The 56,738-nt window shown below is 68.7% G+C and carries 57 protein-coding genes and 1 pseudogene (2 of these 58 only partly in view); 43 read left to right on the forward strand and 15 right to left on the reverse strand.

The genetic code is table 11. The features are described 5' to 3' along the window. Positions 1-24, forward strand: partial view of a hypothetical protein gene (locus ACWCQ1_RS23415; protein ID WP_451027284.1) — the 3' end only. The gene continues 540 nt to the left of window position 1, outside the view; only the last 24 of its 564 coding nucleotides appear in the window; the start codon falls outside the window, past its left edge; its stop codon occupies positions 22-24. Positions 25-218: 194 nt separating this feature from the next. Here ACWCQ1_RS23415 and ACWCQ1_RS23420 read toward each other — a convergent pair whose 3' ends face one another. The 7 genes from ACWCQ1_RS23420 to ACWCQ1_RS23450 form a co-directional block, all read right to left on the reverse strand. Further along, a complete protein-coding gene (locus ACWCQ1_RS23420; RefSeq protein WP_451027285.1) occupies positions 219-887 on the reverse strand; it encodes a hypothetical protein in 669 nt (222 codons plus the stop codon). A gap of 34 nt (positions 888-921) precedes the next feature. Further along, positions 922-1,506, reverse strand: a complete 585-nt coding sequence (locus ACWCQ1_RS23425) for a hypothetical protein (protein ID WP_451027286.1) — start codon at positions 1,504-1,506, stop codon at positions 922-924. A gap of 108 nt (positions 1,507-1,614) precedes the next feature. Further along, on the reverse strand, positions 1,615-2,958 hold the full coding sequence (locus ACWCQ1_RS23430) for a hypothetical protein (RefSeq protein ID WP_451027287.1): 1,344 nt from the start codon (positions 2,956-2,958) through the stop codon (positions 1,615-1,617). After that, positions 2,955-3,272 carry a hypothetical protein gene (locus ACWCQ1_RS23435; RefSeq protein ID WP_451027288.1) on the reverse strand — a complete coding sequence of 106 codons (318 nt, stop codon included), beginning with the start codon at positions 3,270-3,272 and terminating at the stop codon, positions 2,955-2,957. The genes ACWCQ1_RS23430 and ACWCQ1_RS23435 overlap by 4 nt, the downstream gene beginning before the upstream one ends. Before the next feature lie 771 nt (positions 3,273-4,043). Next, positions 4,044-5,024 carry a hypothetical protein gene (locus ACWCQ1_RS23440; RefSeq protein ID WP_451027289.1) on the reverse strand — a complete coding sequence of 327 codons (981 nt, stop codon included), beginning with the start codon at positions 5,022-5,024 and terminating at the stop codon, positions 4,044-4,046. 50 nt (positions 5,025-5,074) lie between these two features. Next, positions 5,075-5,728, reverse strand: a complete 654-nt coding sequence (locus tag ACWCQ1_RS23445) for a hypothetical protein (RefSeq protein ID WP_451027290.1) — start codon at positions 5,726-5,728, stop codon at positions 5,075-5,077. Between the two features lie 372 nt (positions 5,729-6,100). Beyond that, on the reverse strand, positions 6,101-6,751 hold the full coding sequence (locus ACWCQ1_RS23450) for a hypothetical protein (RefSeq protein WP_451027291.1): 651 nt from the start codon (positions 6,749-6,751) through the stop codon (positions 6,101-6,103). A 959-nt stretch (positions 6,752-7,710) separates the two neighbouring features. Between ACWCQ1_RS23450 and ACWCQ1_RS23455 the strand changes: the two genes are divergently transcribed. The 15 genes from ACWCQ1_RS23455 (at position 7,711) to ACWCQ1_RS23525 (ending at position 18,618) form a co-directional block, all read left to right on the forward strand. Then, positions 7,711-8,013: a hypothetical protein gene (locus ACWCQ1_RS23455; protein ID WP_451027292.1), complete on the forward strand. Its 303-nt coding sequence runs from the start codon at positions 7,711-7,713 to the stop codon at positions 8,011-8,013. Beyond that, on the forward strand, positions 8,010-9,410 hold the full coding sequence (locus ACWCQ1_RS23460; protein WP_451027293.1) for a putative T7SS-secreted protein: 1,401 nt from the start codon (positions 8,010-8,012) through the stop codon (positions 9,408-9,410). The genes ACWCQ1_RS23455 and ACWCQ1_RS23460 overlap by 4 nt, the downstream gene beginning before the upstream one ends. 45 nt (positions 9,411-9,455) lie before the next feature. Continuing rightward, positions 9,456-10,247: a hypothetical protein gene (locus ACWCQ1_RS23465; RefSeq protein WP_451027294.1), complete on the forward strand. Its 792-nt coding sequence runs from the start codon at positions 9,456-9,458 to the stop codon at positions 10,245-10,247. After that, positions 10,244-10,513, forward strand: a complete 270-nt coding sequence (locus ACWCQ1_RS23470; protein WP_451027295.1) for a hypothetical protein — start codon at positions 10,244-10,246, stop codon at positions 10,511-10,513. The genes ACWCQ1_RS23465 and ACWCQ1_RS23470 overlap by 4 nt, the downstream gene beginning before the upstream one ends. Then, entirely contained in the window at positions 10,510-11,178 is a 669-nt protein-coding gene (locus tag ACWCQ1_RS23475; protein ID WP_451027296.1) for a hypothetical protein, read from the forward strand. The genes ACWCQ1_RS23470 and ACWCQ1_RS23475 overlap by 4 nt, the downstream gene beginning before the upstream one ends. Then, positions 11,178-11,759, forward strand: coding sequence for a hypothetical protein (locus tag ACWCQ1_RS23480; RefSeq protein WP_451027297.1), 582 nt, complete (start codon positions 11,178-11,180; stop codon positions 11,757-11,759). The genes ACWCQ1_RS23475 and ACWCQ1_RS23480 overlap by 1 nt, the downstream gene beginning before the upstream one ends. Positions 11,760-12,149: 390 nt before the next feature. Further along, a complete protein-coding gene (locus tag ACWCQ1_RS23485) occupies positions 12,150-12,881 on the forward strand; it encodes a hypothetical protein (protein ID WP_358593119.1) in 732 nt (243 codons plus the stop codon). A gap of 17 nt (positions 12,882-12,898) precedes the next feature. After that, a complete protein-coding gene (locus tag ACWCQ1_RS23490; protein WP_133043403.1) occupies positions 12,899-13,747 on the forward strand; it encodes a hypothetical protein in 849 nt (282 codons plus the stop codon). After that, entirely contained in the window at positions 13,744-15,051 is a 1,308-nt protein-coding gene (locus ACWCQ1_RS23495; RefSeq protein ID WP_133043402.1) for a CpaF family protein, read from the forward strand. Before ACWCQ1_RS23490 ends, ACWCQ1_RS23495 begins: the two co-directional genes overlap by 4 nt. Before the next feature lie 5 nt (positions 15,052-15,056). Next, positions 15,057-16,043 carry a type II secretion system F family protein gene (locus ACWCQ1_RS23500; protein ID WP_133043401.1) on the forward strand — a complete coding sequence of 329 codons (987 nt, stop codon included), beginning with the start codon at positions 15,057-15,059 and terminating at the stop codon, positions 16,041-16,043. Further along, positions 16,040-16,963 carry a type II secretion system F family protein gene (locus ACWCQ1_RS23505; RefSeq protein ID WP_165954818.1) on the forward strand — a complete coding sequence of 308 codons (924 nt, stop codon included), beginning with the start codon at positions 16,040-16,042 and terminating at the stop codon, positions 16,961-16,963. The genes ACWCQ1_RS23500 and ACWCQ1_RS23505 overlap by 4 nt, the downstream gene beginning before the upstream one ends. A 62-nt stretch (positions 16,964-17,025) precedes the next feature. Beyond that, positions 17,026-17,277: a hypothetical protein gene (locus tag ACWCQ1_RS23510; RefSeq protein WP_451027298.1), complete on the forward strand. Its 252-nt coding sequence runs from the start codon at positions 17,026-17,028 to the stop codon at positions 17,275-17,277. A gap of 23 nt (positions 17,278-17,300) precedes the next feature. Then, positions 17,301-17,753, forward strand: a complete 453-nt coding sequence (locus tag ACWCQ1_RS23515; protein ID WP_133043399.1) for a TadE family protein — start codon at positions 17,301-17,303, stop codon at positions 17,751-17,753. Then, positions 17,753-18,160 (forward strand): TadE/TadG family type IV pilus assembly protein, encoded by a 408-nt coding sequence (locus tag ACWCQ1_RS23520; protein ID WP_451027299.1) that lies wholly within the window; start codon positions 17,753-17,755, stop codon positions 18,158-18,160. The genes ACWCQ1_RS23515 and ACWCQ1_RS23520 overlap by 1 nt, the downstream gene beginning before the upstream one ends. A gap of 14 nt (positions 18,161-18,174) precedes the next feature. After that, positions 18,175-18,618 (forward strand): TadE/TadG family type IV pilus assembly protein, encoded by a 444-nt coding sequence (locus tag ACWCQ1_RS23525; RefSeq protein ID WP_451027337.1) that lies wholly within the window; start codon positions 18,175-18,177, stop codon positions 18,616-18,618. 10 nt (positions 18,619-18,628) lie between these two features. Here the strand turns inward: ACWCQ1_RS23525 and ACWCQ1_RS23530 are convergent, their stop codons facing one another. Continuing rightward, positions 18,629-20,047, reverse strand: coding sequence for a sigma-70 family RNA polymerase sigma factor (locus tag ACWCQ1_RS23530; protein WP_451027300.1), 1,419 nt, complete (start codon positions 20,045-20,047; stop codon positions 18,629-18,631). A gap of 223 nt (positions 20,048-20,270) precedes the next feature. On the opposite strand from ACWCQ1_RS23530, the gene ACWCQ1_RS23535 reads away from it, so the two are divergent. Next, a complete protein-coding gene (locus ACWCQ1_RS23535; protein ID WP_133043396.1) occupies positions 20,271-20,684 on the forward strand; it encodes an SsgA family sporulation/cell division regulator in 414 nt (137 codons plus the stop codon). A gap of 4 nt (positions 20,685-20,688) precedes the next feature. Here ACWCQ1_RS23535 and ACWCQ1_RS23540 read toward each other — a convergent pair whose 3' ends face one another. Beyond that, positions 20,689-21,039, reverse strand: a complete 351-nt coding sequence (locus ACWCQ1_RS23540) for a hypothetical protein (protein ID WP_133043395.1) — start codon at positions 21,037-21,039, stop codon at positions 20,689-20,691. Between the two features lie 127 nt (positions 21,040-21,166). Between ACWCQ1_RS23540 and ACWCQ1_RS23545 the strand changes: the two genes are divergently transcribed. From ACWCQ1_RS23545 to ACWCQ1_RS23555, 3 genes are all read left to right on the forward strand, one after another. Further along, the gene (locus ACWCQ1_RS23545; protein WP_133043394.1) at positions 21,167-21,814 is read left to right on the forward strand and encodes a hypothetical protein; all 648 of its coding nucleotides are present in this window, start codon (positions 21,167-21,169) and stop codon (positions 21,812-21,814) included. A gap of 104 nt (positions 21,815-21,918) precedes the next feature. Further along, positions 21,919-26,460, forward strand: coding sequence for a DUF6531 domain-containing protein (locus ACWCQ1_RS23550; protein ID WP_451027301.1), 4,542 nt, complete (start codon positions 21,919-21,921; stop codon positions 26,458-26,460). After that, a complete protein-coding gene (locus ACWCQ1_RS23555) occupies positions 26,457-27,098 on the forward strand; it encodes a hypothetical protein (protein ID WP_358593129.1) in 642 nt (213 codons plus the stop codon). Before ACWCQ1_RS23550 ends, ACWCQ1_RS23555 begins: the two co-directional genes overlap by 4 nt. Positions 27,099-27,124: 26 nt before the next feature. On the opposite strand, the gene ACWCQ1_RS23560 is transcribed toward ACWCQ1_RS23555, so the two are convergent. Then, the gene (locus ACWCQ1_RS23560) at positions 27,125-28,192 is read right to left on the reverse strand and encodes a hypothetical protein (protein ID WP_451027302.1); all 1,068 of its coding nucleotides are present in this window, start codon (positions 28,190-28,192) and stop codon (positions 27,125-27,127) included. A 2-nt stretch (positions 28,193-28,194) separates the two neighbouring features. Beyond that, complete coding sequence (locus ACWCQ1_RS23565; protein WP_358593131.1) at positions 28,195-28,830, reverse strand: hypothetical protein; 636 nt, start codon at positions 28,828-28,830, stop codon at positions 28,195-28,197. Positions 28,831-29,130: 300 nt separating this feature from the next. Here ACWCQ1_RS23565 and ACWCQ1_RS23570 point away from each other — a divergent pair, with 300 nt between their 5' ends. From ACWCQ1_RS23570 to ACWCQ1_RS23585, 4 genes are all read left to right on the forward strand, one after another. Beyond that, entirely contained in the window at positions 29,131-32,106 is a 2,976-nt protein-coding gene (locus ACWCQ1_RS23570) for a BTAD domain-containing putative transcriptional regulator (RefSeq protein WP_451027303.1), read from the forward strand. Then, positions 32,103-32,978 (forward strand): prepilin peptidase, encoded by an 876-nt coding sequence (locus tag ACWCQ1_RS23575; protein ID WP_451027304.1) that lies wholly within the window; start codon positions 32,103-32,105, stop codon positions 32,976-32,978. Before ACWCQ1_RS23570 ends, ACWCQ1_RS23575 begins: the two co-directional genes overlap by 4 nt. Positions 32,979-33,068: 90 nt before the next feature. Next, positions 33,069-34,268, forward strand: coding sequence for a cyclic dehypoxanthinyl futalosine synthase (gene mqnC, locus ACWCQ1_RS23580; RefSeq protein WP_133043389.1), 1,200 nt, complete (start codon positions 33,069-33,071; stop codon positions 34,266-34,268). Positions 34,269-34,275: 7 nt separating this feature from the next. After that, positions 34,276-34,716 carry an imidazolonepropionase-like domain-containing protein gene (locus tag ACWCQ1_RS23585; RefSeq protein WP_358593135.1) on the forward strand — a complete coding sequence of 147 codons (441 nt, stop codon included), beginning with the start codon at positions 34,276-34,278 and terminating at the stop codon, positions 34,714-34,716. A gap of 19 nt (positions 34,717-34,735) precedes the next feature. Here the strand turns inward: ACWCQ1_RS23585 and ACWCQ1_RS23590 are convergent, their stop codons facing one another. Further along, positions 34,736-35,749, reverse strand: a complete 1,014-nt coding sequence (locus tag ACWCQ1_RS23590; RefSeq protein ID WP_451027338.1) for a chitinase — start codon at positions 35,747-35,749, stop codon at positions 34,736-34,738. Between the two features lie 388 nt (positions 35,750-36,137). Between ACWCQ1_RS23590 and ACWCQ1_RS23595 the strand changes: the two genes are divergently transcribed. From ACWCQ1_RS23595 to ACWCQ1_RS23610, 4 genes are read left to right on the forward strand one after another with little or no spacing between them, the layout of a single operon-like run. Further along, entirely contained in the window at positions 36,138-36,443 is a 306-nt protein-coding gene (locus ACWCQ1_RS23595; protein WP_358593136.1) for a hypothetical protein, read from the forward strand. Positions 36,444-36,460: 17 nt separating this feature from the next. Continuing rightward, positions 36,461-38,785: a bifunctional polysaccharide deacetylase/glycosyltransferase family 2 protein gene (locus ACWCQ1_RS23600; protein WP_358593137.1), complete on the forward strand. Its 2,325-nt coding sequence runs from the start codon at positions 36,461-36,463 to the stop codon at positions 38,783-38,785. Then, the gene (locus tag ACWCQ1_RS23605) at positions 38,785-39,909 is read left to right on the forward strand and encodes an acyltransferase family protein (RefSeq protein WP_451027305.1); all 1,125 of its coding nucleotides are present in this window, start codon (positions 38,785-38,787) and stop codon (positions 39,907-39,909) included. Before ACWCQ1_RS23600 ends, ACWCQ1_RS23605 begins: the two co-directional genes overlap by 1 nt. A 23-nt stretch (positions 39,910-39,932) precedes the next feature. Beyond that, positions 39,933-40,628: a demethylmenaquinone methyltransferase gene (locus ACWCQ1_RS23610; protein WP_358593139.1), complete on the forward strand. Its 696-nt coding sequence runs from the start codon at positions 39,933-39,935 to the stop codon at positions 40,626-40,628. Here ACWCQ1_RS23610 and ACWCQ1_RS23615 read toward each other — a convergent pair. After that, positions 40,615-40,899 (reverse strand): PASTA domain protein, encoded by a 285-nt coding sequence (locus tag ACWCQ1_RS23615; RefSeq protein ID WP_451027306.1) that lies wholly within the window; start codon positions 40,897-40,899, stop codon positions 40,615-40,617. The two genes, ACWCQ1_RS23610 and ACWCQ1_RS23615, sit on opposite strands and share 14 nt — an antisense overlap. Before the next feature lie 137 nt (positions 40,900-41,036). Beyond that, positions 41,037-41,561, reverse strand: a complete 525-nt coding sequence (locus ACWCQ1_RS23620) for a GNAT family N-acetyltransferase (protein ID WP_358593140.1) — start codon at positions 41,559-41,561, stop codon at positions 41,037-41,039. Positions 41,562-41,658: 97 nt separating this feature from the next. Here ACWCQ1_RS23620 and ACWCQ1_RS23625 point away from each other — a divergent pair, with 97 nt between their 5' ends. From ACWCQ1_RS23625 to ACWCQ1_RS23635, 3 genes and pseudogenes are all read left to right on the forward strand, one after another. Then, positions 41,659-42,951: a geranylgeranyl reductase family protein gene (locus ACWCQ1_RS23625; protein WP_133043381.1), complete on the forward strand. Its 1,293-nt coding sequence runs from the start codon at positions 41,659-41,661 to the stop codon at positions 42,949-42,951. A gap of 175 nt (positions 42,952-43,126) precedes the next feature. Beyond that, positions 43,127-43,435: a hypothetical protein gene (locus tag ACWCQ1_RS23630; RefSeq protein WP_358593141.1), complete on the forward strand. Its 309-nt coding sequence runs from the start codon at positions 43,127-43,129 to the stop codon at positions 43,433-43,435. A gap of 83 nt (positions 43,436-43,518) precedes the next feature. Next, positions 43,519-43,611: pseudogene (locus ACWCQ1_RS23635) on the forward strand (peptide deformylase); the annotation flags it as partial. Between the two features lie 462 nt (positions 43,612-44,073). On the opposite strand, the gene ACWCQ1_RS23640 reads toward ACWCQ1_RS23635, so the two are convergent. Further along, positions 44,074-44,877 carry a C40 family peptidase gene (locus ACWCQ1_RS23640; protein ID WP_133043378.1) on the reverse strand — a complete coding sequence of 268 codons (804 nt, stop codon included), beginning with the start codon at positions 44,875-44,877 and terminating at the stop codon, positions 44,074-44,076. Positions 44,878-45,644: 767 nt separating this feature from the next. Between ACWCQ1_RS23640 and ACWCQ1_RS23645 the strand changes: the two genes are divergently transcribed. The 12 genes in view from ACWCQ1_RS23645 to nuoL are tightly spaced (at most 15 nt apart) and all read left to right on the forward strand, a layout consistent with a single transcriptional unit that may run on beyond the window. Further along, positions 45,645-46,004, forward strand: a complete 360-nt coding sequence (locus ACWCQ1_RS23645) for an NADH-quinone oxidoreductase subunit A (protein ID WP_003992243.1) — start codon at positions 45,645-45,647, stop codon at positions 46,002-46,004. A gap of 15 nt (positions 46,005-46,019) precedes the next feature. Beyond that, positions 46,020-46,574, forward strand: coding sequence for a NuoB/complex I 20 kDa subunit family protein (locus ACWCQ1_RS23650; protein ID WP_055635348.1), 555 nt, complete (start codon positions 46,020-46,022; stop codon positions 46,572-46,574). Continuing rightward, on the forward strand, positions 46,571-47,332 hold the full coding sequence (locus ACWCQ1_RS23655) for an NADH-quinone oxidoreductase subunit C (protein ID WP_133043377.1): 762 nt from the start codon (positions 46,571-46,573) through the stop codon (positions 47,330-47,332). Before ACWCQ1_RS23650 ends, ACWCQ1_RS23655 begins: the two co-directional genes overlap by 4 nt. Next, positions 47,329-48,663 carry an NADH-quinone oxidoreductase subunit D gene (locus ACWCQ1_RS23660; protein WP_133043376.1) on the forward strand — a complete coding sequence of 445 codons (1,335 nt, stop codon included), beginning with the start codon at positions 47,329-47,331 and terminating at the stop codon, positions 48,661-48,663. Before ACWCQ1_RS23655 ends, ACWCQ1_RS23660 begins: the two co-directional genes overlap by 4 nt. Beyond that, positions 48,660-49,529: an NADH-quinone oxidoreductase subunit NuoE gene (gene nuoE, locus ACWCQ1_RS23665; protein ID WP_451027307.1), complete on the forward strand. Its 870-nt coding sequence runs from the start codon at positions 48,660-48,662 to the stop codon at positions 49,527-49,529. The genes ACWCQ1_RS23660 and nuoE overlap by 4 nt, the downstream gene beginning before the upstream one ends. Beyond that, on the forward strand, positions 49,529-50,875 hold the full coding sequence (nuoF, locus tag ACWCQ1_RS23670; RefSeq protein WP_276622216.1) for an NADH-quinone oxidoreductase subunit NuoF: 1,347 nt from the start codon (positions 49,529-49,531) through the stop codon (positions 50,873-50,875). Before nuoE ends, nuoF begins: the two co-directional genes overlap by 1 nt. Next, on the forward strand, positions 50,872-53,376 hold the full coding sequence (locus ACWCQ1_RS23675; RefSeq protein ID WP_133043373.1) for an NADH-quinone oxidoreductase subunit G: 2,505 nt from the start codon (positions 50,872-50,874) through the stop codon (positions 53,374-53,376). The genes nuoF and ACWCQ1_RS23675 overlap by 4 nt, the downstream gene beginning before the upstream one ends. Then, positions 53,373-54,737: an NADH-quinone oxidoreductase subunit NuoH gene (gene nuoH / locus ACWCQ1_RS23680; RefSeq protein ID WP_358593143.1), complete on the forward strand. Its 1,365-nt coding sequence runs from the start codon at positions 53,373-53,375 to the stop codon at positions 54,735-54,737. Before ACWCQ1_RS23675 ends, nuoH begins: the two co-directional genes overlap by 4 nt. After that, a complete protein-coding gene (gene nuoI, locus ACWCQ1_RS23685; RefSeq protein ID WP_356771113.1) occupies positions 54,730-55,371 on the forward strand; it encodes an NADH-quinone oxidoreductase subunit NuoI in 642 nt (213 codons plus the stop codon). Before nuoH ends, nuoI begins: the two co-directional genes overlap by 8 nt. Beyond that, positions 55,368-56,210, forward strand: a complete 843-nt coding sequence (locus ACWCQ1_RS23690) for an NADH-quinone oxidoreductase subunit J (protein ID WP_133043370.1) — start codon at positions 55,368-55,370, stop codon at positions 56,208-56,210. The genes nuoI and ACWCQ1_RS23690 overlap by 4 nt, the downstream gene beginning before the upstream one ends. Beyond that, on the forward strand, positions 56,207-56,506 hold the full coding sequence (nuoK, locus tag ACWCQ1_RS23695) for an NADH-quinone oxidoreductase subunit NuoK (RefSeq protein WP_016437642.1): 300 nt from the start codon (positions 56,207-56,209) through the stop codon (positions 56,504-56,506). The genes ACWCQ1_RS23690 and nuoK overlap by 4 nt, the downstream gene beginning before the upstream one ends. Positions 56,507-56,520: 14 nt before the next feature. Beyond that, a protein-coding gene (nuoL, locus tag ACWCQ1_RS23700) for an NADH-quinone oxidoreductase subunit L (RefSeq protein WP_133043369.1) crosses the window boundary here: on the forward strand, positions 56,521-56,738 show its 5' end (the start). The gene runs 1,729 nt beyond the window's last position; the window shows 218 of its 1,947 coding nt (coding positions 1-218); its start codon is at positions 56,521-56,523; its stop codon lies beyond the right edge, outside the window.

A 56,738-nucleotide genomic window follows, 5' to 3' on the forward strand; every position in this document is an offset into this window, starting at 1 on the left:
GAGTCGTTGCGCTGGATTGCGTGATTTGCATGACTTGCGTGCAGGAGAAGCATCGCAGCTTGGCCTCCCCGGTCCACTTCCCGGTTTCACCAGAGTGGACTTCCCCTGTGATGTACGCAGTTCAGGGTGGACTGGATGTTTTGGAGTGCGGCGCTCCCGGCTCGTGTTCGAGCGCGTCGGCCCGGGTGCCGTCGTCAGCGGTCGGTACCGATTGCCGCTTAATTCTTCAGTGCCCCTGCCAGCGGAGACTCGAAGCTCGTCAGCTCGGCGATCTGGCGGAGGATCGAGCGGTATTCGGAACGCCGCTCCACCTCGGTGGTGCTCAGCATGAGTACCGCCATGCGCCTGCAGTCCGGGTGAGGGAGGTAAGTGTGGATCTGTAGGAGGGGCGTCAACGGAAGGCCGGATCCAGGTGACGGCTTCCGTACGGTCTCGCCGATCGATGCCGGCCCGCTGGGCAGATCCAAGTACTCGATGCTGGAGTGTTGCTCCGCTGTCACCGCAGCCCGCGCGGCGCTGACTGACCGCGGAGAACAGGCGATGTCCCGCCACGACACCGTGAAGAGGGAGTGCAGGGTCCGGCCACTGTCTGCCCCAACGTCGTCGTAGTGCACGCCCAGTGAGCAATGGACAGTACCCACCTCCCGCAAAGCACGAAGGAGTTGTTGTCCCGAGGCCAACTGAGCGAGGAACTGTTGGCGCGTGAGATCGTCAGGAATCGCCTGCACCAGCGGAGCGATCGCTTCTCTGAGCCGATCCGCTTCAGCCGACGCGGGAGAGGCGAGGAGCATATCGAGCGGCATCTCGGTGAAGCCGCTTGGGAGGGCGAACCAGATACCGGTATCGGGGTCGTTGACGGAATCGTCGATGACGACACGAGGCTTCATGTCTGGGAGGGTCCGTTGTTGTTGGGAGGCCATGTCACTTGCCGGCGGGGCGTACCCCGGCGCGCCGACCGCGTTCGATGTCGTCGTCGGTGGCTCCCCAGTCCGTGATCGAGAGGCCTCCGTCTGCCGGCGTCTGCTGATGAAGGAAACGGAATCGCCGAGGCATCGTCCCGTCAGCGGAGGGCGCGGCGATCACTCCGATGAAACGGGGGTCTCCCGCGAACCACACCACGTCGATCTGGCCCTTGAGTTCCGACGCTGCCCGAGGAGCCATACGACGATTCCACCAGCCGACCCCCCAATGCCGCGAGAAGACCATGGGGAGTTTCTCGTCTGGGCGTGCAGGGTTGGGGAACTCGAACCACCCGAATTGCCTTCCGGCGACATCCCTCCGTTTGGTGAGGCCGTACGACGCTTCCGGAACAAGCTGCCAGGGGTACGCCCGCAGGACCCGCCTCATTCGAAATACCCAAGGGATGATGAAGAGTTGCAGGAAGGCTCTGTGGAAGCTGTACACAAGAAACGGCACGATGATGACCGTGTAGTCGGGTCCTAGGAATACCGAAAGGACAGCCAGAAGGGCGAACACCGACACAGTCCAAGCGATGAAGGCAGCCACGTTTATCAACAACTGCCTGCCCCAGGCTCGCCTGGTGGGAGGGTGCTCCCAGGCCATACGGTGGTCTGCTGAACCCATGTGAGTCTCTCTTGTATGTGGCTTCAGGCTTCAGAACACATGTCCTGCAAGTTCGATCAGCGCGCCGCAGTCCAGGATGCTCCGCACGCCGTCGATACCTGTGCTGCTGTCCTTTACTCCATCGTTGTCCAATGCGTCCGCGGAACTGGACATCAAGCCATAACCGGCGGTTGCAACACCGAGCGAAGCCGAGGTGATCTCCACGATCTCACCAGCTCGCGCTGCGTCCCGTGCACCCCGCACCACCAAGCTCAGGGCGGGATTTCCGAGGCCCGCGATCGTCTTCGCCTGATTCAGGGTTTCGCTGCCGAATGTCGTCACCACTTTCCCGAGGGTGATCGCGTCCTCTCCGGTTCGCAGGGCGTTGACTGCCCCACGAACTCCCATTCGCACAGCGGCTACGCCCGGAAACATCCCGAGAGCGTCCCCGGTGACGCTGACAAAATTGCCCCAGAAGTCGGAATCGAACTCGCCCTTCGTGAAGCCGTCTTTCAGGGAAGCCCATACTTCGGTGTCGGACAGTCGCATGGTCAGGGCGGTGGCGCTCAGCGCTGCCGCGGCGAGCAGCAGAACCGCTGCCGCCACACCTCCTGTCGCCACGAACAGCGCCACCAGGCCGATCACCCCCGCGGTGAAACTCAGGATATCCGGCAGGTTCTCGGTGAACCAATCGGCGAATTCATCGAGCCAACCCGGCTCGTGCGGAGCCAGCTTCTTCGTGGCGTCTCGAATCTTGCTGGCGCGGTAGCGGGCCTTCTCCTCGTGTTCCTCGGCGAGTTTCTTGGCCCTCCCGATGACCTTGTCGAGCTCGGCCTCGGCTTCTGTCACCGCGGTGTTGGCATGGGTGAGACTCTTTTGTGCCTTGTCGTGCTCGGTTCCCTTGGTGTGAAGGTCCGCGTTGTTCTTGGCTGTTGCGGCGTGTCCCTTCGCCGCGTCAACGGAAGCCCGGGCGTCCTTGGCCTCCTGCTCTAGCTTCCTTGCCCGACGCTGAAATTCCTCGAGCTCGTCCTCCCAACTGCTGAGGTGACGAGCAGCCTTCCGGATGGAGTGTGCGGCGTTCTTGATATTGAGCGGGAGGGGGCCACCCTCGAGTTGCTCACGGAAGGCGACAGCCGCATCGCCCTTCCAGTAACTCCCGTCCATGAGCTTGGTGACGAGCCCATGTGTCTCTTCCAGGACCTTGGCGCAATTGCTGAGCTTCTTGAAGAGGCCGTTGACCGTGTCGATATCGCCTGGGGTTGGATTGAAGCCCAGATGCGGACAGTCAGGATTGGGGATGGACGGAGAGGACTGCAGTCCCTGTGGCAGGCGTCCCTCGCGGACTGCGGGAGAGTTGGCGTACGGAAGCTGTTCCCGGCCTGGTGCGTACGTCATTTCTTGCCATTCGCGGTACTGTGCTTGGACTTCCTCAGGGCTTCTTCCAGTGCCTTGTCCACTTCTTCATAGCTGCTCTTGCTCTGACCGATAATCTTGGCGAGATCCTCGGTCTGCTTACCGATCTCCTCGGCTCCGTACTTCCAGTCGTCCTGAAAGTCCTCGCACGCCGAGTCCAGGTCGTCCGTGCCCAGGCCTGTGACGGTCGCATCGCTCAGCGCCTTGCGAAGGCCTTTCAACGAGGTGCTGGACTTGTTCAAAAGCTTCATGAAATGTGCGAGTTCGTCGCCGTTCACGGCGAGCCGGTCAGCCACGTGCCGGTGTCCTCTCCCCGTCCGGGGCCGCTCCGTGGGGAAGCAACCCAGCTACAGTTGTGGCTGTTACGGCAACGGCAGGCAAAAAGCGCTCCCTCGGGACCCCTGCAGGACAAATACTTGGCCAAGTGCACTTCGCAGTGAACGCAAGTAATTATGGGCAGCTAGGGCTCTGGAGGGTGTGACGTGTGCCGCGATCTTGCCTGAACGAGTGACCCAGCTCCCGGCCGGTTTACGCGGCAGCGATCCGTGGCGAGGTCTGCGGAACGCTGACGAGGCTTTCCGCTCCGCGGTGCGGCCGTGCTGTTGCCGTCAGAGGTCACCCGGTTGCGGCTTGGCCGCTTCTCCTGCCGGTTCCATCAGGATCGTGTGGGTCTCGTGGACCTCCTTTGCTGTCTTGGAGGGGACCTGGAAATCGACCATCACGACGCCGCTCGGGAGGCGGTGAGGAGTTGAGACTGGGCACCGGTCGGGAGTTCGACGACAAAGCGGGTCAGGCGGTCGCGTTGACCGGTGGACGGTTCGCTTTCGGGTGCCGCTTCGGGTGCCGAGGAAGCGCAGGCATCGGTTCGTCAGGACGAGGTCGGTGGGTCAGCCCTCGGGGTGGCGGGGGGCAGGGGACCGTACGGGCCAGGGTGCCGGGCGCGGCCAACAGGAGAAGGTCTTTTTCAGGTCCTGGAAGGCAGTGTCCTCGAGACGGAGGTCACTCGTGTCGTCTTCGGTTTCTCATGCCCATGGACGGCCCATGACTGTGGGCCGTCCATGGGTTCGTCAGCGGTTGACGGCTTGGATCTCCTGGACGGTGACGTTCTGGGTGGCGCCGAACGTGCCGTCGGGCAGGTCGTCGCCGGCGCCGTCTGAGCCGGTCCAGTGGATCTTCCAGGTGATGGTGGCCTTGAGCGGGTAAGTCGCGTTCCCCGAGGAGCGCAGGTACTTCACACCGCACGGCGGTGTCTCGTCCACCTTACCCTTGGCGTAGGGCTCACCGATGCGGCCGCCGTTGATCTGGCAGACGCCGGACGCGGGGTAGGCCGTGGCGTCCATCGTGCCCGGGTCGATCTTGAGGGAGACCGGTTCGGCAATGGTCGTGGCGGAGATGCCCAGAACCGGCACGGTGGCGGTGACGGACACCGGCTTGAACTGAGTCCCGTCGAGCCACGCCCAGGTCGGCAGGTTGACCTTGGTGGCATTGGCCGGGGCGAGGGTCACCTTGGTGCTGGGGACGCGGATCTCGTTGTAGGCGAGTTCGGCCAGAACCTTCGTCGTGACGGCCTGCGGGATGTCGGCTGGTGGCTTGGTGTTGGAGTCCACCCAGAAGATCGGCTTCGTGCAGTCGAGAGCGCCTGGGTCTCCCTCGCGGCCCGGTGTGACGTAGGAGTCCCACCAGTAACCCTTGCCGGTCTTGTCCTGGTTGAAATCCTTGTAGGGGTGACCGTTGACGTAGCGGTCGCGCTGCTCGGCGTCCCACTCGTAACCAGTGGACCCGGCTTCCCAAATCGGTTCCAGATACGCCTTGAGCTGCGCCGGGCTGTACTTGGGTGCGTAATAGCACGCCGGCGGGGTCCACGTCGTCGTCGAGGTGACGGGGCCGACTGACTGGCCGGCGCCGTTGTTGGAGCGGTCGTAGACGACGGCTCCCGCGGTCGCAGAGATTCCGCCCTTGCCGTCCGAGTTGCCGGATGGTCCCGTGGGCTGCTGGGCCCCCTGGCCCTCACCCGGCCCATACGCTGAGGCAGTGCCCGGCAAACCCAAGCCACACGCGGTCACGAGCACGCTGAGTGCCAAGATCCGCCTCAGTCCGGTCACCCGGCGCATGTCTTGTCCCCCCGCTTCGAGATCAGGTTGCTGGCTTGCCACACGCCCTGTTTGTTCTTCTGCAGGCGCGTGTTGTACAGCACGTATGGGCTCTCCTTCGAGGGTGTCCTGTCAACCTTGTTGGTCTTGCGATTCTTGTTGAACCCCTTGCTCTCGTCGGAGCAGTAGACGACGGACGCCGTGGTCTCGCCTGTGAGTGTGACTTTGGGGGCGTAGTAACGCGTGGTTCCCGTGAACGACAGGTTGGCCTTCACATAGGCCTGCACCCAAGCCACCGCATCGGCCAGGGCCTTGTCTCGGTAGTAGAACGACAGGCCCGGCGCACTGGCGTTGCCCCGGAGGATGGCGTCATTCGTCGCGTCGATGCGTCGGGCGGTGTCTGCGAGGACCGCTTCCTCGGTCGTGTCGACGGCCTTCCAGTCTTCGTATTTGTCCGTGACATCCGAGGGCAGCTTGATCTGCGGGCGGTCCGTAGTGCTTGAAGCCGACGCGGTGGGCGAAGTCGTCGTCTTGCTTCCCGTGTCAGCTCCCGCGATCTTGTCATTGGCCTTGGAGTTGCCGCCCCCGCCGCCGCAAGCCGTCAGCAGCAGGGCCGCTGCCGCGGTGAGCGCGGCAGCAACGGGCAAAGAGCGGCGATTCACAGTTGAGCTCCCCGTTGAGACAGAAGTTAAGTCAAGAGGTCTGACGGTATCGGTATGCTTCCCGGTTTCACCAGAGCGAACTTCCCTCACGATGTGCTCAGTTCAGGGGGGACTGGATGTTTTTGGGTACCTGGTACTCCCGGTTCGCGCTCGAGCACGGCGGTCCGGCAGGGACCGTTGACCCGTCTGTCGTCCTGTCTGGAGCCCTGCACAGGCGAGTACTTCGGGCGTATCAGCAGGAGACGGGGCCATTGATCTCCGTGCGACGGGCGATAGGCCCGTTTCCTGGGCGGTCAGCCATGGCGGCAGAGGCCGAGAACAGACTGACCGATGACGTGGGAACTACCCTCGCTCCACTCCCTAGGAGCCGGGTTACGGCTGGCACCGGTCGGCTCCGCGCGTGGAAACGATCTTCGTCATCTCCCAGACCCCCTTCGCGTTCTTCTCGACCTGCACGCCATAAGAGACATAGCTGTTCCTGGTCACCTTGGTCTTCTTGACCTCACCGGTCTTGATGACCTTGCTGTAGCCCTTGCTCTCGTCTGCGCAGTACGTGAGCGATGCCTTGTTCTTGGACTCGACGGAGACCTGCCGGTCGTAGTAGCGGACGGTTCCGGTGACCGTCAGTCCCGCATCCACGAATGACTTGACCCACTGTTGTGCCGTCGCAGCGCCTTCACGTTCCGTGTAGTACTCGAGAGCGGGGAGCCTGGGGTTCTGGGCTCCGATGGCTGCGTCGAGCCCGCGGACGAACTCCGCATTGTCTTTGAGGATTGCGTCTCTACTCGGGTCGCCGACCTGCTCAGGGGTAAAGATGAGCGTGTCGTCAGCCGGCAGTTCGATCGTCGGGCGAGCGGACGAGGTCGTCGTCGAAGCGCTCGGTGAGGCTGATGCGGAGTCTGTGGCGGCATCCGCGATCTTGTCGTTGGCCTTGGAATTGCTGCTCCCGCCCCCGCAGGCCGTCAGTAGCAAAGCTGCGGCAGCGGTGAGTGCGGCGGCAGCAGGCAATACGCGGCGCTTCACTGTGGTGGACTCCCCGTGAGACTGAAGTTCGTCAAGAGCGCAAACGCTATCGGTGGGGTTCCAGCTTTCGCCAGCGCGAACTTCACTGCGAACATGCGCAGGGGGATGTAGGGGGATGCAAGGGGGATGTGGATGGGGCATCCACAGTGCTGTCCAGCGAGGACCGCACTTTAGGGCGGGGTTCGACGCCTCGGCGCGCAGCAACCGTTTTGTCACGCGGGGCCGAGAGCTACGCATAAGCCTCGAACCGACGTGACCCCGGTCGCGTACCACGATGTTCGAGTCGATGTCGTCGGTGAGGAGCCCCAAGGGGACCGCTGTGGCCGGGGCGTCGTAGTGCTCCCAGGCCTCGGCGATGCCCTGGAAGACGAGGGGGGGTGCGCCAGGAAGCGGGCTTCTGGGCGGGGTGGGCCAGCCAGTTGAGGGTGTCACCGTCGATCGTCTTCGTCTAGGCGATCAGTTCGTAGCCGAGATCGTCGTTGAATTCCTCCGGCGCTCGTCCTCCTCCCCTCCAGCAGGCGGCCCGCCGGGTCATAGGCGTACGTCCGTGTGTCGCCGACGGGGGTGAGCACGCGCACCAGTCGGCGTTCCGTGGCGTGCTCGAAGGCGTATCATACCCCCCTTCGCGTCCGTAGCCGACGCGGAGGGTCTTGCGCTAGGGCGTCCGTCGCCTCGGGCGATACGGCCCAAGGCGACAGGCACGGCAGTGGTGGTGGCGCCGTGGGCGTCGGTCACCGACAGCGGCAGGCCGGCCGGGTCCGCGGAAAGGCCATGGTCAAACGCCCTCAAGTGCGCCCAAAGATCCCCTTGACGCCTTCCCAAGTCTTCACTCAGGCAAAGTAATCCTCGACGCTCCCTTTGCACTCCATTGGTTGCTGGTCGAAAAGCGGCCGAAGGACAGTAACCCTGGCCGCCCCTTGCTCGTGGGGCGCAAGTGGTGTCCAGACACGGGGGTTTGGGTGGCGGATCACGTCAAGGTGTCCACGTCGGAGCTGAAGGAGATCAGCAGGTCGGTGGCCCGACTCAAGGCCAACTTCGAGCAGGCCAGGGACCTTGTCGACAGCTACGGCGCCGAGATCGGATCGGGAGACGTCGCCTCCGCGCTGGACGACTTCGCCGACGACTGGAAGAAGAAGCGCAAGGAGCTCTGCGACGGGCTGGAGTTCCTCGGCAAAACAGCGGGCGCGGCTGCGAAGGCGTACGACGGTGTCGACCAGCATCTGGCGGACGCGCTGCTCAAAGCCCAGCCGGGGGCCGAGTGAGTCACGACTTCTCCGGTGTCGACTGGCAGACGGCCCGGTATGACGACAAGGAGTTCGCGCCCGGCGACCCGTACGAGGTCGCCCGGCTCGGCAAGCGCATCGCCGACACCGCCAAGCTCATCGAGGAGCAGGCCGGCCGGCTCGACAACCTCGTGGACGGGCACGGGTGGGACTCCGACGCCGGGCGGGCGTTTCAGGAGAAGACCCGTGACACCGTCGGGCTGCTGACCAAGACGCATCAGCGGTACGCGGCCGCCGCTTCAGCACTCGGGTCGACCGTACCGTACGAGCCGATCGCCGACACGGTCCGCGAGAACTGGGCCACCGCCCTCAACCACGCGCAGAACATGGTGCGTACGGCCCTGAAGAAGGCGCAGGCCGCCGATGCGGACGGCAGTCGTTACCAGAAGCAGATCGACCAGCATCCCGGGCCCGACGAACATCCCGACAAGCAGAAGCTGAAGCTGCAGAAGGACGCCGCGGACGGGGAGTTGGAGGCCGCGAAGCGGGATCTGCGGCGCGCGCTCGAGTACCGGGACACACAGGCGGGATACGCGGCCAAGGCCATCCGGGACGCGCTCGACCACGACGGGCTGAAGGATCCCGCGCATCACTGGTGGGACGGCTGGAAGGACTGGGTCGCGGAGGTCGGGCACTGGGCGGGGGTGGCCGCGGCGGTTCTCGGCGTGCTGGCCCTCGCGCTCAGCTGGGTGCCCATCCTCGGTGAGGTGCTCGGCGCTCTGGCGCTCGTCGCCTCTGTCGTCGCCCTGGTCTGCGACACCGTCTCGGCGCTGGACGGCAAGGGCACCTGGCTGGACGTCGCCATCGACGCGGTCGGTGTGCTGTCCTTCGGGGCCGGGCGGATCCTGGGAACGACGGCCAAGGAGGCGGCCATGGCCGCCCGGGCCTCGTCCGCGGTCAAGGACTTCCAACTGGCCCGGGAGGTCGGGCTGAATCCGGTGACCGCCCGCGACCTCGCCGAGGCGCTCAACGGAGTCAAGCCCGGGGAGATGGGCAAGGCACTCGCCGAAGGACCCGCCAAACTGCTGCCGAGGATGAAGTCGGTGGTCAAGGAGACGTTCAACCTCAAGGGATACGTGAACGACATCCGCGACGCCCCGGAAGTGCACGCGGCGGCTAGAGCCTTCGCCGAGGAGGCGCCGAAGATGTCGGAGATCGCGGACTCCTCGTTCAAGACCATGGCAGGCCAGGCAAAGGCCCTCTACTACGGCAGTCAGGCACTTCCTCTCCTGGCCGGCTGGGCGAACCTGGCCCACACCCACCCCGGCGAGCCGTTCGTCACGGGACCGAACTGGTTCCAGGGAGCGAAGGAGCTTCCGGTGATCGGTGCCGGCGGAACACCGTTCTACAACTGGCACTGGAGCACCAGCGGCTGACCCGGTCGGCCGGCTGGAACCCAGCGCGGAGAGAGCAAGGATCACGTGGCGAGCGACGAAGAGCGGTCCGTCGACGAACTGTTCGCGGACCTGCCCGAGAAATGGCAGCGGGCGCTGGAAGAGGTCGGCATGGGGTTGCCGGAACTGCGTCGTATCGCAGCCGGGCCCGACGGCATGCAGCGCGTGCGTCGCATCCTCTCCGAGTTCTCCACCAGTCCTCGCACCGAGCGGATGGGGGACGGCAGGGGCTCGGCGGTGTGGCCCTGGGGCCGGCTGCTTCTGGTGGCCGTCGCCTCGATCGTCGTATGCCTGCTTCTGAGCCTGTTCCTGGGCAAGTTGGCGGGGTTGGTGGGCCTAGGGCTCGGGATGCTGGTGATCTGGCTTGTCTTCAAGACGCCGGACAACCGCGGAGTCCGAATCGCACGGTTCCTCACGGCGGCGGCCTACTTTGTCACCGTCCTCATCGGGACGAGCTTCGTCAACGCCTGGTATCTGCAGGTACGGGGCGTGGAACAGACGGTCACCCTTGTCTCACCGACCCGTCAATGGACCCACGGCACCAGTGAGACGTATTGCAGAGTCCGGCTGGCGGACGGTTCCGTTCACGAAGTGATCGACAACAAGGACAACTGCGCCGACCGAGTGGGGCAGACGACCAAGGCCGTGGTCGACCCCGCGGACCACTACAAGCCTTCCCTCGGTACGAAGTCGGACATCGGCGGCATCGCGGAGGGGTGCGTCTTCCTGGGCGCCGCCGTGGTCCTCGTACTGACGCCGGTCACCGCCGCCGTCCTGGGGCGACGTGACCGCAACCGTACGCTCAGGACTGCGGCGTGAGCGAAAGAGACCCGGCGGACGAGTCGTTCGCACGATTGCTCAGCAGCACGCGACGTACAGGGGATCAGGTTGGCCTGGGCCTGGATCTGATCGGCCCGTACGCGTTGCTCGTGGGCGCGCCCGCGCGCACGGAGGCGACCAGGGTCGGCCTGAGAATGCGGCCCGTGGTCGAACCGACGGGGCACTACTGGCCGTTTCTCACAGGCGTGTCGAACCTCGGCCTCGGCTCCTGGTACTACCTCTGCCTGGGCGGTGCCACGGCATGAGCGACGACACGCGGGCAACCGGACAGCCGATCGAGCCGAACGAAGCGGGTGTGACCATGGGCACGGCTACCGACCCCGCCCCCGTCCCGCCACCCCCCTCCGACTACCGCCTGGCCGTCCCCGAAGGCTGGGAGCGGATCGTCCTCGACCCCGACCGTTGGCCCCACCGCATCGACAAGCTCGTCAACCGCGGCCTGCGCCGCACGAAGGCGACCCCGCAGCTGAAGGCGGCGCTCGCGGAGCGGATGCGGGCTCAGGCGGAGGCGGCGCACGCCAACGGCGGGCTGGAGATGTACGTCGTCAACCAACTCCTCGGCCAGGTACCGGTGTCCGCCGGGCTCGTCGTCACGCTGCTCAAGCCCCCGCCCGGTACGGCCGCCGGCGAGCTGTCCGACATCGCGCTCTCCCTCGGCGCCCGGGGTGAGGACGTCACCCTGACCGGCCTCCCCGCCGGTCCCGCCGTACGGCACCTGTACCGCCGCCGCCCCGCCCCCGACGACGCGGACGGCAACAAGCTCACCGTCACGCACCTGGACGTCTACCTCGCCGTCCCGCAGGCCGATCAGCGGCTGCTGCTGTCCTTCTCCACCCCCATGGAGCCGCTCGCCGACGCGCTGGTCGGCCTCTTCGACTCCATCGCCCGCACTCTGCAATGGATGGCCTGATGCCCGCCTTCTCCTCATCGACCGTGCATCTGAAGGCGCCGGACGACGCCGTCCGCCTGCCGGTACGGGAACCGGTCGACCTCGCCGCATGGGCGGCGGAGGCGGCCCGGGAGCGGACGGACGACGAGCGGCTGGTAAGGGCGCTGGCCGAGGAACTCCACGAGGCCGCCGCCGACGCCCGCACCCGTGGCCCCGTCATCGCGCTGTCGTACGTCCCGGAGCCCCACCGGGGCGAGTTGGCCCGCATCGAGCTCTCGGCGCTGCTCGCCGACGACACGTACCCGACGATGACCGTCGACCTCCTGGCCCGCTACCTCACCACCATCACGGCGATCTCCTTCCGCCCACCCGAGGCGGAGTACCACGACCTCCCGGCCGGCCCGTCCGTCCGTGTGCGGCACGCCTACGTCCAGGACGCCGACCGGGACGGCACGGGGACCGTCCTGGAGACCTGTGCGTACGGGATCGTGCCGGACGAGGGGTGGGGGCTGGTGCTGCTGACGTCGTGGCGGGCGATGGCCCGGACCGACGAACTGTGCGCGCTGACCGACGACTTGGCCAGGACTGTCACGATCGGGTGAACCCGGACCGGGCAAAGATCACGACACGGTGGCTCAAAGGCTTCGTGAGCGAATCGTGCAGGCCTCATGGGTGGAGCGTGATGAACGTCCCGGTACGGGTGGGATGTCGGGGCGGCGCCGGATTCACTGACGCACAGGTGGCGGAGGGTTCCGAGGCCGCGCACAACTGGGCAGTACCCACTTCGAGTTGCAGGTGGATAACGGTGTGGGAGGTGCGGTCCAGGAGTCAGGACGCGCCTTGAGGGGCTTATGTGCGGCTGATACGGTGCCATGGCTTGACACTCACTTCTGTGCTGGACAGCCCGCCGGTCGCAACCCGGGGTCAGTGGTCGGGAAGTGTGAAGTGTCCATATTGGTAGGCAATTTCTTGGGTGTACGGGGAGCTGTTGCGTGAAGATCCAAGAGCGTACGGGGGCGGGCGCGGGACGTTCCGCGGTTCCGGCTCAACCGTCGGTCGGTGACCGGCTTCCCACTCCTCCTCGCGAGCGCAAACCCGCGCTGGCCGCGTTGGCGGTGCTGTTGATCCTGCTGGGTGCGCTCGGTGCCACGACGCTGGTGCTGCAGGCGGGCGACCGGATCGAGGTCATCGAGCTGACCGGCGACCTCCAGGCCGGCGACTCCATCACCGACGCCAAGATCACCTCCGTGATGGTGAACAAGGACTCGGGCGCCGAGTTCGTGCCGTGGTCACAGCGCGAGCTCCTCAAGAAGCTCCAGGCCAAGTCCACCCTCTACAAGGGCACGGTCCTCGTCGGCCCGATGTTCGCGACGAAGAACGCCCTTGCGCAGGGCAAGGCGACCGTCGGCGTCTCCCTCAAGGAGGGCCAGTACCCGACCGGCCTGAAGGCCGGGGACAACGTCGCCGTGTACCGCGTGGGCAGCAACTCCTCCTCCAGCAGCAGTTCCTCCAGCTCCTCCTCGTCGAACAGCTCGTCCGGCGGCGGCAATTCCCTGCTGGTCGAGCGGGCCGTCGTGGCCAACGTCAAGGACAACGGCAGCGGTGACGTCATCAGCAGCACCAGCCTGCCCGTCACCCTGACCGTCGACGCCTCCGACGCCGCCGCCCTCGCGCAGGCCGCGTCCGACGGGTCGGTCGCCGTCGTCCTCATTCCCGGCAACTAAGAGGCGGCACCCAACCCATGGCCCTCATCGCCCTCGCCGCCGACAAGGGTTCCCCCGGCGTCACCACCGCGGCCGTCGCGCTCGCCGCGGTCTGGCCGCGTCGCGTGCTGCTCGCCGAGACCGATCCGGCCGGCGGCGACCTGGTGTACCGCAGTGCCGCCGCGCACGGCGGGCCGCTCAACCCCAACACCGGCATGCTGTCGATAGCCGCGACGGCCCGGAGAGGTCTCGTTCCGGACCAACTCTGGGACCACGTGCAGCCGTTGAGCGGCGGACTGGAAGTGCTCGTCGGGCTCGGGATCGCCGAGCAGGCCGCCGGTCTCACCGGTCTGTGGCCCACCCTCGGGCACGCCTTCGCGAGCCTCGCCGACTCCCCGAACGCTCCCGCCGACGTCATCGCCGACTGCGGCCGCATCAGCGGCGACACCCCCGCCGTCGACCTGTTCCCGCACGCCGCCCTGGTCCTGCTGATCAGCCGGACCGAGCCGGAGGCGATCGCCCGCGTCCGCGACCGCGCCCTCGCGCTCGCCAACAAGCTGCACGGCGGCCCCCGCGGCGCCGCGAGCCTCGCCACCCCGCTGATCGGCGTGATCCTGATCGCCGACACCAACAGCGCCGGCAAGATCGCGGGCCAGGTCAACGACATGCTGGTGCACGCCCAGACCGGTGCCCGCGTGGTCGGCACCATCGCCGACGACCCCGCCGGAGCCGACCAGTTGGCCGGCCGCAAGCGTGGCCGGCTGGAGAAGTCCCTGCTCATCCGCTCGGCCCGCAAGGTCACCGCGGACCTCTACCAGCAGTACGGCGCCGCCTGGTCCGTACCGACCCATGGCCAGGTCAGCGGCCATGCGGGGGCCGGGGCATGACCGCTGTCGACCACCAGTTGGTCAAGCGGTTCCGGCAGGACGCCGGTGACCGCATCGCCGAGCAGCGCCGGCTCGACCAGGCGAACAACGTCACGCCGATGTCCACCGAGGACGAGCGGCAGTACGCGCGCGCGGTCATAGCCCAGATCCTGGAGGAGTACGCCCGCACCGAGATCAACGCCGGGCGCACCCCCCTCGACGCCGAGACCGAGGAGCAGTACGCCGCCGCCGTGCACGCGGCGCTGTTCGGTGTCGGCCGGCTGCAACCGCTGCTGGACAACCCCGAGGTCGAGAACATCGACATCAACGGGTGCGACCAGGTCTTCGTCGGGTTCGCGGACGGGCGGGAGGTGAAGGGGGAGCCCGTCGCCGAGACGGACGAGGAGCTCATCGAGCTGATCCAGGTGCTCGGCGCCTACTCGGGTCTGTCGTCCCGGCCCTTCGACTCCGCCAACCCCCAGCTCGACCTGCGTCTTCCGGACGGTTCGCGTCTGTCGGCCGTCATGGACGTGGCCCGGCGGCCGGCGCTGTCCATCCGCCGTGCCCGTATGGGCAAGGTCTTCATCTCCGACCTGGTCGGCAACGGCACGCTGGCGCCCGAGGTCGCGCACTTCCTCGCCTGCGCCGTCCGGGCCCGCAAGAACATCATGATCGCGGGTGCGACGAACGCCGGTAAGACGACTCTGCTGCGGGCCCTGGCCAACGAGATCCCGCCGCACGAGCGTCTGATCACCGTCGAGCGCGCGCTGGAGCTCGGGCTCGACACCTTTCCCGAACTCCACCCGAACGTCGTGGCGTTCGAGGAACGGCTGCCCAACTCCGAGGGACAGGGCGCCATCAGCATGGCGGAGCTGGTGCGCCGGTCGCTGCGTATGAACCCCTCCCGCGTGATCGTCGGTGAGGTCCTCGGCGACGAGATCGTGACCATGCTGAACGCGATGTCGCAGGGCAACGACGGCTCGCTGTCCACGATCCACGCCAACAGCTCCAGCGAGGTCTTCAACCGTATCTCCACCTACGCGCTCCAGGCGTCCGAGCGGCTGCCCATCGAGGCCAGCCAGATGCTGATCGCGGGCGCGGTGAACTTCGTCGTGTTCATCCAGCGGCGCAACAACTACCAGACGGGCGGCCGCCTCCAGCGCATGGTCACCTCGGTCCGCGAGGTCAACGGCGTGGACGGCCGGGTGCTGTCCAGCGAGGTGTTCGCCGAGGCGCCGGACGGCCGGATCGTGCCGCACGCGCCGATCTCGTGCCTGGAGGACCTGATGCAGCACGGCTACCGGCCCACCGGAACGTGGGGGTGAACACGATGACTTCAGTGGCACTCGGGTCGCTCGGCTCCATGGGCGGCCTTTTCTCCACCACCGTCCTGTACTCCATCGGGTCCGGTGTCGCCGTCGGCGGCGGCCTCGCGCTGTTCATGGTCGCCGTCCGCGGACTGCCCGTGAAGCCCGACCACGAGAAGCAGAAGGCGGCCGAGCGGGCGAGCGAGCTGATCAGGTTCGCCGGTCAGCGTGGATCGCTGGCCGCCATCATCGGCCTGGTCGTGCTGCTGCTGACGCGCTGGGCTGTCGCCGGGATCGCCGCCGGTGTCCTCGTCTTCTTCTGGGACCGGCTGTTCGGCGGCGCCGCCGAGGAACGGGCCGCCATGCGGCGCGTGGAGGCCCTCGCCTCCTGGACGGAGTCGCTGCGCGACACCATCGCCGGGGCGGTGGGCCTGGAGCAGGCCATCCCCGCGTCGGCGCGTGCCGCGGCCCCGGTCCTGCGTCCGCACTTGGACTCGCTCGTCGACCGGCTGCGCTCCCGCACCCCGCTGCCCGACGCGCTCCAGCAGCTCGCCGACGAGATCAACGACGCGTCCGCCGACATCATCGTCGCGGCCCTCATCCTCAACGCCCGCCTGCGCGGCCCCGGTCTGCGGCAGGTCCTCGGCGCGCTCGCGAAGTCGGCGCGTGAGGAAGTGGACATGCGCCAGCGCGTGATGGCCCAACGGGCCTCCACCCGCCGCTCGGTGCAGATCGTCGTCGCCGTCTCGGTCGCCTTCGTACTCGGACTGTCCATCTTCAACCGCGAGTTCGTGGCGCCGTACGGCACGGCGGTCGGCCAGCTCGTCCTCGCCTGCGTGTGCGGTCTGTTCGCGCTCGGTTTCTGGTGGCTGCGCAAGCTGTCGACCATCGAGACGCCCGAACGCTTCCTGGTCCGCGACGAGGCCGGGGTGCAGTTCGTCCGGCCGCGGATGCCCGCCCAGCCGTCCGCCCAGTCGTCCGCCGGGTCGGAAGAGGGAGTACGACGGTGAACCTCACCATGCCGGTCGTCGTCGGCGCGGTCCTCGGCCTCGGCGTCTACGTCCTCGTGCGCGCCCTGATGCCGTCCAAGCGCAGCGCGGTCTCGCAGGTCGCCCGCATCGACGCGATGCGGGCGCGCGGGGCGGCGTACGAGTCGGCGCGCACCGCGCGGGACCAGGGCCGCCTCGGCTCGCTGCGGGCCGAAGTCGGCGAGCGGGTGGCCGAGTTCTATCTGCAGCAGGGCTGGGAGCAGCGCTCGCTGCGGGCGGACCTCGCGGTCCTGGAGCGCAGCTGGGAGAAGTTCCTCGCGACGAAGGTGCTGCTGGCGGTGGCGGGTCTGTTCTTCGGCCCGTTCCTGTTCGCGGTCGTGTGGACGATGGGCTTCGGCCACAGCCCGATCATCCCGGTCTGGCTGGCGCTGATGTTCGGGGCGGTGTTCTTCTTCCTGCCCGACCTGGAGGTACGGCGGGACGCGGCCGACAAGCGGCGCGATCTCCGGCGGGTGATCGGCGCCTATCTGGACCTGGTGTCGATGAGCCTCGCCGGCGGCCGCGGTCTGCCCGAGGCGCTGATGGCGGCGGCCGAGATCTCCGACGGCTGGGCCAACCAGCGCATCCGCAACGCCCTCGCCGACGCCCGTATCACCGGTGTCAGCCAGTGGCAGGCGCTGGGCGCGCTCGGCGAGGAACTGGGCGTCGAGGAGCTCAAGGACCTCTCCGCCTCGCTCGCCCTGGTCGCCGACGACGGTGCCAAGGTCCGCGAGTCCCTCGCCTCGCGCGCCGAGACCATGCGGCACCGCGAACTCGCCGAGATCGAGGGCAGCGCGGGCGAGAAGTCCCAGTCGATGCTCGTGGCCCAGCTGCTGCTGTGCGCCGGCTTCCTGGTGTTCCTGATCTTCCCCGCGGCCATGCGGGTGTTCCAGGTGCAATGACAAGGACCCGTACCACCGACGCCATCCAGCCGCCGAACCGCTTCTGAGAGGAACAACCCATCATGAACACAAGGGACTTCACCACCGGCATCCCGGCCGTGGACTTCCTGGTCACCTTCCTGCAGGGACGGGTGCAGCGCGCCCGCTCCGGCGAACTGGACCGCGGTGCCTCCGCGGTCGAGTGGGTCATCATCTCCGCGGTCGTCGTGGCGATCGTCGGCGTGGTGGCCGCCATCATCAACGCGGCGCTGAGCGACGGCGCCAACAAGGTCGGCAACTGCATCAAGGGCGCCGACGCGGGCAAGACCTGCTGAACGCCCGTACGAGATCAACGGGGTTGTCGGTGCGCGTACGTCGCTGGGTACGCCGACGGGTGGAGGCCGCCTCCGCCCGCGGCGACTCCGGTATGACCGCGATCGAGTTCGTGCTGCTCACGCCGGTCCTCTTCTTCATGATCTTCGCGACCGTGCAGTTCGCGCTGTACTTCTTCGCCGACCACGTGGCGCAGGCGGCGGCCCAGGCCGGCGCCCGCAAGGCCCGGGCCACGGCGCATGACGAGCCGGGCGGCTGGCGGGGCGAGGCAGGGGACGTGGTGGACAGCTACATCCGCCAACTGGGTCCGCAGCTCGTGCTGTCGCCGGACGTGAAGATGGTGCAGCCGGACCAGAACACCGTGGGCGTGGAGATCACGGCACGGATCCCCACGGTCTTCCCCGGGCTGAACCTGACCGTGCACGCGCAGTCGGAAGGACCGGTGGAGCGGTTCGTGCAGGACAACGGGGGGAACTGATGGACGCCCACAGGGGTGATGACCGGGGACTGTCCACCATCGAGGTGGTGATCCTCGCCCCGGTGATGATCCTGTTCATCCTGGTGCTGGTGGCCTTCGGTCAACTCGTCGACGGCCGCGGCGCGTTGGACGGCGCGGCACGGGACGCCGCCCGCGCGGGCTCGATCCAGAAGGACCACGGCACCGCGATGGCCGAGGCGCGGAAGGCGGCGGAGGCGGACCTCTCGGAGGTCTGCTCCGGCCCGGTCTCCGTCGTACAGACCAGCCAGGGCTTCGCGCCGGACACCATCTTCACGGTCGAGGTCAGCTGCCAGGTGCGGGGCCTGGCGATGCTCGGCCTCGACGTCCCCACGACCCTCACCTCCAGATTCAGTTCGCCCCTGGACCCCTTCCGGAGGACGGCGTGAGCAATGCCGTGCGCATGTGGTGGTCCGCGCGCCGGGCGCGGCTCGACGACCGCGGTTCGGGCGCCGGCGCGGTCATCATCTTCGCGATCGTCTTCCTGTCCCTGTCCGCCTTCGTGATCGACGGCGGCCTGTCGATCTCCAAGCGCGAACGGGCCGCCGACATAGCGGAGCAGGCGGCCCGTTACGCCGCCCAGGACATCGACCGGGAGGCCCTCTACGACAACGCGGGCGGTCCCGCGCCGATCAACTACCAGGACTGCGACACCCGGGTGAAGACCTTCGCCCGGCAGATGGACATGTCCGGCGCGGACATCGCCGCGACCCACTGTGTGGCGGCCGACGCCGAACAGGTCCAGGTCGAGGTGCAGTTGACGTACACGCCGGTCTTCACGGGGATGTTCTACGGCGGTGACGTGGTCGTCCACGGCCAGGCGGTGGCGCAGAACGAGGTCGGCTGAGGCGCGGGCTTCAGTGATGCGGGTGCCCGTGCCCGTGCCCGTGCTTGTGCTTGCCCTGTTCCGGTCCCTGTCCGTCACGAGGGCCGTGTGCCCCGCCGCAGGTGTCGGTGGGCTCGGGCGTGGGCGCGGGTTCGGTCTCCGTGGGCGGGGTGACCGGGGGCGTCCCGCCGTCGTCCGGCGGGGGAGTGGTCTCGTCGACGGGCGGCGGACCGGAGGTGGCCGGGGGCGTCGGTTCGCCGCCGGTTCCGCCCGCGGGCGGGGGAGCGGGGTCCGTCTCCTTCGGTACGGTCGTCGGCGTCGGGACGGGCTCACTCGGTGCGGCGGTCGCGGGTACGTCCGTGGAGTCGACGCGGGGCTCCGACACGGCCGTACCGCCGGCCGCCTTCGTCGCGGCGACCAGGTCCACCGGTACCGAAGTGGCGCCGTTCTCCCCCGACTTGACCCGCCCCTTCTTCACCGACGGCCCCACCGGAGCCTCGGCCGCCGGTGTCCGTGCCGCCGGTCCGTCCGCCACCGGGACCCGGCCCGACGGAGCGGTGGGCGGGCCGCCGTTGCCGAGCACGAGGACGAGTGCGGCCGCACCCGCCACGACCACCCCGGCCGCGGCGGCCACCGGCTTGGCCCCGCCGGCCAGGGCGTGACGCACCCCGTGCAGCACGCCGTGAGTCCCGGTCGCGGAGCCCGCCGTGGCGAAGGCGAGCAGGAACTTCCCCGCGCCCCCCATCGCCAGCACCAGCAGCGCGGGCCCGACCAGCGCGGGCAGACGGTCGTTGGCGCTCATCAGCGCCGCGAGCCGCGCCCGGCAGTCCGCGCAGTCGTCCACGTGTCCGAGCAGCCGCTCGGACTGGCGCGCCGAGGCCGCCCCGCGCACGTACGCCGGCATCCGCGCCCAGTGCACCTGGCACGCGGGATGGTCGGGTGCCCCGGTCTGCGCCCGCAGGAACGCCTGCCGCATGCCTTCACGCGCCCGGTGCAGCAGGACGGCGGTCGCCCCCTCCTTGGTGCCGAGCTGCGGCCCGATCGCCGCCAACGGCTGCCCCTCGGCCTCGGCCAGCCACAGCGCCTTAACCCACCGCTCGGGCAGCTGCTCCAGCACCCGTACGACGAGGTCCACGGAGGACACCCGCTCGGCCGGATCGCCGCCCTGCGCGGGCACCTGCGCCTGCTCGTCGCCGTGCGGATCCCGCGGAGTCTCGCGTACGGCGGTGCCGGCGGCGGTCGCGAGATGGCGGACCGTCGTCATCAGGTACGCGGGGACGTTCTCGATCTCGTGCCCCTGAGCCAGGCGGCGCCAGACCCTGAAGTGGGCCTCGGCGACGAGGTCCTCGGCGGCATGGGCGTTGCGGGTGAGCGAGCGGGCGTACGCGACGAGGCGGGGTTGCTGCTCCTCGTAGACGCGGGCGTACGCGGCCGTTGAACCGTCGGGCATGGCGGAACGCTCCAGTTGCTGCCTGCTGGGGGAGGGACGGGGCAGAAGGGTTGTAAGCCTAGATGGCAAAACTTTCAATCAAAGTTTCGCGAGCACCGTAAAGTGACGCACGTCACGCCGGAATCTTCCGTAGCGGCGTAATGCAATCGCCACTTGCGTGCTCCAAGAAGTGCAAGGACTCACCGGCACCGCCGCCCGCGCCCGACCCCGACGGAGACCGCTCGTGTACATAGCGCTCGAACAGCCCACCGGCGCCCATCTGCTGACGCCCGACCACGAGGAACTCGCGGTCCCCGTGACCCTCCGCTACAGCTCCGAGGACCCGCTGGCCGTCCACCTCGTCTTCCCCGCCTGGATCTCCCTGGACGAGGAGGAGGTCACCTGGACCTTCGCCCGCGCCCTCCTGGAGGAGGGCCTGGACGCCCCCGCCGGCCTCGGCACGGTCCACGTCCGCCCGTACGGCCCGACCGACACGCTGGTGGAGTTCCGCGCCCCCGAGGGCGTGGCGGTCGTCCGCTTCCGCACGGCGCACCTCCGCCACTTCCTCCACCGCTCGTACACGGTCGCGGAGCCGGGCGGTGAACCCCTCCGGCCGGCATTGGACCGGGGGCTGGCGACGCTGTTCGGGGCTGCGTGAGACCTCAGTCGGCCCGGCTGTGCCCCTTGCCGCCGCCACCGGCCTGTCCCTCCGGGCGGACCGCGTCCTCGGCCTTCTTCGCCAGGTCGACGTCGAGCTTCCTGAACTCCCGTACGACCGTGTCGGACATGTCGGCCAGGGCGTCCAACTGCTGGGTGATGTCCTCGCGTCCGTCCTCCCAGTTGGACTCGAAGTCCCCGAGGGCGTCGTTGACACTGCCGTCGCCGATGTCGTCCCGGTAGGACTCGAAGAGCTTCTTGGTGTGGTTCAGCCGGGACTTGAGGGAGCGCAGTTTGCCCCCGTACTCCTCGAGTTCACTGAGCGGCAGCGCGAGGTCGCTCTTGCCCTTGCCCATGCGTCCGTCCCCCGTTCCGGCGATCTCGTAGTCTTGGCGGCACCGTACAACTGAACGACGCTACAACTTAACGACGTTGGCACGAGCGATCGAGAAGACTTCGCGAAACGGGGGAACCGGATCCGTCATGGCCCGCTACATGGAGGCGCTGACCGTCGAGCGCGGAGGTTTCCGGATCAAGGTCCCCGAGTCGTGGTGGGAGTTCGACGTCCGCCCCGAGTCGCGCGACGACTCCATCCGCCGCATGGTGAGCGAACGGATGCGGCAGCACCCGGAGTTGGCGCCGCACCGGGACACCTACGTCGGCTTCCTGCGGAAGGCGGCGGCGGACGCGTGGAAGTCCGGTGCCCTGTACTGCGGTTGCATGGCGGAGAGCTTCGGCGGCGAGACGCCGATCACGGGCTCGGTGACGGTGTCCCTCGTCGGCGGCCGTACCCGCGACGGCGCGCCCCTGTCCACCGACCCCGCCGCGATCGCCGCGGGCCTCGCGCCCAAGGAGGCCAGGAAGGAGGGTGACTCCTGGCGGAAGGTGACGACGGTCGACATCCCCGGCGTGGGCCCGGCGGCCCGCACCCACGGCATCGAGGACGTCGCCGTACCGGACGACTCCCTGGGCCGCACCCTCCGCGCCGTCCTCATGCAGACGTTCATCCCCGTCCCGGGCCAGGAGGGCAAGGTCGCCCTGGTGGCGGGCAGCAGCCAGGTTCTGGACCTGGCCGACTCGTTCTTCGACATCTTCGACGCGATCACGTCGACGTTCCGCTTCACGGGTTGATCCGCATCACGCCGGTGGCTCCTTCACCTCGAACGTAAGTGCACGGTAAGTTCGCGTGTGCATACGGGTGTTGACGACGATGTGCGCGTGACGGGGGTTGCGGAATGGCGGGGCAACGGCCACGGGACTGGTATGTCCTGGACCTGGACAGGGACCCGACACCGGGTGACCCGGACCGCGTACGGACGCTCGCCAGAACCCTGCACGAGTTCGCGGAGGACGTCTCCGGCGCGCTGAAGGTCGTCAAGGGCATGGCGGACGACGACGCGACCCTGCAGTGGGCCGGGAAGTCCGCGGAGGTCTTCAAGGACGAGTTCTCCGGTGTGCCGAAGAACCTCAAGAAACTGAAGAAGTCGTACGAGATGTGCGGCGACGCGCTGGCGGCGTACTGGCCGAAGCTGGAGCGGGCGCAGGCACTGGCGGACAAGGCGCTGGCGAAGGGCAGGGAGGCACAGCACGATCTCTCCTCCGCCAAGTCCCGCCTCGCGTCCGTCGATTCCTGGGTGGCCCGGGCCACCAAGGAGGCCGACAAGTACAAGGACGACCCCACCGGCAGCAAGTCCGCCGCCGACAAGCCCGACGAGTCCAAGGTCCGCGCCGCCACCCGCGACGCCCAGGCCGCGAAGTCCGCCCACACCAAGGCCCGGTCCGACGTCACCGACGCCCAGGACGCCCTCTCCGCCGCCAAGAAGATGGCCGAGGACGCCCGCAGGATGCGCGAGGACGCGGCCCGCGAGGCCAAACAGAGGATCGACGACGCCTCCGACGCGGGCATCCGGAACCGCTCGTGGTGGGAGGACGTCGGCGACTGGTTCGAGGACAACTGGGACACGATCGTCACGGTCTGCAAGGTGGTCGTGACGGTCGTCGGCATCATCGCGATGATCATCGGCGGCCCGATCCTGGGGGCGATCGTCCTGGTGGCGGCCCTCGTGGTCCTGGCGGACACCCTCTACAAATACTCCAAGGGCCAAGCGTCCCTGTGGGACGTGGGGTTCGCGGCGCTGGACTGCATACCCGGGGGCAAGGGGATCACTTCGCTGGGGAAGCTGGCGAAGGGGATGAGAGCCTTCGGTAAAACCGGGCTGAAGGGCATGGCCTTCGGCGTTCGGGGGTTCGGCGAGACCGCTCGTGTCCTGGGCCGCCAGATGAAGAAGCTCATCACCCGCGGCGACCCGGTCGACCTGGCCACCGGCGAGCTGGTCATGTCGGCGACCGACGTGCTGTTGGACGGCGTTCTTCCCCTCGTCCTGGAACGCCACCACCGCACGAGCGTCCGCAGCGGCCGTTTCCTGGGGCCTTCCTGGACGTGCACACTCGATCAACGCCTGCTGCTCGACGACACCGGCGTGCGGTTCGCCGTTGACGACGGCATGGTGCTGCATTACCCGGTGCCGGATCCGGAAGTTCCCGTACTGCCGGTGGAAGGCCCCGCCTGGCCGCTGAGTTGGGATGTCGACGGCGCACTCGCCGTGCACCATCCGGAGACGGGCCGCACGTTGCGTTTCCGGCCGCTGCCCGACCACACGTCGGGCGAGCTCCCGCTGTCGACGATCAGTGACCGGAACGGCAACACCGTCACCGTGACCTATCGGGCGGACGGAACGCCCGCGGAGATCACCCATCACGGCGGCTACCGCATAGGAGTGACCTGCGGGAACGGCAGGATCACGGAACTGGTCCTGCACAGTCACCCCGAACGGCCGACCCTGGTCCGCTACGGCTACGACGACCACGGCAATCTCTCGGCCGTCCACAACTCCTCCGGGTTGCCCCTGCGGTTCGCCTATGACGACCACCGGCGTCTCACGCGCTGGGAGGACCGCAACCGCGTCTGGTACAGCTTCGAGTACGACAACGCCGGCCGCTGCGTGGCCGGCCACGGCCTGGACGGATTCCTTTCCTACACCTTCGCGTACGACGAGGAAGCTCACCGCACCGTAGCGGTCGACTCGTTGGGCCACGCCACGCACTACCAGTTCAATGAGGCCTACCAGCTCGTCGAAGAGACAGACGAGTTCGGCCACAGGGTCACACAGGAGTGGGACCACCGGGACCGTCTGCTGCGCCGCACCGACCAACTGGGCCGCTCGCTGACCCTGGAGTGGGACGAGGCGGGCCGACTCACCGCCGTCGAGCTGCCCGACGGCTCGGTCTCCACCACCCGCTACAACGACCTCGGCCTGCCGGAGGAGATCACCGAGTACGACGGTGCCGTCCTGCGACAGCGGTGGGACGAGCGCGGCAACTGCACCTCGCTGACGACCGCGGACGGGGCGACCACCGTCTTCACCCGCGAACCGACGGGTGCCCTGGCCACGTTGACCGACGCGACGGGCGCCGTCCACCGCTTCACCAACAACCCTGCCGGACAACCAACTTCTGCCACAGACCCGCTCGGGGCGACCTCCACCTACTCCTACGACCCGTTCGGCCGATGTGTTGCCGTCGTGGACCCGCTGGGAGGCCGGACCCTGCGAACCTGGTCCCCCGAGGGCCTGCTGACCTCGATAACCGGCGCCGACGGCAGTGTGGAGAGCTGGACCTACGACGGCGAGGGCAACCAACTCACCCACACCGACGCGCTGGGCCGAACGACCACCTTCGCCTACGGCCCCTTCGACCTGCTCACCTCGCGCACGACGCCGGACGGCGTACGCCACAGCTTCCGGCACGACACGGAACTGAGGCTGATCCAGGTGACCGGCCCGCGCGGGCTCACCTGGGACTACTGCTACGACGCGGTGGGCAACCTGGTGTCCGAGACCGACTTCGACGGCCGCACCCTGTCCTACAGCTACGATCCGGCCCGCCAACTGATCAGCCGTACGAACGCCGTCGGGCAGAAGGCCGAGTTCGCCTACGACGAGGTCGGCAACCAGATCAGGGCGACGTTGGACGGCAGGGCGACCACGTACGCCCACGACCGCGCCGGCCGGCTCGTCCAGGCCGTGGGCCCGGATGCCACCCTCGTGTACGACTACGACCGCGGCGGCCGTATCACCGCCGAGGCCATCGACGGCAGGGTCCTTGCCACGGCCTACGACGTCCTCGGCCGCCCGGTGAACAGGACCACCCCGAGCGGCGCCGTCGCAACGTACGGGTACGACGCGGCAGGACGCCGTACGGCGCTCAGGGCCGGCGATCGCACCCTGGCGTTCTCCTACGACCACCTCGGCCGGGAGACGACGAGGTCGACCGACACCGGCCTCACGCTCGCCCTTGCCTGGGATGCCGGGGACCGACTCACCACGCAGCAGCTCACCTCGCCCACCAGCCCGCGCCCTCTCGCGCACCGCAGCTACACGTACAGGCCGGACGGCCACGTGACCACGCTCGACGACCGAACGGCAGGACGCCGCACGTTCGAACTCGACAGCGCGGGACGCGTCCTCACCGTACGCGCGCAGGGCTGGACGGAGTCGTACGCCTACGACGAGCAGGGAAACCAGACACGCGCCGCCTGGCCGGATCGCTTCTCCACGCAGGAGGGGCGTGGCGAGCGCGTTCACCAGGGCAACCGCGTCCTACGCGCCGGTGCCGTTCACTACGAGTACGACGCCGCCGGGCGGGTGGTGCTGCGCCGCCGCACACGGTTGTCACGCAAACCGGACATCTGGCGCTACACCTGGGACGCCGACGACCGGCTCACCTCGGTGGTCACCCCCGACGGCACGGTCTGGCGCTATGTGTACGACCCACTGGGCCGCCGAGTCGCCAAGCGACGTCTGAGCCCGGACGGCCGGAGCGTGACAGAGGAGACCCGGTTCACCTGGGACGGCCCGCACCTCGTGGAGCAGACCACCGTAAGCACCGACTCCGCCGAGGTGTCCACCCTGACCTGGGAACGCGACGGCGCCCGACCGCTGACCCAGACGCAGCGCACCACGCTCGCCGACGCGCCCCAGGACGTCGTCGACGAGCGGTTCTTCGCCATCGTCACCGACCTCGTGGGGACGCCGACCGAACTCGTCACGGACCACGGTGACATCGCCTGGCGCTCCGATGCCACGCTCTGGGGCCTGACGGCGCTGGACGGGGCGTACGACACGTCCACACCCCTGCGCTTTCCCGGCCAGTACTTCGACCCCGAGACCCAGCTCCACTACAACTTCTTCCGGTACTACGACCCGGTCGCCGCGGCTTACATCAGCGCCGACCCCCTCGGCTTGGACGCGGGCCCGAACCCACGCGCATACGTACCGAACCCGCTGTCGTGGCTCGACTACCTGGGCCTGCTCACCTGTGCAGAGAACGCCGACCTGCTCGCGAAGAACCTGGCGCGGGAGGGACGGGCCAAGAGCGCGGGTGAGGCCGCCGCCCACCTCGTGCCGTCGGGCATGAAACGAAACGGGGCGGCCCAGGCCAGGGCCCTGCTGGAGAAGTACGGCGTCGACATCAACGACGCGGCCAACGGGGTTCCGCTGGGACATCCTCGGCCGCACAACTTCACGCATCGGAAGATGTTCCTGACACGGTTGAACGGCCACCTGAACCTCACGGTGGATCGGATGACAGCTGCCGGATACGGAGCGCGTGCCATCCGCAGCGCACTGCGTGGGGAACTGCGCTCTATCGGACAACAGGTCGAGAGAGAGCTGGCGAGCGGGCAGCCGTCGGCGAACGCGGTGTGGACGGCACCATGATGGACCTTGCCCAGGTGACGATGAATACGGATGGTGACGCGATGTCTGACGTGGCAGAGAAGCCTTTGTCGGTGTATCGGCTCCTGCCGGGCCTCAGTGAATACCAGACGCTGCATCTCAACAATTTCGATGCGGCGCAGGTCATGCGCTGGCAGCGTAACGGAGGCCCAGCGGATCGGCCCACTCGGCTGCGTGCCGAATGGTTGGGAGAGAAAGGCTGGTCCAAGAGCGACTTCCCTACCGGATACCACGGTGCCCCCGTGCTCAGCCGTCGCCTTGCCGAGCAATTCGGGGATGAGTTGCATACAGCTGGCAGTCTCGTGCCCGTCGACATCGACGGTGCGAAAGACGACGAATACTTCCTCTATTTGGTGGATCAGGTAGTCGACTGTCTGGACCTGCGCAGGTCGTCCAAGCCGAAGAGGATGGATGGGGAAGTCAAAAAGGCGGTTTTCCGTGTTGAAGCGTTGCCGACGCATCTTCCGGCCTTCCGCCTGCCTCAATTCCCCGGAGCAGTCCAGTGGAACGGCTGGGCGGCCGAGCGGCTCGTGGAGCTCACAGGGGATCAGATCGAGGCCCGTCTGACCTGGTCACAGGATCCGACGGCGAAGGTTCATCCCGATCCGTGGGGCTTTTGATCTGACATGTTCGCCGGAGTCGATGGTCAGCGGTTGATCGCCTGGATCTCCTGGACGTTCATGTCCTGGGTGGTGTCGAAGGTGCCGTCGGGGAGGTCGCCCCTGGCACCGCCCGTGCCCTCCCAGGAGATCTGCCAGGTGATGCTGGCCTTCAGGTGGTACGGCGTGCCGTTGGTGGCCTTGAGGTACGTGATGCCGCACGGCGGGGTCTTGTCCGCGTCGCCCGGCTTGTACGGGGTGCCGATCGAGCCGTCGTCGTTGATGGTGCAGTCGCCGGAGGCCGGGAAGGTCGTCGCGTCACCGGTACCCGGGTCCAGGTGGAGGGCGACCGGCTTGGCCGTCGTTTCGGCCCAGAGGTTGGTGCGGGGGAGTTCCGCGCGGACCTTGACCTCCTGGAACGTGCCCTTGTCCAGCCAGACCCACGTGGGCAGGTTCACCGTGGACTTGGCGGTGGGTTTCAGCTCGATCTCGGTGTTGGGGACCTTGATCTGGTTGTAGGCGTAGTCGGCGAGCATCTCGGGCGTGGGGGCGTGCGGCACCTTGGGGACCACGTTGGCGTCCTGCCAGAACATGATGCGGCCGCAGTCCCAGGAGTCCGGGTCGTTCTCGTCCGGTGCGACGCTGCGCCAGAAGTACCCGTCCTTGCCGATGTTGTAGTCCTTGTAGCCCTCGGCGACGCTGTTGGTGTCGTCGAAGTTGTTCTCCGGCTTGCCGTCCTGGTAGTGGTCGGTCCACAGGCCTTTGCCGTACCAGGACTCATGGATGCCGACGTCTCCGTCGCCGTCCGTACGGTCCACGAAGTCCTTGAGCTCCTGACCGGTGAACACGGGTTCGTACCAGCAGGCGGGGGGTTTCCAGTTGACGTCCACGGAAGAGATCGAGCCACGCTTGCCCCCGGTGGGGCCGCTGACTTGGCGGACCTTGATCGTGGAGTAGGTGGCCGAGGCGTAGATGTCACTGCCGTGCTTGCCGCCCGACGGGGTCTTTGACTGCCCTTCGTGGCCGGGAGAACCGAGTGCCGAGGCGGGTGACGGGAGTAGAGCGGCACCGAGGGCAAGCGAGACGAACAGCCCGGCCCTGCGCGTGTAGGTCATGGTCAGCACGCCCCCGGCCGGGTCTCCACGGACATGGTTTTCCAGACGCCGTCGGCCTGCTTCCCGAGACCCGTCTGGTACTGGACCAGCGGGGATTCACCCTTTGGGGTGCCCGACGTCTTTCCGGTCTTCAGGTCCTTGCTGTAGCCCTTGCTCTCGTCCACGCAGTAAATGAGGGTGGCCCGCTTCTTCTCGTTGCCGAGGTAAGCGATCCGGGGGTTGTAGACCTTGACCGCGCCCACGATGGTCAGACCCTTGTAACCCTTGACCCACGCGGAACCAGTACTCATCGCGGAAGTCCCGCTGTAGAAGGACAACGCGCTGTACTCCGGATCGCCGGCGATGATTGCCGCGTACGACGCCCTTAGCCGTTCCTTGCCGTCGTTCAGTGCGGTCTGCAGCCCGGGATCACTGTTCGTCCAGCCCTCGAAGTCGGCCTTGAAGCTGGCGGGCAGGCTGATGACGGGGCGCTGCGTTCCGGAACCCGCCGAGGCCGAACCCGACGGGCTGGCCGAACCCGTGTCCGCCCCCTTGATGTCGTCCGAGGACGACTTGTCACCCCCACCGCACCCGGTGAGCAGCAGCGTCGCCGCCAAGGTGAACGCGGCGGCAGTGGACGGCAGTGCGCGGCGGGCCACGGTTGATCTCCCCCGAAGTCGGCTGTGTGCAACGGGGAACGAAGTTATCAGGGGCAGGTAAGGGGGCCTTGAGCGGCGGCGGGGGATTGTGTGGGGAATGTGAGGAGTGAGGGTGTCGCGGACGCGAACGGGCGGACGATCCAGGGCGGGGCAGGTCTCAGTCATGTATCCGGGCTGCGGCCTTGTGAATGAGAGTTCATAAGATCTCTGTAGGCTCAGTACACCCAAGCACCCACCCACCCGCACACCTTCCAGCAGCACGTCCAGCCACCGCCCGCCCACGACCCCAGGACACCCGCCATGCCACGACGCCGCACCTCCAGCTCGTCCAGCTCGACGGGCAGGTCAACCGGCAACTCGACGGGCAGCCCGGCAGTGAACTCGTCGGCTCCCAGGAACCGGACCCCGCAGCCCGTCCGTATCCGGCGTCGCAGCTTCGGGGACTTCGTCAAGGCGTTCTTCGCGTTCGTCGCGCTGCTCGTGCTGGTCGTCGGCGTGCCGGGTGCGCTCGCCGTCACCATCGGGTGGCCGCTGCCCAGCGGGGCGCCCAGCCTCGACTGGCTGCAGCAGGAGATCACCGTCTGGACGTTCATCCACATCCTGACCGTGGTGGTGTGGCTGGCCTGGGCGCAGTTCACGGCCTGCGTGCTGGTGGAGGTGAAGGCCGCGCTGAGCGGGGTCGGCGTACCCGGGCGCGTTCCGGGGGCGGGCCCCAGCCAGATCCTCGCCCGGCAGCTCGTCGCCGCGCTGCTCCTCGTCGGCGCCACCGCCGCCAGCCTCACCCCGGGGCTCTCGCAGCTCGGTCACAGCCTGGAAGGGAATCAGAAGCCGACCGTGGCCGCCGCCCAGGCGACGCCCGGTCTCTTCGCCCAGCAGCAGGAGCAGGCCGCGCACACCGCCGCCGCCCTCGCCGAACAGGCGTCCCACGCGCAGGCCGACGCCGCGGCCAGCGCCAAGCAGCACGGTGACACGAAGTACTACCGCATCCAGCCGCCCGAGGGACGTCACCATGACTCCCTCTGGGAGATCGCCCAGCGGCACCTCGGCGACGGACGCCGGTACAAGGAGATCTACGAGCTCAACAAGGACCGGGTGCAGCCGGACGGTTCCCGGCTGTCCGAGGCCAGTCTGATCCGGCCCGGCTGGATCATGGAGATGCCCGGGGACGCGCACGGCGGCGAGCTCGTGGAGATGCCGGACGCGGGCGCGCACGTATCGCCCGAGGTGCAGCAGCAGATCCACGACTACGCCAAGTCCGGTGCGCACGCGGAGGAAAGAGGCAGCCGGCAGGTCTCGGTGCCCCAGCAGCGGCCCGCCGCTCAGCAGGAGCACCACCAGCACCAGCAGCAGACCACCACCTCCGAGTCCGGCTCCAACTCCAACGCCAACTCCTTCGGTCTGTCCGAAGCCCTCCTCACCGCCCCCCTCCTCGCCGCCGGTCTCCTCGGTGCCCTCGGCCGTCGGCGTCGGCAGGCGTTGTGGCAGTCGGCGCTCGGTGCCGTCGGCGGCCGGCGCGGTATGGAGCCGCCCACGCCGACGGGGGACGCCGCCGACGCGCAGGACGCGCTCCTCGTGGGCGCCGACCCCGAGGCCGTACGACTGCTGGACCGCTCCCTGCGCGGTCTGGCCGCGCAACTCGCCGGGGAGTCACGGCCGTTGCCGACCGTCTACGCCGCTTGGCTAACCAACGGCGACCTGCATCTGCAGCTCGCTCAGCCCGCCGGGAAGCCGCCGGCGCCGTGGCAGCTCGGGCAGGACCAGACGTTCTGGATGCTGGCCCGCAGCGATGCCGAGCGGTACGAGGACGTCGACACCGCGGCGCCGTACCCCGGTCTCGTCAGCCTCGGGACCATGGACGACTCCCGGCTGCTGCTCAATCTGGAGGCCGTGCCCGGCATCGTCTCGCTGAGCGGGCGGGAGGCCGACCGGGCGGCCGTCTTCGCCTCCGTGGCCGCCGAGTTGGCGACCAACGGGTGGTCGGACCGGATGACGATCACGCTCGTCGGCTTCGGGGAGGATCTGACCCCCCTCGCCCCCAACCGGCTCCGTCACCTCGACGGCATCGACGACCTGATCGAGACCATGGAGGCCGAGACCCGGCAGCGGCGCGGGGCTCTGGGTGCCGCCGGTCACGACTCCGTGCTCACCGGGCGCACCGGGCCCGCCCAGCACACCCGTTGGGCGCCGCACCTCGTCCTGCTCGCCGCCCAGCCCTCCCCCGAGGACGCCGTCAAGCTCGCCGAACTGGCCTCCGACGCCAGCAGGTTGGGCATCGGCTACCTCGTCGGCACCGAGACCGGCGATCTGCCCGGCGCCGCCTGGGAGATGGAGATCACCGGCGCGGGCAAGCTGCTCGCCCCGCTCCTCGGGCTCGAACTCGACGCCCAGCTGCTGCCGTCGGCGCAACAGCGGGCCGTCGTCGAGCTGTTCGTCGAGGCCGACCCCGAGCGCGATCCCCAAGGACCCACGCCCACACCGCCGTTCCTCGTCGACATCAGCGAACAGGGGCGGCCCGCGGTGTACGCGCGGCTTGTCGGGTCGTACGAGATCATCGGGCTGGAGACCCCGGACGGGGAGCGCAGTGCGCTGCTCCACGAGGCGCTCGCGCTGTTGCTGCTTCACCGCGAGGGCGTCCATCCCCGGGTGCTGGCCTCCGCGTTGTGGCCGAGGGGTGTCACCGAGGACGTACGGGACGCGCTGCTGGAGCGGCTGCGGGCCTGGCTCGGTACCGATCCGGACGGCAGCCCCCGGCTGTCCGCCGACGCGACCGGGCGGCTCGTGCTCGCCAAGTCCGTCGTCTCCGACCTGGACGTGCTGCGCTCGCTGTACCACGAGGCCACCCAGGGCAAGGGCGTCGACAGCCGGGTCGTCCGCGGGCGGCTGCTCACCGACGCGCTGGTCCTGGTCCGCGGCCCGCTGCTCGCCGACCGGCCCGAGGGACGCTACCGCTGGCTCACCCACGAGATCATCGACGCCCAACTGCCTTTGCTGGTCGCCGACATCGGGCTCGCGCTGTCGGCGTTCCACCTGGAGAAGGACCGCGCGGAGAAGGCCATCGAGGCGCTGAACGCGGCGCTCAACTCCGCGCCCGCCGACGAGCGCCTGTGGAACGAGCTGCTGCGCGCCACCCACGCCACGGGTGACACCGACCGTCTGAAGTCCCTCGCCGCCGACCTCGTCGACCGCAGCGGTGCCCGCGGGCTGCCCGCGCGCACCGAGGCCCTCCTCGACGAACTGCTGCCGTCCTGGCGCACCGGCGTCGCCGCGGTGGGATGAACGCCGGGGTGAGCACGGGGGCGCTGGTCGCCGTCGCCGCGCTGTGGGGCGCGGCGGCGGGATCGCTGCTGCCGCGGGCCGCGTACCGGTTCTCGGTCCCGTCGGGGGAGAGCTGGCGAGACGCGTGCCCGGGGGAGCACCCCATCGGCGGACGGCTCGGCGGGTGGCTCGGCCGGGCCCGCTGCGGGGAGTGCGCGGGCGGCCTCACCGAAGAAGTCGGCAAGGAGGGGCGAGCGGCTGCCGGAGAAGCCGGCAAGGAAGCCCAGGCATCCGCCGGGGAGGCCGACACAGCCGTCGGGGCAGCCCGGGAAACCGCGCCGACGCCGTCGTACGGCCCCAGTACCGCCGCCCTCGTCCTGGCCACCGCCCTCGTCTGTGCCGCCCTCGCCGCCGCCACCGGGACCCGGCCCGAGCTCGCGGTCTGGCTGCTGCTCGCGCCCGTCGGGGTGCTGCTGGCGGTCGTCGACTTCCGGGTGCAGCGGCTGCCCGACCCGCTGACGCTTCCCCTCGCGGGCGCCGCGCTCGTGCTGCTCGGGCTCGTCGCCCTCGTACCGGAGCACGCGGGCGACTGGCCGACCGCGCTGTACGGCGCCCTCGCGCTCGGCGGTGCCTTCTTCCTGCTGTTCCTCATCAACCCGGGCGGCATGGGCTTCGGGGACGTGAAGCTGGCGCTGGGGCTCGGAGCCGTGCTCGGGTGGTACGGGTGGGCGACGGTCATGCTCGGGACCTTCGCCGCGTTCCTGCTCGGCGCGCTGTACGGCGGCGCGCTCGTCGTGGCGCGGCGGGCCGGGCGCAAGACGGCGATCGCGTTCGGGCCGTTCCTGATCACGGGGGCGTTCCTGGGGCTGCTCATAGGGGCGTACGCGGCCTGACGTCGGGCTTGTCGGAGGGCTGGCGTAGGCTGGTTCGGTCCGTGCACCGCGGACGCAGCCGTCCACAACCCTTGACGAAAGGGACGCCCGGTGACCGAGAAGGCCGACCTCCAGTCCGTGCTCGACCGTGCCGCCGCCGGTGGACGCATCACGCCGGAAGAAGCGCTCGACCTCTACCGCGACGCCCCGCTGCACGCGCTGGGCGCGGCCGCGGACGCCGTACGCCGCCGCAAGTACGCGGGCACCGAGCACATCGCGACGTACATCATCGAGCGGAACATCAACTACACGAACGTGTGCGTCACGGCGTGCAAGTTCTGCGCCTTCTACGCCGCCCCCAAGGACACGGCCAAGGGCTGGACGCGCGACCTGGACGACATCCTGCGCCGGTGCGCGGAGACCGTCGAGCTGGGCGGCACGCAGATCATGTTCCAGGGCGGCCACCACCCGGACTACGGCGTGGAGTACTACGAGAAGCACTTCAAGGCCATCAAGGACGCCTTCCCGCAGCTGGTGATCCACTCCCTCGGCGCGTCCGAGGTCGAGCACATGGCCCGTATCTCCAAGGTGTCGGTCGAGGAGGCCATCAGCCGTATCCACGCGGCCGGCCTCGACTCCTTCGCCGGCGCCGGCGCGGAGCTGCTCCCGGAGCGGCCGCGCAAGGCGATCGCCCCGCTGAAGGAGAGCGGCGAGCGCTGGCTGGAGATCATGGAGACCGCCCACAGGCTGGGCGTGGAATCCACGTCGACCATGCTGATGGGCACGGGCGAGACCAACGCCGAGCGGATCGAGCACCTGCGGATGATCCGTGACGTGCAGGACCGCACGGGCGGCTTCCGGGCCTTCATCCCGTACACCTACCAGCCCGAGAACAACCACCTGAAGGGCCGTACGCAGGCCACGATCTTCGAGTACCTGCGGATGATCGCCATCGCCCGGGTCTTCCTGGACAACGTCCAGCACATCCAGGGCTCCTGGCTGACCACGGGCAAGGAGGTCGGCCAGCTGTCCCTGCACTACGGCGCCGACGACCTCGGCTCGATCATGCTCGAGGAGAACGTCGTCTCCTCCGCCGGAGCCAAGCACCGCTCCAACCGCCTGGAGATCATCGACCTGATCAGGAAGGCGGGCCGCGTCCCGGCGCAGCGCTCGACGACCTACGAGCACCTGGTGGTCCACGACGACCCGGCGAACGACCCGGTCGACGAGCGCGTGATGTCCCACATCTCCTCGACGGCGATCGCGGGCGGCACGGCACACCCCGAGCTGAAGCTGCTCGCCTCCAACTGACCTGCCCGTGCTGACGATTCACGTGGCGGACGAGGTCCGGTGCGGCGCGGAGACGGTCAAGGGCGGTGCCGTGGCGGTCGAGGGAAGCGCGATCGCGGCGGTGGGTCCGTCGGAGGAGCTGCGGGAGCGGTTCCCCGGGGCGCGGGTGCGCATGTGGCCGGGGGTGCTGGGGCCGGGCCGCGTCCACGAGGGTCCGCTGCCGGACGCCCCGAGCCCCCGCGAACGCGTCCACGCGGTGCTGAAGTCGGGGGCGACGGCCGTCCTGCGGGAGTACGTCGACTCTCCCGAACTGCGCGCGGCGGCCGCCCGGAACGAGGTGCTGGTCCTGGCCTCCGCGCAGTCACCGGCGATCACCGTGCACGGCAGGGCGGACCTGGCCGTCTTCGACGGGACCGGCGCCTGCCTGGCGACGGTGTGCGCCGGGCGGCTGGTGCACCGGCGCCGCTAGGACCCGCCGCTGTCCGGCGCTATCCGGCGAGGGCCTCACCGAATGCCCCCGAACTCTGCTTCACCCCACTGCAGTCGGTCGCCGCGTCCGTGCCGCTGCCCTTCGCGCACTCCTGGTCCCGGAACGTCGACCACATCGACACCCAGGCGATCTCCTTCTCCTCGGCGAACGTCCGCACCTGCGCCGCGTCGGAGAGAGTGAACGTCTCGCCGGCGACGTCGTTGACCCCGATCATCGAGGTCAGCGCCATGCCCTGCCAGGCATCGGCGGCGGAGAGCCCGAACACCTTCCGCAACTGGGTGTGCGCGGCCTTCGCCGAGGTCAGCGCGTAGTCCCCCATGTCCCCGGCGTACGACTCGCCGTAGTTCATGGTCATGAGGTTGACCGTGGAGACCTGGACGTCGTACGTGTTCGCGGACTCCAGCAACGCCAGGCTGTCGGAGTCCAGTCCGGACGGCATCACGGGCAGCGTGAAGGAGACCTCCAGGTCGGGCCGTTCCTTCTGCAGCGCCGCGATCGCCTCCGACCGCAGCGCGACCGTGTCCGTGTCGGTCAGTTCGTCGCCCTCGATGTCGAAGTCGGCCTGGCTGGAGCCGGCGGCGTCAAGTGCCGTGCCGTAGGCGGCCGCCAGCTTCGCGACACTGTCGCAGGTCGCCGCGAGTTCCTTGCCGGAGGCCCCGCCGAAGGAGACGCGGACCGTCCCGCCGTCCGCCGTGAGCCGGGAGATCCGGGACTTCACCGCCGTGTCCGCTATCGCGTCCTCCCCGTTCCACTGGGGCGTGCAGTCACTGCCGCCGGAGATCACGAAGGCCAGGTTGTACGTCGACGGCGACCCGCTGGAGTCGTTGGCGGAGGCCTCGGTCGCGCTGACGTAGGGGGCGTAGGAGGTGGCGCTTGAGGGGGCATCGGCGGTGGCGCTGGCGGTGGCGCTTGAGGAGGTGTCGGCGGTCTGCTTCGGCCCTGCGGAGCATCCCGCCGTGGCCAGGGCAAACACACAAGTGAACCCGGCGGCCGGCCTCAGCAAACTCGGCATGGACATGCACCTACTCTCGTGATTTCCGTCTCAGGTCCGAAACAAAGCCCTATTCAAAAGGAGAACGTCTCACACGAAGCCTGTGCTCACGAACTCGGGAAATCCATGGGAAGTTCATGGGAGGCGTGGTATGAATCGGGCCAACCGGGCGGAACGAAGGGGATTTTCGGTGCACTCCCTCCCGAGGTGAACCGCGCAGGCATTCACAGAAACTCTCAGCCGGGGGACAGGTTGGGGGCCTTCTCATATGCGCCTCACAAGAAGTCGAGTTCCGGTCACATAAAGCCTGCCTAATGTCCGGGGAATGCATTCCGAGCCTGCCATCGAAAACCGCGCGAACCCCGGGGGTCGCCGCCGCAAACGCGGCAACGGGCCCGTCGAGGGGCCTGTGTTCGTTGACAACTCCGGACGCCGTTCCAGGCTGCTGAAGCGGTTCGGCCTCCTCGTGGGCGTCCTGTGTCTCGGGTACGCCGTCGTCCTGGGCCTCGCCTTCCTGGGCATCGGCACCTCGGTCACCCCCTCCTCGCTGCTGCCCTTCCGGGGCGGCCAGGCGGGCCCGTCCGGCAACGGCCCCGCCGGCTACCGGCAGCAGGGCGGCATAGGCAACCGGATCGGCGCCCGGCCCAGTGACATCCCCTCGGTGCCGCCGTCCGGCACGCCCACTCCGACCGCGTCCGCCACCGCGGCCAACTGACCGGAGCGCCCAGCCACATGACCATGACGACGTCCCCACGCGGCCGCCGGCGCGCCCCCACCCGTATCGAACGGGCGGCGGGCAAGGCCGCCGCGCTGCAGAAACCCCGCGTCATCCTCGCGCTGCTGCTCCTGCTCGCGCTGACCAGCATCATGCTGCTCGACGGCTATCTGCGCGCCGAGGTCGGCGGCGACGAGCGGGTGCGCGACGGAGCCAGCTCCAGCAAGGTGCCGGACAAGATTCTCGGCGGCGGCCCGATCCTGACCTTCCGCGGCGGACAGGCCACCACGCTCTCGGTGCCGGACAAGACCATCGCGCTCACCTTCGACGACGGCCCCAACCCGACCTGGACGCCCCAGGTACTGGCCATCCTGAGGAAGTACGACGTCCCCGGCACGTTCTTCCTGGTCGGCTCGATGGTCTCGCGCTACCCGGGCATCGTGAAGACGATGGTCCAGCAGGGCAACGAGGTGGGCATCCACACCTTCACCCACGTCGACCTCTCCTACCAGAGCACCGCCCGGGTCAACCGTGAGATGACGCAGACCCAGCTCGCGCTGGCGGGTGCGGCCGGCATCACCACGACCCTGTTCAGGGCGCCGTACTCCTCCGAGACCGACGCCATCGACAACTACAGCTGGCCCGTCTACCAGCGGCTCGGCAAGGACGGCTACACCAGCGTCTTCGTCGACACCGACAGCGACGACTGGAAGAAGCCGGGCGTCTCGAAGATCGTCCAGTGGGCCACGCCGAAGAGCGGCAAGGGCGCTGCGGTCCTCATGCACGACGCGGGCGGCGACCGCTCGCAGACGGTCAAGGCCCTGCCCGAGTACATCGAGAAGATGAAGGCGAAGGGCTACACCTTCACCACGGTCAGCGGGGTCATCGAGAAGGACAACGCGGGCGCGGGCAACAACCGGCCCGGGGGGACGACGCTCGCGGGAGATGCCGCGGGCGCCACGGGAGAGCGGTCCGCGAACGGCCCGGGCGCGGCGGCGAACATGAGCGGCTCGAACGGTGCGAACCGCTCCCGGCTCCAGGCCGCCCACCGCACCGCGACCGGCGCGACCCTCTACGAGGGCAGGGCGCTCGTGTTCGCGGTCGCCGTCGCCGAGTGGACCGTGCCCACGCTGTCCGTCGGACTCGTCATCGTCGGTGTGGCCGTCATGGGTCGCTTCGGGATGATGCTGATCCTCGCCCGCCGCCACTACCGGCAGCGCAACAAACGCCGCTTCGGCTGGGGACCGACGGTCACCCGCCCGGTGAGCGTGATCGTCCCGGCGTACAACGAGAAGGAGTGCATCGCCAACACCCTCGAGTCACTGTCGAGGAGCACCCACCCGATCGAGATCATCGTGGTGGACGACGGCTCGACGGACGGCACCTCCGAGATCGCCCGCAGCGCCGCCATGGACCTGGGCATGCACAACGTCCGCGTCATCCGCCAGGAGAACGCGGGCAAACCGGCCGCCCTCAACAACGGTGTGCGCAGCGCCCGTCACGACATCGTCGTGATGATGGACGGCGACACGGTCTTCGAACCGGACACCGTACGGCAGCTGGTGCAGCCCTTCGCCGACCCCGAGGTCGGCGCGGTCGCCGGCAACGCCAAGGTCGGCAACCGCGACACGGTCATCGGTGCCTGGCAGCACATCGAGTACGTCATGGGCTTCAACCTCGACCGGCGCATGTACGACGTGCTGCGCTGCATGCCGACCATCCCGGGCGCGATCGGCGCGTTCCGCCGGGAGGCGGTGCTGGGGGTCGGCGGGATGAGCGAGGACACGCTGGCCGAGGACACGGACATCACGATCGCCATGCACCGCGCGGGCTGGCGGGTCGTCTACCAGGAGCACGCCCGCGCGTGGACCGAGGCGCCCGGCTCCCTGAGGCAGCTGTGGTCCCAGCGCTACCGCTGGTCCTACGGCACCATGCAGGCCCTGTGGAAGCACCGCAAGTCCCTGACGGACAAGGGGCCTTCGGGGCGCTTCGGCCGGGTCGGGATGCCGCTGGTGGTGATCTTCCAGATCGTCACCCCGGTCTTCGCCCCGCTGATCGACGTCTTCACCGTCTACTCGATGATCTTCGTCGACTTCCAGGCGGCGCTGTACGCCTGGCTGGCCGTCCTCGGCGTCCAACTGGTGTGCGCCGCCTACGCGTTCCGCCTGGACCGGGAGAAGTACCGCTACCTGCTGATGATGCCGCTCCAGCAACTGGCCTACCGGCAGATGATGTACCTCGTCCTCATCCACTCCTGCATCACCGCCCTGACCGGCGGCCGGCTGCGCTGGCAGAAGCTGAAGCGCACGGGTGAGGTCGGGACACCGGCGGGGGTGAGCTGATGGGAGCGCACAGCAGGGGGGCGGTGAGGCCGGAGGCGCCCATGGACATGGCTCTGTCGCCCCGGGCCGAGTCCGCGCCGCCGGCGAGGGTCTCCGGCCGGGACCGCTACTTCGACGCCCTCCGGGCCCTCGCGCTGATCCGCGTCGTCACCTACCACACCTTCGGCTGGGCCTGGGCCGGCATGGTCTTCCCCTCCATGGGGATCATGTTCGGTCTGGCCGGCACCCTGATGGCGAAGTCCCTGGAACGCCCGGCCGGGCAGGTGATCAGGAGCCGGCTGCGCAGACTCCTGCCGCCGTTCTGGTTCTGGGGCTTCTTCGTCGTGCTGGCGATGCTCGTGCACGACTGGATGCCGGGCTGGGAGATCGTCTACTGGGTCCTGCCACTGGGCGACCCGCCCGGCAACGCGTGGGGCGAACAGGCCTGGGAGATTCTCTGGTACCTGCGGACGTACCTCTGGTTCGTCCTGCTCTCCCCGCTGCTCCTGCGCGTCTTCCGGCTCGCCCCGATCCCCGTCCTGTTCCTCTCCCTCGCCCCCGTCCTGATCCTGAACTTCGTCTGGTCCGGCCCCGACAACCCCTTCGGCAGCGCCCTGTGGGACCTGTCGACGTACCTCTTCTGCTGGATCCTCGGCTTCGCCCACCACGACGGCGTGCTGCGGCGGCTGCGGCCCGCCCTGGCCGTCGTGCTCTCCCTGGCGGCGGTCGGGTACGGCGGCTGGTACGCCTTCGCCCACCAGGCCGACGCCGGCACCTACGACCTCGACGAGATCCCGCTCGCGCAGGCCTTCTGGTCGGCGGGCTATGTCCTGCTGCTGATGTGGGCCAAGGCGTACTTCAGGATCGACTTCGCCCGGCTGACCCGCTTCCGCCGTACCGACCGGCTCGTGACGATCTTCAACGCGCGCGCCGTGACGATCTACCTCTGGCACGAGATCGCACTGATCCTGGCGGTCCCGCTGATCGACCGGTTCTGGAACGTCCCCGCGTTCGAGAAGTGGCTTCCGCTGGACAGCCAGTGGTTCATGTTCGGCATCGGCTGGATCCTGATCGCGGGGTTCGTCCTTGCGTGCGGATGGGTGGAGGACGTGGCCGGGAAGAAGAAGCCGAGGCTTCTTCCCTGAGGGCGGGCTGCAAGAATGGCCGCGTGACCCGCGCATCCCTGGACAAGCAGCCGCACGAAGTCGCCTCGATGTTCGACAACGTGGCGGAACGGTACGACCTGACCAACGACGTGCTGTCGCTCGGCCAGGACCGGGCGTGGCGCAGGGAGGTGGCCAGAGCCGTCGACGCGCGGCCCGCGCAGAAGATCCTGGACCTGGCCGCCGGTACGGCGACCTCCTCACTGCCGTTCGCCCGCACGGGCGCGTACGTCGTCCCCTGCGACTTCTCGCTCGGCATGCTCCAGGTCGGCAAGCGCAAGCACCCCTGGCTGCCGCTGACCGCGGGCGACGCGACGAAGCTGCCGTTCAAGGACGACACCTTCGACGCGGTGACCATCTCCTTCGGCCTGCGCAACGTCCAGGACTTCGACGCGGCCCTGCGCGAGATGCACCGGGTGACCAGGCCCGGTGGGCGGGTCGTGATCTGCGAGTTCTCCCACCCGACCTGGGCGCCCTTCCGCACGGTCTACACCGAGTACCTGATGCGCGCCCTGCCGCCGGTCGCCCGCGCGGTCTCCTCCAGCCCCGACGCGTACGTCTATCTCGCCGAGTCCATCCGTGCCTGGCCCGACCAGCCCGCGCTGGCCGGGCACCTGCAGAAGGCCGGCTGGTCGAAGGTGGCCTGGCGCAACCTCACGGGCGGGGTCGTCGCCCTGCACCGCGGCTTCAAGCAGAGCTGACGACGGCGTAGGGGTCGCCCGGCTCGTCCAGCTCGCGCTGCAGCCCGCCGGTCGGGGGGCGCGGAATGCGCGGCTCGCGCACGCCTCCGCCGCCCTCTCCCTCGCCGAAGTCGAACCACACGTACACCATCGAGTCCCGGGGCACCTCGGCGCCGGGTGCGGGGTACTGGCGGACGACGTACTCGACGGCGGTGAGATGGAAGTCGGGCCGGTCCGGCGCGTTGATGAACAGACCGCGCGACTTCGCCGCCTCGCGCGCGTCCATGGCCATCAGTCCGACGAGCCTCGGAACTCGTACTTCGGGTGTCTTGGGCGGTATGTGCACAGATGTCACCCCCAGCGGTACTGGAAGGGTAACCGCGCGAGGGTGGTGACCGGAAGCCTCAAGTATCTTTCTGTAGCCGTCCGTTACTTTGAGTAGCCATCCTGGAGGTCCAGCCGGAAGCAGAGGGCGTCCTCCGGGAGCGACGGGTGCGGAAACGTCTGCGCGAGTTCCATCCCGAGGCGCTTGGTGACCGCGATGGACCGTTCGTTTCCCGGTCTGACCATCGCCACCACGCTCGGCACCCCGGCAGCCCTGAGCCGCTCCAGCGTCATCCGCGCGGCCACGGTCGCGTACCCCCGGCCCCAGAACTCCCGTCCGAGCCGCCAGCCGATCTCGATCTCTCCCGTGGGACCCCACTCCCGCGGCCAGGGCTGGGCGCCGGTGAAGCCGATGACCTCGCCCTGCTCGCCGACCATGGTCCACAGACAGAAGCCCAGCTCCGCGTCGTGCCGGCGCTGGCGGGCGGTCAGCTCCTCGTAGACCGACAGCTCCGCGGACCTGCCGCCGTGGAACTCCATGACCTCCGGGTCGTCGAAGACCCGGTGCCAGGCGATCGCGTCCTCGTCGGTGGGGACGCGCAGCCGTACGACAGGCAGAGCTCGGTTCACGGGGCAGCCCTTCAGCCGGGTGATCAATTCTGCTGAATAGACTGCCCATGTCCAGTGCCGGTCGGCACGCAGATTTCGAACTTGGGGAGATCCCGCCGTGACCGTCGAGACTGAGCCCCTCTCCGAAAACACCGCCGATGTGATCGTCGTCGGCGCGGGGCCGGCCGGCTCCACCACCGCGTACCACCTCGCCAGGGCCGGACTCGATGTGCTCCTGCTGGAGAAGACCGAGTTCCCGCGCGAGAAGGTCTGCGGTGACGGCCTCACCCCGCGCGCGGTCAAGCAGCTCGTCGCCATGGGCATCGACGTCTCCGAGGAGGCCGGCTGGCTGCGCAACAAGGGCCTGCGCATCATTGGTGGCGGCGTCCGCCTCCAGCTCGACTGGCCGGATCTGGCCTCCTTCCCGGACTACGGCCTGGTCCGCAAGCGCGACGACTTCGACGAGCAGCTCGCCCGCCAGGCGCAGAAGGCCGGCGCACGGCTCTTCGAGCGCTGCAACGTCGGCGCCCCGATCACCGACGAGCGCACCGGCCGTATCACCGGCGTCCACGCCAAGTTGGGCGAGGAGAAGCGCGAGGTCACCTTCCACGCGCCGCTCGTGGTGGCCGCCGACGGCAACTCGACCCGGCTGTCCCTGGCGATGGGCCTGCACCGCCGCGAGGACCGCCCGATGGGCGTCGCCGTCCGGACGTACTTCACCAGCCCGCGCCACGACGACGACTACCTGGAGTCCTGGCTGGAGCTGTGGGACCGCCGGGGCGCCCAGGACCGTCTCCTGCCCGGCTACGGCTGGATCTTCGGCATGGGCGACGGCACCTCGAACGTCGGCCTCGGCGTCCTCAACACCTCCGACGCCTTCAAGGAGCTCGACTGGCGCGAGGTCCTCAAGGCCTGGTGCGCGTCCATGCCGGAGGACTGGGGCTACACCCCGGAGAACATGACCGGCCCGATCCGCGGCGCCGCCCTGCCGATGGCCTTCAACCGCCAGCCCCACTACACGCGCGGGCTGCTGCTCGTCGGCGACGCCGGCGGCCTGGTGAACCCCTTCAACGGCGAGGGCATCGCCTACGCGATGGAGTCGGGCCAGATCGCCGCCGACGTCATCGTCCAGGCCCACGCCCGCGCGACCCCCGCGGGGCGCGAGATGGCGCTCCAGCGTTACCCGCGGGTGCTGAAGGACACCTACGGCGGCTACTACACGCTGGGCCGCGCCTTCGTGAAGCTCATCGGCAACCCGAAGGTCATGAAGATCGCGGCCCAGCGCGGCCTGACCCACCCGGTGCTGATGAAGTTCACCCTGAAGATGCTCGCCAACCTCACCGACCCGACGGGCGGCGACGCGATGGACCGCATCATCAACGGGCTGAGCAAGGTGGCCCCGAAGGCATAGCCCGCGTCACCGCGGTCACGGGCGCACCCGGAAGCGCCAAAACAGAAACACCGGGCATATGGATCGCATCAGGATCCGGGCCGGGGCCTCAACGCCCCCTGGCCCGGACCCGGGTGACGGCACACACTGAAAACAGCCCAGCAGCTACCCGGCCCCGATCGCAGGTGTGGCACCCATGAAGACCCCGGCAGCCCTTCTTCTCCTCGCCCTCGTCGTGGCGGTCCTGGCGGCCGGCACGACGGCGTACGCGCGCCGTCGCGGCAACGGCGGCGGCCGGACGGTCGTCCGCTGCCGCGATGGGCACCTCTACACGACGACCTGGATCCCCGGGGTCTCCTTCAAGTCCGTCCGCCTCGGCCGGTACCGCTGGCAGCACTGCCCGATCGGCAGCCACTGGACCATGGCCACGCCGGTACGGGACGACGAACTGACGCCCCTCGAGCGTGAGCTGGCCGCCACCCACCACGACAGGCGCGTCCCCTGACCCCGTCCGGCGCGTGCCCCGACCCCCCGACCGTCAGCCGCGGCTCAGCTCGGCCGTCCTGGCCGCGCGGCGGGCGGACGCCTACCGACCATGTGAACGGCCAGGTCTACCTGGACCGGCTCTCCGGGCGGGACCGCAAGGAGGCACTCAGGCGGATGGCTGACCGGCGCGACGACCGCCGCAAGATCGGGCCCGAACTCGGTGACGTCCCGGCACGGCTTGTGCAGCACCCAGCACCCAGCAGCCGCAGGCGAACTCCGGCATACCCGCAGACGCTTGCTCGCGGGCGCCAGGGGAGTGGCAGACACGCTGGCCTTATGGCACCAGCTCGCGAAGGTCGCCTCCGTACGGAACGTCCCCCGCGACTACGGCGACGGACGCGCACGCGACCGGCTGTCCGCCAACATCTCGGAGTGGGACAAGCCAGGCATGGCGCATGGTAAGGCGACAAAGGAGTGCACAAAAGAGGAAAACGGCGCCGAACTGGGGCCCAACTCAAGGGCAGCCTCCGCGACTCCAGTAGTACGGTCCTCACCGGCGACAACAGCGCTCACTCGCTGGCGGTCAAGGGGTCAAGAACGGCGTGACGGAGGGCCGCTGCCCCCGAGCGGCTGCGGCCCTCCATGTCGTGACGGGAGTCAGAGCACCCGCACCGCGCCGGTCGGCGGGTCGTACGACAGCGGCTTCTCGACCACACCGGTCGACGGGTTCTGCGCGCCGACGAACATGCCGTCACCGACGTACACCGCCACGTGGTAGGCGCTGCCCGCGCTGCCCCAGTACAGGATGTCGCCCGGCTGCAGGTTGCTCAGCGAGACCTGGGTGCCGGCCGTCGACTGGTCCTGCGAGACGCGCGGCAGGCTGATGCCGACCTGCTTGAAGGCGGTCTGCACGAGGCCGGAGCAGTCCCAGGAGTTGGGGCCGGTGCCGCCGGAGACGTAGGCGTCGCCGATCTGTGCCTTCACGAAGGCGATGACCGCGGCGGCCGAACCGGTGGCCGTCGAGGAGCTCGTGGAGGCGGTGCTGGTCGTCGTGGCGGCCAGCGTGGTCCGCTCGGCACTGCGGGACGCGGCCTGCTCGGCGGCGGCCTTGCGGGCGGCCTCCGCCTTCTTCTTGGCCTCCGCCTTCTTCTTGGCCGCGGCGAGGTCCGCCTTGGCCTGCTTTGCGGCCTTCGCGGCGGCCGCGTCACGCTCCGCCTGCAGCTGGTAGTTCGCGGCCGCCTGCTGCGTGGCGTCCGCGGACTGGGCGACCTGAGCGGCCAGGTCGGCCGTCAGGGTGGGCAGTTGCAGGGTCTGCGTCGTCTCGGCGGCGCTCGCCGAGGCCGACGCACCCGCCGCCGCCATGCTGAGAACGCCACCGGCAACTCCGGCACGCACCGCGAGACTCGTCGTCGCGTTGCGGCGGGGTTTCCGGTGGCTGCGTATGTGAGCGGTGTGGGACATGAGAACAACCGGTATCAGGGGCTCCTCCATACCTTCAAGAAACGTGTGGTGCGCCACAGTTGCTCAATGGGCGGCCCAAATTCCCCTCGCGGAGTTCTTTATTGACGCCGTAACGGACATTGCGGACGCCGTCCATCGGGCCCGTGATCACGGTCTTTCGTCTATACGCCCGAATTGCCCCGCACCTACCATCGGTTGAGACCGTTGGCCAAGCCCGGTTCTCAGGGGGCTCTTGTGAATGTGGCGGAGGTCACGCAACGGTTACGAGATCGCCCGCGTCCTGCGCGAAGATCACGACCTGATTGCGGCCGGATCGCGACCGGGACTCGCTCGTGAACGCGTGCACGCGTCCACACCACACCCCGCCCCTCCCTCTGATGTGTGAACGCGGTCCTCTATCAAGACATCCGGTCCAGCACCAATTTGCATGCAAGGGAAGTCTCTTGATATTGAGACGCCCCCCGCGAACTGCGCCGACGAGCAAAAATGTCACCTCTGGTGATCAGTCGGACGCCTCTCGTGCGAAGATCACCGCTCTTCCGAGTCCATGATCCTTCGTCAGGTGGTGGAGATCACAAAGCTTGTGCAATACCCCGTGTCGCAGATCACAGAGCGTCGGGCATAAGATGCGAGGCAGTTGGGCTTGTGACCTGCTTCACATGTTCTCGATCTTCGCCGGGACGAGCGGGGTGAGAGAGACGTATGAGGCCGGTGTGAGTCCGATGCCATCGCCAGCAGTCAGTGCCGACTGAGAGGAGCGAGGAGCGGTGAACGCCTATGCGCCCATCCTCGTACTGGGAGCCCTCGGGGCAGGCTTTGCGATCTTCTCCGTGGTCATGGCCACGCTGATCGGTCCGAAGCGGTACAACCGGGCCAAGCTCGAGGCCTACGAGTGCGGTATCGAGCCGACCCCCACGCCGGCCGGCGGCGGGCGCTTCCCCATCAAGTACTACCTGACGGCGATGCTCTTCATCGTCTTCGACATCGAGATCGTCTTCCTCTACCCCTGGGCCGTCACCTTCGACGCCCTGGGGATCTTCGGGCTCGTGGAGATGCTGCTCTTCGTGCTCACCGTCTTCGTCGCGTACGCGTACGTATGGCGGCGCGGCGGCCTGGAATGGGACTGAGGGGCCTTTAACGACATGGGACTCGAAGAAAAGCTGCCGAGCGGCTTCCTGCTGACCACCGTCGAGCAGGCCGCGGGCTGGGTGCGCAAGGCGTCCGTCTTCCCGGCCACCTTCGGCCTGGCCTGCTGCGCCATCGAGATGATGACCACCGGCGCCGGCCGCTACGACCTGGCGCGCTTCGGCATGGAGGTCTTCCGCGGTTCGCCCCGCCAGGCGGACCTGATGATCGTCGCGGGCCGGGTCAGCCAGAAGATGGCGCCGGTGCTGCGGCAGGTCTACGACCAGATGCCGAACCCCAAGTGGGTGATCTCCATGGGGGTCTGCGCCTCCTCGGGCGGCATGTTCAACAACTACGCGATCGTCCAGGGCGTCGACCACATCGTCCCGGTCGACATCTATCTCCCCGGCTGCCCGCCGCGGCCCGAGATGCTGATGGACGCCATCCTCAAGCTGCACCACAAGATCCAGAACTCCAAGCTCGGCGTGAACGCCGAGGAAGCGGCCCGCGAGGCGGAGGAAGCGGCGCTCAAGGCCCTGCCCACGATCGAGATGAAGGGGCTGCTGCGGTGAGCGACGCGAACGGCACCGGCGCGAACGGTTCCGCGAACGGGGTGAACCCCGAGAAGGACCTCGGCGCCTCCAACCTCCCCGGCCAGCGCGGCGAGGGCGGCGAGGAGATCCGCGTCCAGCGCGGCATGTTCGGCGCCAACAACGGCGGCGACACCTCCGGCTACGGCGGCCTGGTCCGCTCGGTCCGTCTCCCGGGACCGGCGGCCCGCCCCTACGGCGGCTGGTTCGACGAGGTCGCCGACGAACTGGAGGGCGCCCTGGAGGAACAGGGACTGCTCCCCGACAACGCCATCGAGAAGACGGTCGTCGACCGCGGCGAACTCACCTTCCACATCGAGCGCGAGCACCTGCTGCGCGTCGCCCGCACCCTGCGCGACGACCCGGCCCTGCGCTTCGAGCTGTGCACCGGCGTCAGCGGTGTCCACTACCTCCACGACAAGGGACGCGAGCTGCACGCCGTCTACCACCTGCGCTCGATCACCCACAACCGGCTGATCCGCCTCGAGGTCAGCGCCCCGGACGCCGACCCGCACATCCCGTCCCTGGTCTCCGTGTACCCGACCAACGACTGGCACGAGCGCGAGACCTACGACTTCTTCGGGATCGTCTTCGACGGTCACCCGGCCCTGACCCGGATCATGATGCCGGACGACTGGCAGGGCCATCCGCAGCGCAAGGACTACCCCCTCGGCGGCATCCCCGTCGAGTACAAGGGCGCCCAGATCCCGGCTCCGGACCAGCGGAGGTCGTACTCGTGAGCACGCAGTCAGCAGCCGCGGCCGCTTCGGCCCGCGAGACCACCGAGGGCACCGTCTACACGGTCACCGGAGGCGACTGGGACGAGGTCGTCCAGTCCGCCGCCCGCGCCGACGACGAGCGCATCGTCGTCAACATGGGCCCCCAGCACCCCTCCACCCACGGGGTGCTGCGCCTGATCCTGGAGATCGAGGGCGAGACGGTCACCGAGGCCCGCTGTGGCATCGGCTACCTCCACACCGGCATCGAGAAGAACCTCGAGTTCCGCACGTGGACGCAGGGCACCACGTTCGTGACGCGCATGGACTACCTGACGTCCTTCTTCAACGAGACCGCCTACTGTCTCGCCGTCGAGAAGCTCCTCGGCATCGAGGACCAGATCACCGAGCGCGCCAAGATCATCCGGGTGCTCCTGATGGAGCTGAACCGGCTCTCCTCGCACCTGGTGTGCATCGCCACCGGCGGTATGGAGCTCGGCGCCACCACGATCATGATCTACGGATTCCGTGATCGTGAAATGATTCTCGACATCTACGAGCTCATCACGGGCCTGCGCATGAACCACGCGTACATCCGGCCCGGCGGACTCGCCCAGGACCTGCCGCCCGGCGCGGTGGACCACATCCGCGAGTTCGTGAAGAAGATGAGGAAGAACCTCCCGGAGTACGACAAGCTCGCCACCGGGAACCCCATCTTCAAGGCCCGTATGCAGGACGTCGGCTACCTCGACCTGGCCGGCTGCATGGCCCTCGGCGCGACGGGACCGATCCTGCGCTCCACCGGCCTGCCGCACGACCTGCGCAAGGCACAGCCCTACTGCGACTACGAGACCTACGACTTCGAGATCCCGACCGCCGACACCTGCGACTCCTACGGGCGCTTCCTGATCCGCCTCGAGGAGATGCGCCAGTCGCTGGGGATCATCGAGCAGTGCCTGGACCGGCTGCAGCCCGGGCCGGTCATGGTCGCCGACAAGAAGATCGCCTGGCCCGCCCAGCTCGCCCTGGGACCGGACGGGCTCGGCAACTCCCTCGACCACATCAAGAAGATCATGGGCACCTCCATGGAGGCCCTGATCCACCACTTCAAGCTGGTCACCGAGGGCTTCCGCGTCCCGCCGGGACAGGCGTACGCGGCCGTCGAGTCACCCAAGGGCGAACTCGGGGTGCACGCCGTGTCCGACGGCGGCACCCGCCCCTTCCGGGTCCACTTCCGCGACCCGTCCTTCACCAACCTGCAGGCCATGGCGGCGATGTGCGAGGGCGGCCAGGTCGCCGACGTCATCGTCGCCGTCGCGTCCATCGACCCCGTGATGGGAGGCGTCGACCGGTGACCACCAGTTCTTCCGAGCGGGGCGTCAGCCTGGGCATGCCCGAACTGCCCGCGCCCGCCTACCCGGACGACGTCCGAGCCCGGCTGGAGACGGACGCGCGCGAGATCATCGCCCGCTACCCGGACTCCCGCTCGGCCCTGCTGCCGCTGCTGCACCTGGTGCAGTCGGAGGAGGGCCATGTCACGCGCACCGGGATGCAGTTCTGCGCGGACGTGCTGGACCTGACCACGGCCGAGGTCACCGCCGTCGCGACCTTCTACACGATGTACCGGCGCAAGCCGAGCGGTGACTACCAGGTGGGTGTCTGCACCAACACCCTGTGTGCGGTGATGGGCGGCGACGCGATCTTCGAGGAGCTCCAGGAGCACCTCGGCGTCGGCAACGGCGAGACCACCGAGGACGGCAAGGTCACCCTGGAGCACATCGAGTGCAACGCGGCCTGCGACTTCGCGCCGGTGGTGATGGTCAACTGGGAGTTCTTCGACAAGCAGTCCCCGGCCAGCGCCAAGCGCCTCGTCGACGACCTGCGCGCGGGACGGGAGGTCGAGCCCACGCGCGGGGCGCGCCTGTGCACCTTCAAGGAGACCGCGCGGATCCTGGCCGGCTTCCCCGACGAGCGGCCAGGGGCCGTCGAGGCGAGCGGCAGTGCGGGACCGGCGTCGCTGGTGGGCCTCCGCCTGGCAAAGGGGGAGACCGCACCCGCGCGCGTGGTCCATCCACGGGACGGCGGACCGCACGACGAGCAGGACAGGGCCGTGCACGAGCCCTCTCCGACCGAGCACCTCAGCTCACACGACGCGCCACAGGACACGTCGGCCTCCGACCCAGCCCACCCGGCAGGGCCTGCCGCCGAGGAGGGGGAGTGATGACCTTGGCACCCGAACTCAAAGACACCAGCCCCGAGAAGCTGCTCGCACCCGTGCTGTCGGCCTTCTGGGACGAGGACAAGTCCTGGACGCTGGACGTCTACCGAAGGCACGAGGGCTACGAGGGGCTCCGCAAGGCGCTCGCCATGTCGCCGGACGACCTGATCGCCTACGTCAAGGACTCCGGTCTGCGCGGCCGCGGTGGCGCGGGATTCCCGACGGGAATGAAATGGCAGTTCATTCCCCAGGGTGATGGAAAGCCACACTATCTAGTTGTCAACGCCGACGAATCGGAGCCGGGGACCTGTAAGGACATCCCGCTCCTCTTCGCGAACCCGCACAGCCTCATCGAGGGCATTGTCATCGCGTGTTATGCCATCAGGTCGTCGCATGCCTTCATCTATCTGCGTGGTGAAGTCGTCCCCGTCCTGCGGCGGTTGCACGAGGCCGTGCGCGAGGCCTACGCGGCGGGCTACCTCGGCGAGAACATCCTGGGCAGCGGGCTGAATCTGGAACTCACCGTGCACGCCGGCGCCGGCGCGTACATCTGCGGTGAGGAGACCGCACTGCTCGACTCGCTCGAAGGCCGCCGTGGTCAACCGCGGCTCCGTCCCCCTTTCCCTGCGGTGGCGGGCCTCTATGCGTGCCCGACTGTTGTGAACAACGTCGAGTCGATCGCGTCGGTTCCCGCGATTCTGCATCGGGGCAAAGAATGGTTCCGGTCGATGGGCAGCGAGAAGTCCCCGGGCTTCACGCTCTACTCGCTCAGCGGCCATGTCGCGAGCCCCGGCCAGTACGAGGCCCCGCTCGGCATCACACTCCGCCAGCTGCTCGAGATGAGCGGCGGGATGCGGCCGGGACACCGGCTGAAGTTCTGGACGCCGGGCGGTTCCTCGACGCCGATGTTCACCGACGAGCACCTCGACGTGCCCCTCGACTACGAGGGCGTGGGCGCCGCCGGCTCGATGCTCGGCACCAAGGCCCTGCAGTGCTTCGACGAGACGACCTGCGTCGTCCGCGCCGTCACCCGCTGGACCGAGTTCTACGCCCACGAGTCCTGCGGCAAATGCACACCGTGCCGTGAAGGCACCTACTGGCTCGTGCAGTTGCTGCGCGACATCGAGGCCGGCAAGGGCACCATGTCCGACCTCGACAAGCTGAACGACATCGCCGACAACATCAACGGCAAGTCCTTCTGCGCCCTCGGCGACGGCGCCGCCTCGCCGATCTTCTCCTCGCTCAAGTACTTCCGCGAGGAGTACGAGCAGCACATCACCGGCCGGGGCTGCCCCTTCGACCCGGCGAAGTCGACGGCCTGGGCCGACCGCCCGGAGGTGAACGCATGACCGTGACCACCAACGCTCCCGCGGGAGGGGGAGAGGCGGCGGTCCCGCCGGAAGATCTCGTGACGCTGACCATCGACGGCGCCGAGATCAGCGTGCCCAAGGGCACCCTGGTCATCCGGGCCGCCGAACAGCTCGGCATCGAGATCCCCCGCTTCTGCGACCACCCCCTCCTCGACCCGGCCGGCGCCTGCCGCCAGTGCATCGTCGAGGTCGAGGGCCAGCGCAAGCCGATGGCGTCCTGCACCATCACCTGCACCGACGGCATGGTCGTGAAGACCCACCTCACCTCACCGGTCGCCGAGAAGGCCCAGCACGGGGTGATGGAGCTGCTGCTCATCAACCACCCGCTGGACTGCCCGGTCTGCGACAAGGGCGGCGAGTGCCCGCTGCAGAACCAGGCCATGTCGCACGGCCAGGCCGAGTCCCGCTTCGAGGGGAAGAAGCGGACGTACGAGAAACCTGTCCCGATCTCCACGCAGGTGCTGCTCGACCGTGAGCGGTGCGTGCTGTGCGCCCGCTGCACCCGCTTCTCCAACCAGGTAGCGGGCGACCCGATGATCGAGCTGCTGGAACGCGGCGCGCTGCAGCAGGTCGGCACCGGCGAGGGCGACCCCTTCGAGTCGTACTTCTCCGGCAACACCATCCAGATCTGCCCGGTGGGCGCGCTGACCTCGGCGGCGTACCGATTCCGCTCCCGCCCCTTCGACCTGGTCTCCTCGCCGTCGGTCTGCGAGCACTGCTCCGGCGGCTGCGCGACCCGCACCGACCACCGGCGGGGCAAGGTCATGCGGCGGCTCGCGGCCAACGACCCCGAGGTCAACGAGGAGTGGATCTGCGACAAGGGCCGCTTCGCGTTCCGGTATGCGCAGCAGCGCGACCGGCTCGAGACACCGCTGGTACGCAACGCCGAGGGCGACCTCGAACCGGCCTCCTGGCCGGAGGCGCTGCAGATCGCGGCCCAGGGTCTGCTCGCCTCGCGCGGCCGCACCGGCGTCCTCACCGGCGGCCGCCTCACCGTCGAGGACGCCTACGCGTACAGCAAGTTCGCGCGCGTGGCGCTCGACACGAACGACATCGACTTCCGCGCGCGCGTGCACAGCAGTGAGGAAGCCGACTTCCTGGCGTCCCGGATCGCCGGGCACGGCCGTGACCTGGACGGTACGGGCGTCACGTACACCTCCCTGGAGAAGGCGCCGGCCGTCCTGCTGGTCGGGTTCGAGGCCGAGGAGGAGGCCCCCGGCGTCTTCCTGAGGCTGCGCAAGGCCTGGCGCAAGCACGGGCAGAAGGTGTTCTCGCTGGCCACGCACACCACGCGCGGCCTGGAGAAGGCGGGTGGTGTCCTGCTTCCCGCGGCCCCCGGTACCGAGACCGAATGGCTGGACGCGCTCGCGAGCGGGGTCGGCCTGGACGGCGACGGTGCGACGGCCGCCGAGGCGCTGCGCGGGGAGGGCGCGGTCATCGTCGTCGGCGAGCGGCTCGCCGCCGTCGCGGGCGGCCTCACCGCCGCCGTACGGGCCGCCTCCGCCACCGGCGCCCAGCTGGTGTGGATCCCGCGGCGCGCCGGAGAGCGCGGCGCCGTCGAGGCGGGCGCGCTGCCGTCGCTGCTGCCCGGCGGACGCCCGGCGACCGACCCACGCGCGCGTGAGGAGGTCGCCGCGGCCTGGGGGCTCGCCGAACTCCCGCACCGCTACGGCCGCGACACCAGCCAGATCGTCGAGGCCGCGGCCAACGGCGAGCTGCAGGCCCTGCTGGTCGCGGGCGTCGAGATCGCCGACCTGCCCGACCCGGCACGCGCACGTGAAGCACTTCACGAGGCCGGGTTCGTGGTGTCGCTGGAGCTGCGGCCCAGCGAGGTCAGCGAGCACGCCAGCGTCGTCCTGCCGGTCGCCGCGGTCGCCGAGAAGCCGGGCACCTTCCTCAACTGGGAAGGCCGCGTGCGCTTCTTCGAGGCCGCGCTCAAGCCCGACCAGATGACCCGGCGTCTCGCGCCGACCGACGCGCGCGTGCTGCAGATGCTGGCCGACGCCATGGACGTCCACCTGGGCCTGCCGGATCTGCGCACCATCCGCGCGGAGATCGACCGGCTCGGCCCCTGGGACGGCCCGCGGGCCGGCGGATCCCTGGAGAGCGCGGGCGTGCTGCCGCGGCCGGCGGCCGGAGAGGCCGTCCTCGCCGGGCACCGTCTCCTGCTCGACCTCGGCGTCCTCCAGCAGGGCGACGAGGCGCTCGCCGGAACCCGGCACGCCGCCCACGCGCGCCTGTCGGCCGCGACGGCCGCCGAGGCGGGTGTCAAGGACGGCGACGCCCTCGCCGTGACGGGTCCCGCCGGAACGACCGAACTGCCCCTGCGGATCACGGAGATGCCTGACCGGGTGGTCTGGCTTCCGCTGAACTCCGTCGGCACCGGCGTCGCCTCCGACACCGGGGCGCTGCCCGGCGCCCTCGTCCGCATCGGCCCGGCGACGTCCGTCGGCGAGGCCCCGAAGGAGGTGGAGGCATGAACCCGTACCTCGCCGCTGAAGACCTCTCGATGTTCGGCCGCGACCCCTGGTGGCTGGTCGTCATCAAGGCCGTCTTCTGCTTCGCCTTCCTGATGGTGACCGTGCTGTTCTCCATCGTCTGGGAGCGCAAGGTCGTCGCCTGGATGCAGCTGCGCATCGGCCCCAACCGGCACGGCCCCTGGGGCATGCTCCAGTCGCTCGCCGACGGCATCAAGCTGATGCTCAAGGAAGACGTCATCGTCAAACGCGCGGACAAGGTGGTCTACGTCCTCGCGCCGATCGTCGCGGCCATCCCGGCCTTCATGGCGATCGCGGTGATCCCCTTCGGCCCGGCCGGCAACGAGATCTCGATCTTCGGCCACCGCACCACGATGCAGCTCACCGACCTGCCGATCGCGATGCTCTACATCCTCGCGGTCGCCTCGGTCGGCATCTACGGCATCGTGCTCGCGGGCTGGAGTTCCGGATCCACCTACCCGCTGCTCGGCGGCCTGCGCTCCTGCGCGCAGATGATCTCCTACGAGATCGCCATGGGCGCCGCCTTCGCCTCGGTGTTCCTCTACTCGGGCTCGATGTCGACCTCGACGATCGTCGCGCAGCAGCACGACCGCTGGTACATCCTGCTGCTGCCGGTCTCCTTCATCCTCTACATCGTCACCATGGTCGGCGAGACCAACCGCGCCCCCTTCGACATGCCGGAGTCCGAGGGCGACCTGGTCGGCGGCTTCAACACCGAGTACTCGTCGATCAAGTTCGCGATGTTCATGCTCGCCGAGTACGTCAACATGGTGACCGTCTCGGCCGTGTCGACCACGCTCTTCCTCGGCGGCTGGCGCGCGCCCTGGCCGATCAGCACCTTCTGGGAGGGCGCCAACCACGGCTGGTGGCCGCTGCTCTGGTTCGTGATCAAGGTGCAGCTGCTGCTGTTCTTCTTCATCTGGCTGCGCGGCACGCTCCCACGGGTCCGCTACGACCAGCTGATGAAGCTCGGCTGGAAGGTCCTCATCCCCGTGTCCGTGGTCTGGCTGATGCTGGTCGCGACCGTGCGGGCGCTGAGGAACGAGAACTACGGCTTCGCCGACATCGCCCTCTACATCGGCGGCGGCGTCCTCGCCCTGCTGCTCCTGTCCTTCGTCGTCGACATCTTCCGCGAGAAGGCCAAGGAGAGCGAACAGCCCGCCGCGCAGCCCGCCGGATTCGACCCCATGGCGGGCGGATTCCCCGTACCGCCACTGCCCGGACAGGAGCTTCCGCCGGTTCCCCGGCGCAGCCCGCGCCGGGAGCGGGAGCTCATTGTCAGTGGTGGACCGGATACTGCCAGTGACGGATCTACGGATGGAAAGGAGGCGTCCGATGGCTGAGGAGCCGAAGGAGACCAAGCCCGGTTTCATGAACCCCGTCGCCGGCTTCGGCGTGACCTTCAAGGCCATGTTCAAGAAGCGGCTGACCGAGCAGTACCCGGAGCAGAAGAAGACCACCGCTCCGCGCTTCCACGGACGGCACCAGCTCAACCGCCATCCGGACGGCCTGGAGAAGTGCGTCGGCTGCGAGCTGTGCGCCTGGGCCTGCCCCGCCGACGCCATCTACGTGGAGGGCGCCGACAACACGGACGAGGAGCGCTACTCGCCCGGCGAGCGGTACGGGCGCGTGTACCAGATCAACTACGCCCGCTGCATCCTGTGCGGCCTGTGCATCGAGGCGTGCCCCACGCGCGCGCTCACGATGACCAACGAGTTCGAACTGGCCGACTCCAGCCGCGCCAACCTCATCTACACCAAGGAGCAGCTGCTCGCCGGCCTGGAAGAGGGCATGGTCGACTCCCCGCACGCGATCTACCCGGGGACCGACGAACAGGACTACTACCGGGGCCTGGTGACCGAGGCCGCGCCGGGCACGGTGCAGCAGGTGGCGCTCTCCAAGGGGGAGGTCCCGCAGGAGGCCGCCTCCACCTTCGGCGAGGAAGAGCCCGCGTCGGAGAAGGTGATCGGCCGATGAGCCCACTGCAGCTCGCCGCCTACTCCACCTCCACCGGAGAGGCCTTCCAGTTCTGGGTCCTCGGCACCGTCGCCGTGATCGGCGCCCTGTCCACCGTCTTCATGAAGAAGGCCGTGCACAGCGCGCTCTCCCTCGCCGGCACCATGATCATCCTGGCGGTCTTCTACCTCGCCAACGGCGCCTACTTCCTGGGGATCGTGCAGATCGTCGTCTACACCGGCGCGATCATGATGCTGTTCCTGTTCGTGGTGATGCTCGTCGGCGTGACGGCCGCGGACTCGTTGAAGGAGACCATCAAGGGCCAGCGCTGGCTGGCCCTCCTGTGCGGCCTGGGCTTCGGCATCCTGCTGCTCGCCGGGATCGGCAACGCCTCCCTCAAGCAGTTCGACGGCCTGGCCGAGGCGAACGCGAACGGCAACGTGCAGGGCCTCGCCGCCCTGATCTTCACCAAGTACGTCTTCGCCTTCGAAATCACCGGCGCCCTGCTGATCACGGCCGCCATCGGCGCCATGGTGCTCACCCACCGCGAGCGCACCGAGCGCGCCAAGACCCAGCGCGAGCTGTCCGAACAGCGCGTGCGCGAGGGCAAGAACGTCCCGCCGCTGCCGGCCCCCGGTGTGTACGCCCGGCACAACGCGGTCGACATCGCGGGCCTGCTCCCCGACGGCACCCCGTCGGACCTCACGGTCAGCAAGACGCTGCGCGATCGCGGCCAGATCCGTGACGTGTCCGCCGAGGCGCTCAACGACCTGCGGGCGCTGGAGCAGCGCGCACAGGAGCGCCTGGAGCGCACCGAGATCGAACCGGCCACCTTCAAGCGGGAGGAGGCGTCGAAGTGAACCCGGTCAACTACCTGTATCTCTCGGCCCTGTTGTTCACGATCGGTGCCACCGGCGTGCTGATCAGGCGCAACGCCATCGTGGTGTTCATGTGCATCGAGCTGATGCTGAACGCCTGCAACCTCGCGTTCGTCACCTTCTCCCGGATGCACGGCAACCTCGACGGCCAGGTCATCGCGTTCTTCACGATGGTCGTCGCCGCCGCGGAGGTCGTGGTCGGACTCGCGATCATCGTGTCCCTGTTCCGTTCCCGCCACTCGGCCTCGGTCGACGACGCCAGCCTGATGAAGCTCTGAGGGGTCGCTGAATCGTGGAGAACCTGATTGCGCTGCTGGTGGCGGCGCCACTGCTCGGAGCGGCCGTACTGCTGTGCGGCGGCCGGCGGCTCGATGCCGTCGGCCACTGGATCGGCGTCCTGATGTCGACCCTCTCCTTCGTGTTCGCCGTGATCCTCTTCGCCGACCTGCTCGGCAAGAACGCCGAACACCGCACCCTGATCCAGCACCTGTGGACGTGGATCCCCGTCGA

Source organism: Streptomyces sp. NPDC002144 (genome assembly GCF_053593695.1).

Bases quoted from the DNA above. Each gene is read 5' to 3' on its own strand.
- ACWCQ1_RS23420 (WP_451027285.1), bottom strand. From the start codon at position 887: ATGAAGCCTCGTGTCGTCATCGACGATTCCGTCAACGACCCCGATACC.
- ACWCQ1_RS23430 (WP_451027287.1), bottom strand. From the start codon at position 2,958: ATGACGTACGCACCAGGCCGGGAACAGCTTCCGTACGCCAACTCTCCC.
- ACWCQ1_RS23475 (WP_451027296.1), top strand. From the start codon at position 10,510: ATGAGCGACGACACGCGGGCAACCGGACAGCCGATCGAGCCGAACGAA.
- ACWCQ1_RS23480 (WP_451027297.1), top strand. From the start codon at position 11,178: ATGCCCGCCTTCTCCTCATCGACCGTGCATCTGAAGGCGCCGGACGAC.
- ACWCQ1_RS23490 (WP_133043403.1), top strand. From the start codon at position 12,899: ATGGCCCTCATCGCCCTCGCCGCCGACAAGGGTTCCCCCGGCGTCACC.
- ACWCQ1_RS23495 (WP_133043402.1), top strand. From the start codon at position 13,744: ATGACCGCTGTCGACCACCAGTTGGTCAAGCGGTTCCGGCAGGACGCC.
- ACWCQ1_RS23500 (WP_133043401.1), top strand. From the start codon at position 15,057: ATGACTTCAGTGGCACTCGGGTCGCTCGGCTCCATGGGCGGCCTTTTC.
- ACWCQ1_RS23510 (WP_451027298.1), top strand. From the start codon at position 17,026: ATGAACACAAGGGACTTCACCACCGGCATCCCGGCCGTGGACTTCCTG.
- ACWCQ1_RS23520 (WP_451027299.1), top strand. From the start codon at position 17,753: ATGGACGCCCACAGGGGTGATGACCGGGGACTGTCCACCATCGAGGTG.
- ACWCQ1_RS23525 (WP_451027337.1), top strand. From the start codon at position 18,175: ATGTGGTGGTCCGCGCGCCGGGCGCGGCTCGACGACCGCGGTTCGGGC.
- ACWCQ1_RS23530 (WP_451027300.1), bottom strand. From the start codon at position 20,047: ATGCCCGACGGTTCAACGGCCGCGTACGCCCGCGTCTACGAGGAGCAG.
- ACWCQ1_RS23540 (WP_133043395.1), bottom strand. From the start codon at position 21,039: ATGGGCAAGGGCAAGAGCGACCTCGCGCTGCCGCTCAGTGAACTCGAG.
- ACWCQ1_RS23545 (WP_133043394.1), top strand. From the start codon at position 21,167: ATGGCCCGCTACATGGAGGCGCTGACCGTCGAGCGCGGAGGTTTCCGG.
- ACWCQ1_RS23550 (WP_451027301.1), top strand. From the start codon at position 21,919: ATGGCGGGGCAACGGCCACGGGACTGGTATGTCCTGGACCTGGACAGG.
- ACWCQ1_RS23555 (WP_358593129.1), top strand. From the start codon at position 26,457: ATGATGGACCTTGCCCAGGTGACGATGAATACGGATGGTGACGCGATG.
- ACWCQ1_RS23560 (WP_451027302.1), bottom strand. From the start codon at position 28,192: ATGACCTACACGCGCAGGGCCGGGCTGTTCGTCTCGCTTGCCCTCGGT.
- ACWCQ1_RS23570 (WP_451027303.1), top strand. From the start codon at position 29,131: ATGCCACGACGCCGCACCTCCAGCTCGTCCAGCTCGACGGGCAGGTCA.
- ACWCQ1_RS23575 (WP_451027304.1), top strand. From the start codon at position 32,103: ATGAACGCCGGGGTGAGCACGGGGGCGCTGGTCGCCGTCGCCGCGCTG.
- ACWCQ1_RS23590 (WP_451027338.1), bottom strand. From the start codon at position 35,749: ATGCCGAGTTTGCTGAGGCCGGCCGCCGGGTTCACTTGTGTGTTTGCC.
- ACWCQ1_RS23600 (WP_358593137.1), top strand. From the start codon at position 36,461: ATGACCATGACGACGTCCCCACGCGGCCGCCGGCGCGCCCCCACCCGT.
- ACWCQ1_RS23605 (WP_451027305.1), top strand. From the start codon at position 38,785: ATGGGAGCGCACAGCAGGGGGGCGGTGAGGCCGGAGGCGCCCATGGAC.
- ACWCQ1_RS23615 (WP_451027306.1), bottom strand. From the start codon at position 40,899: ATGGCCATGGACGCGCGCGAGGCGGCGAAGTCGCGCGGTCTGTTCATC.
- ACWCQ1_RS23630 (WP_358593141.1), top strand. From the start codon at position 43,127: ATGAAGACCCCGGCAGCCCTTCTTCTCCTCGCCCTCGTCGTGGCGGTC.
- ACWCQ1_RS23640 (WP_133043378.1), bottom strand. From the start codon at position 44,877: ATGTCCCACACCGCTCACATACGCAGCCACCGGAAACCCCGCCGCAAC.
- ACWCQ1_RS23650 (WP_055635348.1), top strand. From the start codon at position 46,020: ATGGGACTCGAAGAAAAGCTGCCGAGCGGCTTCCTGCTGACCACCGTC.
- nuoF (WP_276622216.1), top strand. From the start codon at position 49,529: ATGACCTTGGCACCCGAACTCAAAGACACCAGCCCCGAGAAGCTGCTC.
- ACWCQ1_RS23675 (WP_133043373.1), top strand. From the start codon at position 50,872: ATGACCGTGACCACCAACGCTCCCGCGGGAGGGGGAGAGGCGGCGGTC.
- nuoH (WP_358593143.1), top strand. From the start codon at position 53,373: ATGAACCCGTACCTCGCCGCTGAAGACCTCTCGATGTTCGGCCGCGAC.
- nuoI (WP_356771113.1), top strand. From the start codon at position 54,730: ATGGCTGAGGAGCCGAAGGAGACCAAGCCCGGTTTCATGAACCCCGTC.
- ACWCQ1_RS23690 (WP_133043370.1), top strand. From the start codon at position 55,368: ATGAGCCCACTGCAGCTCGCCGCCTACTCCACCTCCACCGGAGAGGCC.